Source organism: Micromonospora citrea (assembly GCF_049629545.1).
Taxonomy (GTDB): domain Bacteria; phylum Actinomycetota; class Actinomycetes; order Mycobacteriales; family Micromonosporaceae; genus Micromonospora; species Micromonospora citrea_A.
Genome location: NZ_JBNADX010000017.1, coordinates 55,887 through 103,061 on the forward strand (window position 1 = coordinate 55,887; position 47,175 = coordinate 103,061).

38 protein-coding genes and 1 pseudogene (1 of these 39 cut by a window edge) are annotated in these 47,175 nt (G+C 73.7%); 14 read left to right on the top strand and 25 right to left on the bottom strand.

What is annotated here, in order from left to right:
* The 3 genes in view from whiA to rapZ are tightly spaced (at most 54 nt apart) and all read right to left on the bottom strand, a layout consistent with a single transcriptional unit that may run on beyond the window.
* A protein-coding gene (gene whiA / locus ACPFP2_RS19055; RefSeq protein ID WP_076467662.1) for a DNA-binding protein WhiA crosses the window boundary here: on the bottom strand, window positions 1-915 show its 5' portion. It extends 66 nt beyond the left edge of the window; 915 of the gene's 981 nt are visible here — the first part of the coding sequence; its start codon is at window positions 913-915; the stop codon falls past the left edge of the window.
* Window positions 916-969: 54 nt separating this feature from the next.
* Complete coding sequence (locus tag ACPFP2_RS19060) at window positions 970-1,932, bottom strand: gluconeogenesis factor YvcK family protein (protein WP_424090521.1); 963 nt, start codon at window positions 1,930-1,932, stop codon at window positions 970-972.
* Window positions 1,932-2,780 carry an RNase adapter RapZ gene (rapZ, locus tag ACPFP2_RS19065; RefSeq protein ID WP_424090594.1) on the bottom strand — a complete coding sequence of 283 codons (849 nt, stop codon included), beginning with the start codon at window positions 2,778-2,780 and terminating at the stop codon, window positions 1,932-1,934. The genes ACPFP2_RS19060 and rapZ overlap by 1 nt, the downstream gene beginning before the upstream one ends.
* Before the next feature lie 290 nt (window positions 2,781-3,070).
* On the opposite strand from rapZ, the gene ACPFP2_RS19070 reads away from it, so the two are divergent.
* Both ACPFP2_RS19070 and recQ read left to right on the top strand, forming a co-directional pair.
* Window positions 3,071-3,409 (top strand): hypothetical protein, encoded by a 339-nt coding sequence (locus ACPFP2_RS19070; protein WP_424090522.1) that lies wholly within the window; start codon window positions 3,071-3,073, stop codon window positions 3,407-3,409.
* Window positions 3,410-3,494: 85 nt separating this feature from the next.
* Window positions 3,495-5,336: a DNA helicase RecQ gene (gene recQ, locus ACPFP2_RS19075; RefSeq protein WP_424090523.1), complete on the top strand. Its 1,842-nt coding sequence runs from the start codon at window positions 3,495-3,497 to the stop codon at window positions 5,334-5,336.
* 144 nt (window positions 5,337-5,480) lie between these two features.
* Here recQ and ACPFP2_RS19080 read toward each other — a convergent pair whose 3' ends face one another.
* From ACPFP2_RS19080 to ACPFP2_RS19095, 4 genes and pseudogenes are all read right to left on the bottom strand, one after another.
* Entirely contained in the window at window positions 5,481-6,716 is a 1,236-nt protein-coding gene (locus tag ACPFP2_RS19080; protein ID WP_424090524.1) for a glycosyltransferase, read from the bottom strand.
* 280 nt (window positions 6,717-6,996) lie between these two features.
* A pseudogene (locus ACPFP2_RS19085) lies at window positions 6,997-7,341 on the bottom strand (nucleotidyltransferase family protein); the annotation flags it as partial.
* Between the two features lie 56 nt (window positions 7,342-7,397).
* Window positions 7,398-9,392, bottom strand: coding sequence for an excinuclease ABC subunit UvrC (gene uvrC, locus ACPFP2_RS19090; protein WP_424090525.1), 1,995 nt, complete (start codon window positions 9,390-9,392; stop codon window positions 7,398-7,400).
* Window positions 9,393-9,402: 10 nt separating this feature from the next.
* Entirely contained in the window at window positions 9,403-10,734 is a 1,332-nt protein-coding gene (locus ACPFP2_RS19095; protein WP_424090526.1) for a jacalin-like lectin, read from the bottom strand.
* Window positions 10,735-10,879: 145 nt separating this feature from the next.
* Between ACPFP2_RS19095 and ACPFP2_RS19100 the strand changes: the two genes are divergently transcribed.
* Window positions 10,880-14,119: a penicillin acylase family protein gene (locus ACPFP2_RS19100; RefSeq protein WP_424090527.1), complete on the top strand. Its 3,240-nt coding sequence runs from the start codon at window positions 10,880-10,882 to the stop codon at window positions 14,117-14,119.
* A 47-nt stretch (window positions 14,120-14,166) separates the two neighbouring features.
* Here ACPFP2_RS19100 and ACPFP2_RS19105 read toward each other — a convergent pair whose 3' ends face one another.
* The 3 genes from ACPFP2_RS19105 to rsgA all read right to left on the bottom strand — a co-directional run bounded on the left by ACPFP2_RS19105 (window position 14,167) and on the right by rsgA (window position 19,036).
* On the bottom strand, window positions 14,167-14,658 hold the full coding sequence (locus ACPFP2_RS19105) for a Rieske 2Fe-2S domain-containing protein (RefSeq protein ID WP_424090528.1): 492 nt from the start codon (window positions 14,656-14,658) through the stop codon (window positions 14,167-14,169).
* A gap of 155 nt (window positions 14,659-14,813) precedes the next feature.
* Window positions 14,814-17,759 (bottom strand): excinuclease ABC subunit UvrA, encoded by a 2,946-nt coding sequence (gene uvrA / locus ACPFP2_RS19110; RefSeq protein ID WP_424090529.1) that lies wholly within the window; start codon window positions 17,757-17,759, stop codon window positions 14,814-14,816.
* Between the two features lie 197 nt (window positions 17,760-17,956).
* Complete coding sequence (gene rsgA, locus ACPFP2_RS19115; RefSeq protein ID WP_424090530.1) at window positions 17,957-19,036, bottom strand: ribosome small subunit-dependent GTPase A; 1,080 nt, start codon at window positions 19,034-19,036, stop codon at window positions 17,957-17,959.
* A 229-nt stretch (window positions 19,037-19,265) separates the two neighbouring features.
* Here rsgA and ACPFP2_RS19120 point away from each other — a divergent pair, with 229 nt between their 5' ends.
* Together ACPFP2_RS19120 and ACPFP2_RS19125 are read left to right on the top strand one after the other, a co-directional pair.
* Complete coding sequence (locus ACPFP2_RS19120; RefSeq protein WP_424090531.1) at window positions 19,266-19,982, top strand: maleylpyruvate isomerase family mycothiol-dependent enzyme; 717 nt, start codon at window positions 19,266-19,268, stop codon at window positions 19,980-19,982.
* An 8-nt stretch (window positions 19,983-19,990) separates the two neighbouring features.
* On the top strand, window positions 19,991-20,644 hold the full coding sequence (locus ACPFP2_RS19125) for an MBL fold metallo-hydrolase (protein WP_424090532.1): 654 nt from the start codon (window positions 19,991-19,993) through the stop codon (window positions 20,642-20,644).
* Between the two features lie 16 nt (window positions 20,645-20,660).
* On the opposite strand, the gene ACPFP2_RS19130 is transcribed toward ACPFP2_RS19125, so the two are convergent.
* On the bottom strand, window positions 20,661-21,284 hold the full coding sequence (locus ACPFP2_RS19130) for a DedA family protein (RefSeq protein WP_424090533.1): 624 nt from the start codon (window positions 21,282-21,284) through the stop codon (window positions 20,661-20,663).
* A gap of 137 nt (window positions 21,285-21,421) precedes the next feature.
* Window positions 21,422-22,105 carry a class I SAM-dependent methyltransferase gene (locus ACPFP2_RS19135; RefSeq protein WP_424090534.1) on the bottom strand — a complete coding sequence of 228 codons (684 nt, stop codon included), beginning with the start codon at window positions 22,103-22,105 and terminating at the stop codon, window positions 21,422-21,424.
* 184 nt (window positions 22,106-22,289) lie between these two features.
* Between ACPFP2_RS19135 and ACPFP2_RS19140 the strand changes: the two genes are divergently transcribed.
* Window positions 22,290-22,493, top strand: coding sequence for a cold-shock protein (locus tag ACPFP2_RS19140; RefSeq protein ID WP_088975147.1), 204 nt, complete (start codon window positions 22,290-22,292; stop codon window positions 22,491-22,493).
* A gap of 107 nt (window positions 22,494-22,600) precedes the next feature.
* Here ACPFP2_RS19140 and ACPFP2_RS19145 read toward each other — a convergent pair whose 3' ends face one another.
* Window positions 22,601-23,485: a hypothetical protein gene (locus ACPFP2_RS19145; protein ID WP_424090535.1), complete on the bottom strand. Its 885-nt coding sequence runs from the start codon at window positions 23,483-23,485 to the stop codon at window positions 22,601-22,603.
* 327 nt (window positions 23,486-23,812) lie between these two features.
* Window positions 23,813-24,328 carry a MarR family winged helix-turn-helix transcriptional regulator gene (locus ACPFP2_RS19150; RefSeq protein ID WP_424090595.1) on the bottom strand — a complete coding sequence of 172 codons (516 nt, stop codon included), beginning with the start codon at window positions 24,326-24,328 and terminating at the stop codon, window positions 23,813-23,815.
* Window positions 24,329-24,503: 175 nt separating this feature from the next.
* Here ACPFP2_RS19150 and ACPFP2_RS19155 point away from each other — a divergent pair, with 175 nt between their 5' ends.
* Window positions 24,504-26,630 carry an MMPL family transporter gene (locus ACPFP2_RS19155; protein ID WP_424090536.1) on the top strand — a complete coding sequence of 709 codons (2,127 nt, stop codon included), beginning with the start codon at window positions 24,504-24,506 and terminating at the stop codon, window positions 26,628-26,630.
* Between the two features lie 109 nt (window positions 26,631-26,739).
* Here the strand turns inward: ACPFP2_RS19155 and ACPFP2_RS19160 are convergent, their stop codons facing one another.
* Entirely contained in the window at window positions 26,740-28,164 is a 1,425-nt protein-coding gene (locus ACPFP2_RS19160; RefSeq protein ID WP_424090537.1) for a DedA family protein, read from the bottom strand.
* 135 nt (window positions 28,165-28,299) lie between these two features.
* Here ACPFP2_RS19160 and typA point away from each other — a divergent pair, with 135 nt between their 5' ends.
* Window positions 28,300-30,168 (top strand): translational GTPase TypA, encoded by a 1,869-nt coding sequence (gene typA, locus ACPFP2_RS19165; RefSeq protein ID WP_424090538.1) that lies wholly within the window; start codon window positions 28,300-28,302, stop codon window positions 30,166-30,168.
* A gap of 248 nt (window positions 30,169-30,416) precedes the next feature.
* Here typA and ACPFP2_RS19170 read toward each other — a convergent pair whose 3' ends face one another.
* A complete protein-coding gene (locus ACPFP2_RS19170) occupies window positions 30,417-31,082 on the bottom strand; it encodes a class I SAM-dependent methyltransferase (RefSeq protein ID WP_424090539.1) in 666 nt (221 codons plus the stop codon).
* A 69-nt stretch (window positions 31,083-31,151) separates the two neighbouring features.
* On the opposite strand from ACPFP2_RS19170, the gene ACPFP2_RS19175 reads away from it, so the two are divergent.
* Window positions 31,152-32,018, top strand: a complete 867-nt coding sequence (locus tag ACPFP2_RS19175) for a serine hydrolase (RefSeq protein WP_424090540.1) — start codon at window positions 31,152-31,154, stop codon at window positions 32,016-32,018.
* Window positions 32,019-32,045: 27 nt separating this feature from the next.
* Here the strand turns inward: ACPFP2_RS19175 and ACPFP2_RS19180 are convergent, their stop codons facing one another.
* Complete coding sequence (locus tag ACPFP2_RS19180; protein ID WP_424090541.1) at window positions 32,046-32,843, bottom strand: tyrosine-protein phosphatase; 798 nt, start codon at window positions 32,841-32,843, stop codon at window positions 32,046-32,048.
* Window positions 32,844-32,888: 45 nt separating this feature from the next.
* Between ACPFP2_RS19180 and ACPFP2_RS19185 the strand changes: the two genes are divergently transcribed.
* Together ACPFP2_RS19185 and ACPFP2_RS19190 are read left to right on the top strand one after the other, a co-directional pair.
* Window positions 32,889-33,986 (top strand): mandelate racemase/muconate lactonizing enzyme family protein, encoded by a 1,098-nt coding sequence (locus ACPFP2_RS19185; protein WP_424090542.1) that lies wholly within the window; start codon window positions 32,889-32,891, stop codon window positions 33,984-33,986.
* Between the two features lie 54 nt (window positions 33,987-34,040).
* On the top strand, window positions 34,041-34,958 hold the full coding sequence (locus ACPFP2_RS19190) for an NlpC/P60 family protein (protein ID WP_424090543.1): 918 nt from the start codon (window positions 34,041-34,043) through the stop codon (window positions 34,956-34,958).
* A 57-nt stretch (window positions 34,959-35,015) separates the two neighbouring features.
* Here ACPFP2_RS19190 and ACPFP2_RS19195 read toward each other — a convergent pair whose 3' ends face one another.
* The 3 genes from ACPFP2_RS19195 to pnuC form a co-directional block, all read right to left on the bottom strand.
* Window positions 35,016-36,014 carry a TerC family protein gene (locus tag ACPFP2_RS19195; RefSeq protein ID WP_424090544.1) on the bottom strand — a complete coding sequence of 333 codons (999 nt, stop codon included), beginning with the start codon at window positions 36,012-36,014 and terminating at the stop codon, window positions 35,016-35,018.
* A gap of 370 nt (window positions 36,015-36,384) precedes the next feature.
* Window positions 36,385-37,473, bottom strand: a complete 1,089-nt coding sequence (locus ACPFP2_RS19200) for an AAA family ATPase (protein WP_424090545.1) — start codon at window positions 37,471-37,473, stop codon at window positions 36,385-36,387.
* A complete protein-coding gene (gene pnuC, locus ACPFP2_RS19205; protein ID WP_424090546.1) occupies window positions 37,470-38,123 on the bottom strand; it encodes a nicotinamide riboside transporter PnuC in 654 nt (217 codons plus the stop codon). The genes ACPFP2_RS19200 and pnuC overlap by 4 nt, the downstream gene beginning before the upstream one ends.
* 105 nt (window positions 38,124-38,228) lie before the next feature.
* On the opposite strand from pnuC, the gene ACPFP2_RS19210 reads away from it, so the two are divergent.
* Both ACPFP2_RS19210 and ACPFP2_RS19215 read left to right on the top strand, forming a co-directional pair.
* Window positions 38,229-38,522 carry an antibiotic biosynthesis monooxygenase family protein gene (locus tag ACPFP2_RS19210; RefSeq protein WP_424090547.1) on the top strand — a complete coding sequence of 98 codons (294 nt, stop codon included), beginning with the start codon at window positions 38,229-38,231 and terminating at the stop codon, window positions 38,520-38,522.
* A gap of 155 nt (window positions 38,523-38,677) precedes the next feature.
* Window positions 38,678-39,436 carry an SDR family oxidoreductase gene (locus tag ACPFP2_RS19215; protein ID WP_424090548.1) on the top strand — a complete coding sequence of 253 codons (759 nt, stop codon included), beginning with the start codon at window positions 38,678-38,680 and terminating at the stop codon, window positions 39,434-39,436.
* A 65-nt stretch (window positions 39,437-39,501) separates the two neighbouring features.
* On the opposite strand, the gene ACPFP2_RS19220 is transcribed toward ACPFP2_RS19215, so the two are convergent.
* The 4 genes from ACPFP2_RS19220 to uvrB all read right to left on the bottom strand — a co-directional run bounded on the left by ACPFP2_RS19220 (window position 39,502) and on the right by uvrB (window position 43,957).
* Window positions 39,502-40,416, bottom strand: a complete 915-nt coding sequence (locus ACPFP2_RS19220) for a DUF5753 domain-containing protein (protein ID WP_424090549.1) — start codon at window positions 40,414-40,416, stop codon at window positions 39,502-39,504.
* Between the two features lie 206 nt (window positions 40,417-40,622).
* Window positions 40,623-40,991 carry a VOC family protein gene (locus ACPFP2_RS19225; protein WP_424090550.1) on the bottom strand — a complete coding sequence of 123 codons (369 nt, stop codon included), beginning with the start codon at window positions 40,989-40,991 and terminating at the stop codon, window positions 40,623-40,625.
* Window positions 40,992-41,015: 24 nt separating this feature from the next.
* The gene (locus ACPFP2_RS19230) at window positions 41,016-41,825 is read right to left on the bottom strand and encodes a helix-turn-helix domain-containing protein (RefSeq protein WP_424090596.1); all 810 of its coding nucleotides are present in this window, start codon (window positions 41,823-41,825) and stop codon (window positions 41,016-41,018) included.
* Between the two features lie 26 nt (window positions 41,826-41,851).
* Complete coding sequence (gene uvrB, locus ACPFP2_RS19235; protein ID WP_424090551.1) at window positions 41,852-43,957, bottom strand: excinuclease ABC subunit UvrB; 2,106 nt, start codon at window positions 43,955-43,957, stop codon at window positions 41,852-41,854.
* Between the two features lie 305 nt (window positions 43,958-44,262).
* Here uvrB and ACPFP2_RS19240 point away from each other — a divergent pair, with 305 nt between their 5' ends.
* Window positions 44,263-45,846, top strand: coding sequence for a hypothetical protein (locus ACPFP2_RS19240; RefSeq protein ID WP_424090552.1), 1,584 nt, complete (start codon window positions 44,263-44,265; stop codon window positions 45,844-45,846).
* A gap of 30 nt (window positions 45,847-45,876) precedes the next feature.
* Here ACPFP2_RS19240 and coaE read toward each other — a convergent pair whose 3' ends face one another.
* Entirely contained in the window at window positions 45,877-47,058 is a 1,182-nt protein-coding gene (coaE, locus tag ACPFP2_RS19245) for a dephospho-CoA kinase (protein ID WP_424090553.1), read from the bottom strand.
* Window positions 47,059-47,175: the final 117 nt, after the last annotated feature.

Here is a 47,175-nt window from a genome sequence, read left to right on the forward strand (position 1 = left end):
CTTGTCGGCCAGCGCCAGCAGCCGGCGGATCCGGCCGGCGATGGCGTCCTTGGTCAGCGGCGGGTCGGCCAGCGCGCCCAGCTCCTCCAGCGAGGCCTGCCGGTGCTCCAGGCGCAGCCGCCCGGCCGAGGTGAGGTGGTTCGGCGCGTCGTCGGCGAGGATCTCCAGCGCCCGGGTCACCCGGGCGGCGGCGGCCACCGCGGCGCGCGCCGACCGGCGCAGGTTGGCGTCGTCGAAGTTGGCCAGCCGGTTGGCGGTGGCCCGCACCTCGCGGCGCACCCGCCGCTCCTCCCAGGCCAGCACGCTGGAGTGCGCGCCGATGCGGGTGAGCAGCGCGGCGATCGCGTCGCCGTCCTTGACCACCACCCGGTCCACCCCGCGCACCTCGCGGTTCTTGGCGGTGATGCCGATCCGGCGGGCCGCGCCGACCAGGGCCAGCGCCGACTCCGGGCCGGGGCAGGTGATCTCCAGCGCGCTGGAGCGGCCCGGCTCGGTCAGCGAGCCGTGCGCCATGAACGCGCCGCGCCAGGCCGAGACCGCGCAGCAGACATTGGCCGCCACCACGTGCGGCGGCAGGCCCCGCACCGGACGGCCCCGCACGTCGAGCAGGCCGGTCTGCCGGGCCAGCGCCTCGCCGTCCTTGACCACCCGGACGATGAAGTGGCTACCCTTGCGCAGCCCACCCGAGGCGAGCACGTGGATCTCGCTGGGATAGCCGTACACCTCGGCGATCTCCCGGCGCAGCCGCCGGGCCACCGCCCCGGTGTCCAGTTCGGCCTCCACCACCACCCGACCGGAGACGATGTGCAGCCCGCCCGCGAAGCGGAGCAGCGCCGCCATCTCCGCCCGTCGGCAGCAGGGCTTGGGCACGTCGACCCGACTCAGCTCGTCCTTGACCGCAGCCGTCATCGCCATTGTGCGCCCCTCCACGGACCGGTACCGGCGTGTCGCCGGTGATTACGTACGTGCTTAACGATCGGCGCCCAGGACAGGCACCAGCGCGGCGCCCAGGGCGGCAGGGTCGTGCCGGGCAGAGCCGTCGTCGACGGCGACGGGGGCGAGCACCAGCCGGGCACCCAGCGATTCTGCCGCACGGGCGACCGGTTCGGGATCACCCACCGCCTTCGAATCGGCCAGCACGAAGTCGACCGTGAGCTGCGGAAGGTACCAGTGCAGGGCGGCCAGGTGGTCGGCGACGGAGAGCCCGAGGGTCTCCTTCTCGGCCGCCAGGTTGAGGGTGACCAGCCGTCGGGCCGGGCTGGCGACGATCGCGGCGGCCAACCCCGGGACCAGCAGGTGCGGCAGCACGCTGGTGTACCAGCTGCCCGGGCCGAAGATCAGCCAGTCCGCCCCGCCGACGGCGGTGACCGCCTCGGCGCAGGCGACCGGGGCGTCCGGGGTGAGCCGCAGCGACTCCACCCGGCCGGTGGTCACCGCGACCTGGTGCTGCCCGCGTACGGTGCGCACCTCGCCGGGGCGCCCCGGGTCGGCGTCGCGCACCCGGGCCTCGATGCCGACCGGCTGCGGCGACATCGGCAGCACCCGGCCGACCGCGCCGAGCATCGCCCCGGCGTGCTCCAGCGCGGCCACCGGGTCGCCGAGCTGCTCCATCAGGCCGCAGAGCACCAGGTTGCCCACCGCGTGCCCGGCCAGCCCGTCCCGGCCGTCACCGGCGAAACGGTGCTGGAACAGCCCGGCGCTGCGCCGGGTGGCCGGGTGGTCGCCGGCCAGCGCGACGAGGGCCTGCCGCAGGTCACCCGGGGGCAGGCCGCCGCGTTCGGCCCGCAGCCGCCCGCTGGAGCCGCCGTCGTCGCCGACGGTGACCACGGCGGTGATGTCCAGGTCGAGTTCTCCCGTGCAGTGCCGCAGCGCACGCAGCGAGGCGGAGAGACCGTGCCCTCCGCCGAAGGCGACCACCTTCGTCGCCGTCACTACTCCCGCCCCAGGTCCCGGTGCTGTGCGTTGGCGGCGAGGCCGGACTGGCGCAGCCGGCCGGCGAGTTCCTCGGCGATGGCGACGCTGCGGTGCTTGCCGCCGGTGCAGCCGACCGCCACCGTCAGGTAGCGCTTGCCCTCCCGCTCGAACCCGGCGGTGGTGGCGCCCACCAGGTCGGCGTACGACGACACGAAGGCGTCCGCCCCCTCCTGGCCGAGCACGTACGCGCTGACCGCCTCCTCCCGCCCGGTGTGCTCGCGCAGCTCGGGCACCCAGTACGGGTTGGGCAGGAACCGGGCGTCGAGCACGAAGTCGGCGTCCGGCGGCAGGCCGTACTTGAAGCCGAAGGAGATCACGGTCACCCGCAGCCGGCGGGCGTCCTCGCCGCCGAACAGCTCCTCGACGCGGCGGCGGAGCTGGTTGACGTTGAGGTGGCTGGTGTCGATGATCACGTCGGCCTGGTCGCGGGCCTCCTCCAGCAGGCCGCGCTCCACGGCGATGCCGTCGGCCAGCCGCCCCTCCCCCTGCAACGGGTGCGAGCGCCGGACGCTCTCGAACCGGCGGATCAGCACCTCGTCGTCGGCGTCGACGAAGATCACCCGGGGCGAGAAGCCGCGCTCCTTCAGCTCCCGGATCGCGCCGGCCAGGTCGGTGGAGAAGGCCCGGGAGCGCACGTCGAGCACCATCGCGGTGCGCCGGGCGGCCCCGCCGGCCTTGACCGCCAGCTCGGCCATGTCCAGCAGCAGCGCCTGGGGAAGGTTGTCCACCACGTAGTAGCCGACGTTCTCCAGCGCCCGGGCCACCGTGCTGCGGCCGCCGCCGGACAGGCCGGTGACCACCACCAGCGAGGTGTCCGACTCCGCCGTGGCCGTGCCGTCGCCCGGGCCGTACCCGTCGGCAGTCCGCGCCTCGCTCACTCCCGCAACCCCCGGTGTCCGTGGCGCCGGGCCTGGTCCCCCGGCCCCGCATGGTCGACCCACGACTCTATCCCGGCGGGCGGGACGGATCGCCGCTCGCCCGCCGGGGCGACGGCGCGTCGCTTCCCCGACACCACCCGACACCTTGATAACGATCAGTGATCATTAATGCACTCTGTGCGATCATCGCAGCTCAGACTAAGCGCAGAGGAGGCGCCATGCACGATCTGGCGGACAGGAACAAGTACGTCGGCTTCTTGTTCATGCGGATCAGCCCGGAGTACTTCGCTCTCGGGCGGGACGGCATCCACGAGGTGTCCGCCGAGCACGCCCGCGACCTGGCGAAGTTCGCCAAGCAGCTGACCCACGTCGTCTGCACCGGGGTCAACGGCCGGTACGACCAGGTCACCATGGTCGAGGCCGACACCCTGGAGGAGATCAACGCGGCGGCGACCGCGTTCCGGATGGGCAACAAGGCCAGGTACATCGAGATCGTGGACATCGTGGTGGGGATGAAGGCTCCGCCGCGCGCGCTGGCCAACCGGTCGGCGGACTGACCGGACGGCCCGCCGGGTCCGACGCGCCCGGGCCCGGCGGGTCGGCGCGGGCGGCGGTGTCGGCGCGGGCTCGTAGACTCCCCGGGTGACCTCCCCCACCGAGACGCGTACCTCCGACGCCCTGCGGGTGCTCAGCCGGGTCTTCGGCTACGACGCCTTCCGCGGCTTCCAGCGGGAGGTCATCGACCACGTGGTGGCCGGCGGCGACGCGCTGGTGCTGATGCCGACCGGCGGCGGCAAGTCGCTGTGCTACCAGATCCCGGCCCTGGTGCGCGACGGTGTCGCGGTGGTGGTGTCGCCGCTGATCGCGCTGATGCAGGACCAGGTCGACGCGCTGACCGCGGTCGGCGTGCGGGCCGGTTTCCTCAACTCGACGCAGGACCTCGACGCCCGCCGCCGGGTCGAGCGGGCGTTCGTCGCCGGTGAGCTGGACCTGCTCTACCTCGCCCCCGAGGCGCTGGGCACCCGGAGCGCGCAGCAACTGCTCGACCGGGGCCGGATCAGCCTGTTCGCGATCGACGAGGCGCACTGCGTCTCGCAGTGGGGGCACGACTTCCGCCCCGACTACCTGGCCCTGTCGATGCTGCACGAACGCTGGCCGGACGTCCCCCGGATCGCGCTGACCGCCACCGCGACCAGCGCCACCCGGGCGGAGATCGCCACCCGGCTCAAGCTCACCGAGGCGCGGCACTTCGTGGCCAGCTTCGACCGGCCCAACATCCAGTACCGGATCGTGCCGAAACGGGAGCCGCGCAAGCAGTTGCTCGGCCTGCTGCGCGACGAGCACCCGGGCGATGCCGGGATCGTCTACTGCCTGTCCCGGGCCTCGGTGGAGAAGACCGCCGAGTTCCTGGTCGCCAACGGCGTCGCCGCCCTGCCGTACCACGCCGGCCTGGACGCGGGCACCCGTGCCGCCAACCAGCAGCGGTTCCTGCGGGAGGACGGCCTGGTCATGGTGGCGACGATCGCCTTCGGGATGGGCATCGACAAGCCGGACGTCCGGTTCGTCGCCCACCTCGACCTGCCCAAGTCGGTCGAGGGCTACTACCAGGAGACCGGGCGGGCCGGCCGGGACGGGCTGCCGTCGACCGCCTGGCTCGCGTACGGGCTGCAGGACGTGGTGCAGCAACGCAAGATGATCGAGACGTCCGACGGCGACCTGGCCCACCGGCGCAACCTCGCCACCCACCTCGACGCGATGCTGGCGCTGTGCGAGACGGTCCGCTGCCGCCGGGTGCAGTTGCTGGAGTACTTCGGCCAGACCGGGACGGCCGGCTGCGGCAACTGCGACACCTGCCTGACCCCGCCGGAGACCTGGGACGGCACCGTCGCGGCACAGAAGCTGCTCTCCACCGTCTACCGGCTGGACCGGGAGCGCAACCAGCGCTTCGGCGCGGGGCACTGCGTCGACATCCTGCTCGGCAAGCAGACCGACAAGATCACCCAGTACGGCCACGACTCGTTGAGCACCTTCGGCATCGGCACCGAGCTACGCGAGGCGGAGTGGCGCGGGGTGGTCCGGCAGCTGCTCGCCGAGGGGCTGCTGGCCGTCGAGGGCGACTACGGCACGCTGGCGCTGACCGAGGCCAGCGCGGAGGTGCTGGGCCGCCGCCGGACGGTCACCATGCGCCGGGAGCCGGAGAAGGTGGCGTCGGGCCGGTCGGCGAAGCCGCGCGGGGCGGCCACCGTGGTCGCCGAGCTGTCCCCGCAGGCCACGTCGCTGTTCGAGCGGCTGCGCGGCTGGCGGGCGGCGACGGCCAAGGAGCAGGGCGTCCCGGCGTACGTGATCTTCCACGACGCGACGCTGCGGCAGATCGCGACGGACGCGCCGGCCTCGCCGGCCGAGCTGTCCCGGATCAGCGGCGTCGGGGAGAACAAGCTGGCCAAGTACGGCGACGCGATCCTGGCCGTGCTCGCCGAGTCGTGACGCACGACGGAGGGCCGGCCCCGTGCGGGCGCCGGCCCTCCGTGCTGACTCTGCTGCTCGAGTGGGTCTTGCGTGCGGTGGTGGCAACCCCGGTGCGACCGTCCCGACACGCCGGGCCCGACGCGCGGTCGGTGCGACGGCGGTTCAGCCGGAGACGGGCGGCCTTTCCCGGGTGACGGCGTCACGGAGCAGTTCGGCGGCCACCCTCGCCCCGTCGGTGCGGATCGTGCCGGCCACGACCCGCGCTCGCGCGCTGATGTCGGGCCGCAGGGTCGTGGTCAGCGCGGCGGCCAGGGAGTCGACGGTGGGCGTCGGGTCCTCGTGCGCCGAGCCGATACCCAACTCGGCCACTCGGGCGGCCCAGTAGGGCTGGTCGGCGATCCGGGGAACCACCACCTGCGGCGCACCGGCCCGGGCCGCCGTCGTGGTGGTGCCGGCCCCGCCGTGGTGCACGACGGCGGCCACCCGTCGGAACAGTGCCTGCTGGTTGACCTCGCCGACGACGAAGCAGTCGTCACCGCCGTCGATCGGGGCCAGGTCCGCCCAGCCGCGGGCGAGGAGTACCCGGCGGCCGAGCGCGCGGCACGCCTCGATGGCGATCCGGGCGATGCCCTCCGGGGCGTACGCGGCCATGCTGCCGAAGCCCACGTACACAGGGGGTGCGCCCGCGCCGAGGAAATCCTCCAGCCCAGCGGGGAGCGGACGGTCGTCGGGCAGGATCCACGCGCCGCTCTGCACGGTGTCGAGGTCCGTCATGCCCTGCGACGGACACAGCGTCGCGTCCGCCGCCAGCCACGGCCGAGCCGTGAAGACGTGATCGCGGACGTTGTCCACCGGCGGCAGGCCGATCGCCGCTCGATGGCTGTTCAGCGCATCCCCGTACAACGCGTTGACCCGCTGGGCGTCCTGCTCCCACAGCACCCGGTTGTCCGTCTCGTCCGGCGACGACTGCCGGCCCGGCCGCGCCCCGGGAGGGAAGTGCCGCGACGGCAGTCCGAAGATGTGGAAGCACGCGTACACGTAGTGGATGCCCAGTTTCTCCGCGACGTCCCGCGCGCCGGCCGGCATCAGGCCGGTCGCCAGCAGCGCGTCACATCCCTCGGCCGCCGTGGTGAGCGTGTCGAACCGTGCGGCCACCAGCTCGGAAGCGAGCCGGAACGCGTCTTCCGCCGTCGGCGGTCTGGGTCCGGCGACCACCGAGCGCACCGTCGGACCGAGCGGCACCAGCGGAACGCCGGCCCGCGCCAGCAGCGCGGCGAACTCCTCGTCCGGCGGTGCGCACACCCGCACCTGCACGCCGACCTCCCGCAGCCCCACCGCCAGTCCCGCCAGCGGTTCGACATCTCCGCGCGACCCCCACGTCGTCAACAGCACTCGCATTTCGGGACTCCCGTTTCCGCAGGTCATTGCTTCCGGCCGCCGATTCTGCGGCAGTACCCCGGTCTTGCCGCAAGCCCTCGGGTGCGGTATATGTTGATAGTGGCAGGGAGTTCGATCTCCTTGCCGTTTCCATTTTCCGGCCATTCACACCGGGTCGAGCATCGTCGGCCGGCCCGAACGGAAGCCCGGATACCGGCAGGAATCGAAGAGCGGAACGCGGACGACCGGGCAGAGGACGTCCTGTCGGGGCCGCCCTTCCTTCGCTTGGCGTGAGCGGTAGCTAGATCTCCAGCCGCAGTCCGGCCCATCGGTCGAGCCATCCCTTGACCTCCACGCGGCGGCGTACCTTTGCCCGGCCCGCTGCGTTGTTGAAGGCTGGAGAGGGGCGGACAACCATTCCCACAAGGTCGGCCAGCCCATGGCAGGACACCAGGCGAACAGAGTCACCGCGCAGAGCAACCGCGACGCACGTCGCCGTTTCGGGCCAGCGCGATATCGCGTCCAGGGCGGATGTGTAGGGCTCATCGCCATTGCGCAGATGCATCCGTGCTTGATTACGAATCTCCCACGGCACCCCGGGCAGGGCCACCATGGCTTGGGCTTCGGCTCGCGCATCCTCGCGTGGGTCCGGCTTCTCCGGTTCGCCACACCGAGTTGATCATGACTTGGCCGGTGGCGGGCTCACTCTGCGGCCGTGGCCTTCGCGGTGTCGCCGTCGAGGGCGGCGAGGATGGCCTCGGCGGTCCGCCTGCCCACCCCGGGCACCTCGGTGATCTCCTCGACGGTGGCGGCGGAGAGCCGCTTGAGCGAGCCGAAGTGCCGCAGCAGCGCCTTGCGGCGTACCTCGCCGAGGCCGGGGACGTTGTCCAGCGCCGACTCGGTCATCCGCTTCGAGCGCCGCTGCCGGTGGAAGGTGATGGCGAAGCGGTGCGCCTCGTCGCGGACCCGTTGCAGCAGGTAGAGCCCCTCGGAGGTGCGCGGCAGGATGACCGGGTACTCGTCGTCGGGCAGCCAGACCTCCTCCAGCCGCTTGGCCAGCCCGCAGAGCGCCACGTCGTCGATGCCCAGGTCGGCCAGGGCCTGGGCGGCGGCGGCCACCTGCGGCGCGCCGCCGTCGACCACCACCAGCTGCGGCGGGTACGCGAACTTGCGCGGCCGGCCGGTGGTCGGGTCGACGAGGGCGCCGACGCGCGGCTCGTCAGACACGAGCGCGGCGGCGTCCTCGCCGCCGGGCCGGTCCGGGTCGCCGGCGGTCTCCTCGCCGATCTCCCCCGTCTCGGCGCGGGCGTCGAGGTAGCGGGAGAAGCGACGGCGCAGCACCTCGGACATGGCGGACAGGTCGTCGGTGGCGCCCCGGACGATGAAGCGGCGGTACTCGCTCTTGCGCGGCAGCCCGTCCTCGAAGACGACCATGCTGGCCACCACGTCGGTGCCCTGGATCTGGGAGACGTCGAAACACTCGATGCGCAGCGGTGAGGTGCGCATGCCCAGCGCGTCGCTGATCTCGTCGAGGGCCTTGCCGCGGGTGGTCAGGTCGCCGGACCGCTTGAGCTTGTGCCGGGTCAGGGCGTCCTTCGCGTTGCGCTCGACGGTCTCGAGCAGGGACCGCTTGTCGCCGCGTTGCGGCACCCGCAGGGCGACCCGGCTGCCCCGGCGGGTGGCGAGCCAGTCCGAGAGGGCGTCGGCGTCGGCCGGCAGGGCGGGCACGAGCAGCTCCCGGGGGACGTCCGACTCGCCCTGCTCGCCGCCGTAGACCTGGGTGCAGAAGTGGTGCACCAGATCGCCGGTGGTCAGCTCCTCGGTCTTCTCCACCACCCAGCCGCGCTGGCCGCGCACCCGCCCGTCGCGGACGTGGAACACCTGGACGGCGGCTTCGAGCGGATCGTCGGCGAAGGCGACCACGTCGGCGTCGGTGCCGTCACCGAGCACCACGGTCTGCTTCTCCATGGCCCGGCGCAGCGCGGCCACGTCGTCGCGCAGCCGGGCCGCCCGCTCGAACTCCAACTGCTCGCTGGCCTCGGTCATCTCGCGTTCGAGCTTGCGGACCATGGTGTCGGTGCGGCCGGCCATGAAGTCGCAGAAGTCGTCGACGATCTCCCGGTGCCGCTCGGCGGAGACGGTGCCGACGCAGGGCGCGGAGCACTTGCCGATGTAGCCGAGCAGACACGGCCGGCCGACCTGGCCGGCCCGCTTGAACACCCCGGAGGAGCAGGTCCGCGCCGGGAAGACCCGCAGCAGCAGGTCCAGCGTCTCGCGGATCGCCCAGGCGTGCGAGTACGGCCCGAAGTAGCGCACCCCCTTGCGCTTGGCGCCGCGCATCACCTGCAGTCGCGGGTACTCCTCGTCGAGGGTGACCGCCAGGTAGGGGTAGGACTTGTCGTCGCGGTAGCGGACGTTGAAGCGCGGGTCGTACTGCTTGATCCAGGTGAACTCCTGCTGCAGTGCCTCGACCTCGGTGCCGACGGTGATCCAGTCGACCGACTCGGCGGTGGTGACCATCTGCCGGGTGCGCTCGTGCAGGCCCAGCAGATCGCCGAAGTAGGAGTTGAGCCGGCTGCGCAGGTTCTTCGCCTTGCCGACGTAGATCACCCGGCCGGTGCCGTCGCGGAACCGGTAGACCCCCGGTGACTCGGGGATGGTGCCGGGCGCGGGACGGTAGGTCGAGGGATCAGCCACGACTCCGAGACTATCCGCCGGCCCCGACACTCCAGATCACGCCGAGCTGGTCGACCTCGGACCCGCTGCGGCCGTAGAAGCCGGCCAGCCGCCCGCCGGGCGGCGCGGTGAAGGTCACCGCCGCCGAGGTCGGGGTGCCGCCGGAGAGGGTACGACCCCGGTTCGTGGTGAACCGGGCCGAGAAGATCCGGGTCCGGCCGTCCTTCTGCCCCTGGGTCAGGGTGACCTGGGTGACGTGCTCCCCGTCGGCCAGGTCGAGGGCGGCGGCGGTGCCACCGGTCCCGCCGTGGCGCGGCGCGGCGCCGTCGGCGAGGTCGACCCCGACCTGGTCGAGCCGGGACCCGGCGCGCAGCGACACCCGGGTCACCGGCGCGCCCACCTGCTCGACGTCGGTGAACGGGGTGCCGTGCGGGCCGCCCCAGGGGTCGCCGGCCCGCAGCCCCGGATCGAGCGTCCAGTCGAACCAGGCGGCGTGCGGGTAGTGGTCGGAGAGCGGGCCGCCGGCCGGGGTCAGGAACCGGGCGTGCTCGTTGTGGTAGCGGGCCAGGTCGAGCCGGACCAGCCGGTTGCCCCGGTAGAGGATCTTGTCGACCACCTCGCAGGCGTCGGTGACGTTCGCCGGGTCGCAGACCAGCGCCGGATCGCCGGCGGCCGGTGGGACCCCGCCGCGCTCCTGCTGGACCCAGGCGTCGGTGAGGCCGTTGGCGGCCACCAGCTCGCGGATGGTGTCGCCGGTGCGGGTGTACCGGACGTTCAGGTCCCCCATCACGACCACCGCGTTGCCGGCGGAGTTCGCCCCGATGTACGCGGAGAGCTGGGCGAGATTGGACCGGCGGGCGGCCAGGTCGGCCTCGGTGCTGCCGGCGTTGGTGTGCACGTTGTAGAAGTCCACGAAGACGCCCTCGGCCAGCCGGACCCGGGAGTACGTGAAGCCCTTCGGGGTCAGGCAGTCGGTGCCGTTGCACCGGTTCCACGTGACCCGGGCGAAGTCGCGGTACGGCAGGTGCGACAGCGTGTTCAGGCCGTCGCCGAAGGGCACGCCCCCGCTGGTCGGGGTGCGGTACGGGTGCCGGTCGGCGGCGTAGAGGTCGGCGTGGTAGTTGAAGTCCTCCTGGACGTGCACGACGTCGTAGCCGCCGAGCCGCTCGCCGATGGGCCGGGTGTTGGTGGCCGGGTCCCCGCCGGAGAGCGGTTCGGGCAGCCCGGCGACGTTGTAGGTGAGCACCGAGAGGGTGCCGGAGGCGGGGGCGACCGGCGCGGACGCGGCCGCGGTGGCGGGCGTCGAGGCGGTGGCCAGGGTGGCGAGGGACACCACGGCGGCGAGCAGGCGTACGAGCGTCATCCGACGTCCTCTCTGGACGCAGCGATCAGGGTTATCGACCACTTCCGATGTGCTGCCCGAGAACGTTACCATCCGGTATCCGAATGTTCTTCGTGTAATGCTTCCCGCTCCCCCCGACTGATCCCCACCCCCTCGGAGGATCACCATGCACCGTCCCCCCACCACCGCCCGCCGTCTGCTCGCCGGCCTGAGCGCCGGCATCCTGGTGGCCGCCGTCCTGGTCGCCTCCCCCACCCCGTCGTCCGCCACCGCCGCGCCCGCCGCCGCGACCACCTCCTTCGCCGCCGGCGACTACTGCCTCGGTGAGTGCGCCGACATCCTGCCGCCCGGCCAGAACGGCAACGCCACCCTGGTCGAGATCCTCGGCAACCAGTCGGTCGGCACCCTGCCCCGGCACTCCGCCGACCAGCTCGGCCGCTACGCCGACCTGGTCTACTCCTACGCCGGCCTGAAGCAGGACCAGATCGGCTCGTTCTTCAACGACGCCTCCTTCGGGGTGCCGCCGACCCAGGTCGAACGGGACTACTCGCCCCGCTCCGACGTGCGGATCCTGCGGGACAAGGCCACCGGCGTCCCGCACATCACCGGCACCACCCGCGGCGGCACCATGTACGGCGCCGGCTACGCCGGGGCCGAGGACCGGCTGTTCACCATGGACCTGCTGCGGCACGTCGGCCGGGGCACCCTCACCCCGTTCGCCGGCGGCGCCCCGGGCAACCGGGCGCTGGAACAGAGCGTCTGGCGCAACTCGCCGTACACCGAGGCGGACCTGCGGGCGCAGGTCGAGGCGCTGCGCACCAAGGGCGGCGCGCGGGGCGAGCAGCTCTACGCCGACGTGCAGGAGTACATCGCCGGCATCAACGCCTACATCCGCACCTGCATGGCCAACCGGAACTGCCCCGGGGAGTACGTCCTCACCGGCCACCTCGACGCGATCACCAACGCCGGCGGCCCGCAGCCGTTCCAGATGACCGACCTGATCGCCATCGCCGGCGTGGTCGGTGGCCTCTTCGGCGGCGGAGGCGGCACCGAGATGCAGTCGGCGCTGGTGCGCATCGCCGCCCGCGCCCGCTACGGCACCGTCGAGGGCGACAAGGTGTGGCACGCCTTCCGGGCCCAGAACGACCCGGAGGCCGTGCTCACCCTGCACGACGGACAGAGCTTCCCGTACGGCGCCGCCGCGCCGGACGCCGCCAGCGTGGTGCTCCCGGACGCCGGCTCCGCCCGGGTGGAACCGGTGTTCACCGATCCCACCGGCTCCGCCACCACCGCGACCACCGGCTCCGGCTCCGCCGAACTCGCGGCGGCGCTGTCCGGGCTGACCGTGTCCCGGCAGCAGCGGGGCATGTCCAACGCGGTCGTGGTCGGCGCCGCGCACTCCGCCACCGGCCACCCGATCGCCGTCTTCGGCCCGCAGACCGGCTACTTCTCCCCGCAGCTGCTGATGGTGCAGGAGTTGCAGGGCCCCGGGATCAGCGCCCGGGGCGCCGCGTTCGCCGGGCTCAACCTCTACGTACTGCTCGGACGCGGGCAGGACTACGCCTGGAGCGCCACCTCCTCGGTCCACGACATCACCGACACGTACGCGCTGCCGCTGTGCACCACCGACGGCAGCGCGCCGACCCTGGCCAGCAACCGCTACCTGTACCGGGGCTCCTGCCTGCCGATGGAGGAGCTCTCGCACGTCAACCGGTGGAGCCCGACCGTCGCCGACGGCACACCCGCCGGGTCGTACAAGCTCGTCGCCTGGCGTACCAACCTCGGGCTGGTCGGCTGGCGGGGCACGGTGGGCGGCCGACCGCACGCCTTCACCCAGCTGCGCTCCACGTACCGGCACGAGGCCGACTCGGCGATCGGCTTCCAGATGTTCAACGACCCGGCGCAGATGGGCACGGCCGACGCCTTCGTCGCCTCGGCGAACAACGTGGAGTACGCCTTCAACTGGTTCTACGTCAACTCCACCCAGTCGGCGTACTTCAACTCCGGACTCAACCCGCTACGCGCCGCCGGCTCCGACCCGAACCTGCCGATGCGGGCCGAGGAGGCGTACGAGTGGCAGGGCTACGACCCGGCGACGAACACCGCCGCGTACGCCCCGCTGGCCGCCCACCCCCGCTCGGTCGACCAGGACTACTACATCAGCTGGAACAACAAGCAGGCCAAGGACTTCGGCGCCGCCGACGGCAACTTCAGCTTCGGCGCGGTACACCGCGGCGACCTGCTCGACCGGCCGATGAAGGCGGCCGTCGCGGCCGGGCGCACGTTCGACCGGGCCGCGCTGACCGCGCTGGTGCAGCAGGCCGGTCTGACCGACCTGCGCGGCGTCGAGGTGCTCGACGAACTGATCCGGGTGCTGGAGAGCCAGCCCGTCGCCGACCCCGCGCTGGCCACCGAGATCAGCCGGCTGAAGGCGTGGCGGCAGGCCGGCGCGCTGCGGGTGGAGACCGCCAAGGGCAGCAAGGTCTACCGGCACGCGGAGGCGATCCGCACCTTCGACGCCTGGTGGCCGCTGCTGGTCCGGGGGATGTTCCGGGCGCCGCTCGGCGCGGACCTCTACCAGTCGCTGGTCAACGCCCTGCAGATCAACGAGTCCCCCTCCGGCCACCAGCAGGGCGACGCGTCGAACCTGCCCGGCTCCGCCAACGAGGCCCAGGCGCACAAGGGATCGGCGTTCCAGTACGGCTGGTGGGGCTACGTGGACAAGGACCTGCGCGCGGTGCTCGGCGACCCGGTCCGCGGCGGGCCCGGCCGGACCTTCTGCGGCGGCGGTGACCTCGCCGGCTGCCGGCAGATCCTGCTCGACACCCTGCGCACCGCGGCGGGCACCCCGGCGAGCACGACCTACCCCGGTGACGCCTCCTGCGCCGCCGGCGACCAGTGGTGCGCCGACGCGATCGTCCAGTCCCCGCTGGGCGGCATCAGGCACGCCACGATCGCCTGGCAGAACCGGCCGACCTACCAGCAGGTGGTCTCGTTCCCGGCCCGCCGGGGCGACGACCTGACCAACCTCGCCGCCGGCCGACCGGCCACGGCGTCCAGCAGCGAGTTCCTGCGCGGCCCGGGCCGGGCGGTCGACTCCGACCTCGGTACCCGCTGGGCGAGTTCCTGGTCGGACGACCAGTGGCTCGCCGTCGACCTCGGCTCGGCACGGCAGGTCGGCCGGGTGGTCCTGGCCTGGGAGTCGGCGTACGCCCGGTCGTACCGGATCGAGGTCTCCACCGACGGGAGCGCCTGGCGGGAGGTCTGGTCGACCACGGCCGGCGACGGCGGCACCGACGTGGTGGCGTTCCCGGCCCAGAGCGCCCGGTACGTCCGCGCGCGCGGGCTGACCCGGGCCACCTCGTACGGCTTCTCGCTCTGGGAGCTGGCGGTGTACGCCCGCTGACCGGTGACCCCGGCCGGCGCGCTGACCCCGCGCCGGCCGGGAGCCGGTCAGGCGATCATGATCTGGTCGCCGTTCACCTTGATCTGCTTGGGCGCGAGCGGCTTGGTCGCCGGGCCCTTCTTCACCGCGCCGTCGGTGATGGCGAACTGGCTGCCGTGGCAGGTGCAGTTGATCGTGCCGCCGTCGATGTTCGACACCGGGCAACCCTTGTGGGTGCAGATCAGGTCGAAACCCTTGAACTCCCCCGGGCTCGGCTGGGTGACCACCACGCCCCGCTCGGCGAAGATCGCGCCACCGCCGACCGGGATGTCGGTCGTCCTGGCCAGCGGCGCGGCGGCGGTGTCCCGGTTGCCGCCGCCGGCGTCCGGCACGTCCGTCACGCCCGGCCCGCCACTGGTCGGGGCGGTGCTCGGCGCGCCACCGTCGTCGTCACCGCCGCAGGCGGCCAGCGCCACCGACGCCCCCACCGCGCCGGCGCCGGCGAGCAGGGCACGCCGTGTGCGCGGGCCGGGCCCGGTCAGCACCTGATCGTCACTCATCTCCGGCCTCTCTCTCGACGTGCCGCCGCCGGTCGTGGATCGCGGCCGCACTCGTGCACACGCACCACTGTGCCGGACGGTTCACCGTCGCACCGCCGGACCCGGAGACGGCGACGGGCGGGCCGGTCACCCGGCCCGCCCGTGGTACGCCCCGCTCAGCGCGCCCCGGCCGGCACCTTGCGGGTACGCGACTTCGCCGCGCCGCCGTTGGCCCTGGCCGCCCGGGTGGTGGCCGCCTTGGCCCCCTTGGCCTGGCCGTCGAGCTTCAGCATCGGCCGCAGGAACTGGCCGGTGTGGCTCTCGGGCACCTCGGCGACCTCCTCCGGGGTGCCGGTGGCGAGCACCGTGCCGCCCCGGTGGCCGCCCTCCGGACCCATGTCGATGATCCAGTCGGCGGACTTGATCACGTCCAGGTTGTGCTCGATGGTGATCACCGTGTTGCCCTTGTCGACCAGGCCCTCCAGCACCATCAGCAGCTTGCGGATGTCCTCGAAGTGCAGGCCGGTGGTCGGCTCGTCGAGCACGTAGACCGTCCGCCCGGTGGAGCGCTTCTGCAGCTCGGAGGCGAGCTTGACCCGCTGCGCCTCACCGCCGGAGAGCGTCGGCGCGGGCTGGCCCAGCCGCACGTACCCGAGACCCACGTCGACCAGGGTCTTCAGGTGCCGGTGGATGGCCGGGATGGCGGAGAAGAACTCCGCCGCCTCCTCGATCGGCATCTCCAGCACGTCGGAGACGGTCTTGCCCTTGTAGTGCACCTCCAGCGTCTCCCGGTTGTACCGGGCGCCCTTGCAGACCTCGCACGGGACGTAGACGTCGGGCAGGAAGTTCATCTCGATCTTGATGGTGCCGTCACCGGAGCACGCCTCGCAGCGGCCACCCTTGACGTTGAACGAGAACCGGCCCGGGCCGTACCCCCGGACCTTGGCCTCGGTGGTCTCGGCGAAGAGCTTGCGGACGTGGTCCCACACCCCCGTGTAGGTGGCCGGGTTGGACCGGGGGGTACGGCCGATCGGCGACTGGTCGACGCCGACGACCTTGTCCACGTGCTCCAGGCCGGTGACCCGGGTGTGCCGCCCGGGGACCAGCCGGGCGCCGTTGATCTGGTTGGCCAGCACCGCGTGCAGGATGTCGTTGACCAGCGTCGACTTGCCGGAACCGGAGACCCCGGTGACGGCGATGAGCTGGCCGAGCGGGAACGACACGGTCAGGTTGCGCAGGTTGTGCTCGCGCGCCCCGTGCACCACCAGCTCCCGCTCCGGGGTCTGCGGGCGGCGCTGCCGTGGCGTCGGGATCACCTTGCGCCCCGACAGGTACGCCCCGGTGACCGACTCGTCGTTCTCCAGCAGCGCCGGCACCGAGCCGCTGTGCACGATCTTCCCGCCGTGCTCGCCCGCGCCGGGGCCGATGTCGACGATCCAGTCGGCGACCCGGATGGTGTCCTCGTCGTGCTCGACCACGATCAGGGTGTTGCCCAGGCCACGCAGCCGCAGCAGGGTCTCGATCAGGCGATGGTTGTCGCGCTGGTGCAGGCCGATGGAGGGCTCGTCGAGCACGTACAGCACGCCGACCAGCCCGGAGCCGATCTGGGTGGCGAGCCGGATGCGCTGCGCCTCGCCGCCGGAGAGGGTGCCGGCCGCCCGGTCCAGGGAGAGGTAGTCCAGACCGACGTCGAGCAGGAACCGCAACCGGGCGTTGATCTCCTTGAGCACCCGCTCGGCGATCATCTTCTGCCGGTCGGTCAGCTCGATGCCGGCGAGCAGGTCGGCGGCCTCACCGACGGAGAGGTTGCACACCTCGGCGATGCTCTTGCCGGCCAGGGTCACCGCGAGCACCTCCGGCTTGAGCCGGGCGCCGCCGCAGGCCGCGCAGGGCACGTCGCGCATGTACCCCTCGTACTTCTCCCGCGACCACTCCGACTCGGTGTCGGAGTGCCGCCGCTCGATCCACTGCACCACGCCCTCGAAACCGGTGTAGTAGGAGCGCTCGCGGCCGTACTTGTTGCGGTAGCGCACGTGCACCTGGTCGTCGGAGCCGTGCAGGATCGTCTTCTGCGCCCGCGACGGCAGCGCCCGCCACGGCGTGTCGACGTCGAAGTGCTGGGCCTCGCCGAGCGCCTCCAGCAGGCGCAGGAAGTATTCCAGGTTGTGCCCGGTCGCCCAGGGCTGGATCGCGCCCTCGCGCAGGGTGCGCTCCGGGTCGGGAATGAGCAGCTCCGGGTCGACCTCCTTCTTCGTGCCGAGGCCGGTGCACTCGGGGCAGGCGCCGTACGGGGCGTTGAAGGAGAAGACCCGCGGCTCCAGGTCCTCGATCGCCAGCGGGTGGTCGTTCGGGCAGGCCAGGTGCTCGGAGTAGCGCCGCTCCCGCTCCGGATCGTCCTCGGGCAGGTCGACGAAGTCGAGCAGGACCAGCCCGCTGGAGAGGCCGAGCGCGGCCTCGACCGAGTCGGTCAGCCGCTGCTTGGCGCCGGGCTTGACGCTGAGCCGGTCGATCACCACCTCGATGGTGTGCTTCTCCTGCTTCTTGAGCTTCGGCGGCTCGGTGAGCTGGTGCACCACGCCGTCGACCCGGGCCCGCGCGTAGCCCTTGGACTGCAGCTCGGCGAAGAGGTCGACGTACTCGCCCTTGCGGCCGCGCACGACCGGGGCGAGCACCATGAACCGGGTGCCCTCGGCCATCGCCAGGACCCGGTCGACGATCTGCTGCGGGCTCTGCCGGGAGATCCGCTCCCCGCAGACCGGGCAGTGCGGCTCGCCGATGCGGGCGAAGAGCAGCCGGAGGTAGTCGTAGACCTCGGTGATGGTGCCGACGGTGGAGCGCGGGTTGCGCGAGGTCGACTTCTGGTCGATGGAGACCGCGGGGCTCAGACCCTCGATGAAGTCGACGTCGGGCTTGTCCATCTGGCCGAGGAACTGCCGGGCGTACGACGACAGCGACTCGACGTAGCGGCGCTGACCCTCGGCGAAGATCGTGTCGAAGGCCAGGCTCGACTTGCCCGACCCGGAGAGCCCGGTGAAGACGATCAGAGCGTCCCGGGGCAGGTCGAGACTGACGTCACGCAGGTTGTGCTCGCGCGCGCCACGGATGATCAGTCGGTCGGCCACGGTGCGTGTGCTCCCGGAAGAAGAAAGTGAGGCGGATCTGTCCGCTCCGAGCGGGGTCTGAGCGGTTTTGACAGGCGCAGGGAAGACGCCTCGGCAACTCTAGCCCCGAGGTACGACAACTTCCCGCCCGTGCACATTCCCCCAGCTCAGCATGGTCGCGCCGGCCCAGGCGCGGGCCGGCGCGACCGCTGCGCGCCTCAGTGTCCGCCGGGTGACGGCGGCGACGCCGGACGCGCCGTGCGACGCCGCCCGCCCCGCCGGACGCCCCGCCGCTCGGCGGCGAGCCGGGTCTCCCGGCGGCGGCTCTCGAAGGCCACCTCCCGCTGCAACCGACGCCAGCTCTCCCAGCGCCGGACGGGCAGCTCCCCGTTCTCCAGCGCCTCGCGCACCGCGCAGGCCGGCTCGGCCTCGTGCGCGCAGTCGGCGTAGCGGCAGCCGGTGGCGAGTTCGGCGATGTCGGCGAACGCCCGGTCCAGGCCGGTGACGCCGTCGAGCAGCCCCACCGCGCGTACCCCCGGGGTGTCCAGCACCGCGCCCCCGCCGGGAACCGGCACCAGCGCCCGCCAGGTGGTGGTGTGCCGGCCCTTGCCGTCGGAGCGGCGGATCGCCTGGGTCGGCATGACGACCGCCCCGGCCAGGGCGTTGACCAGGCTCGACTTGCCCGCCCCGGAAGGGCCGAGCAGCCCGAGGGTCCGGCCCGGCGCGACGAACGGCCGCAGCGCCTGGAGGCCGACGCCCCGCTCGGCGCTGACCGGCAGCACCGGCACCCCGGGCGCCACGGCGGCGAGCTGCCGGGCCACCTGCGCCGGGTCGGCGGCCAGGTCGACCTTGGTGAGCACGACCAGCGGACGCGCACCGGACTCGTGGGCCAGGGAGAGCAGCCGCTCGATCCGGGCGACGTCCGGCTCGGGGTGCACCGGCTCGACGACCGCGGCGGCGTCGAGGTTGGCGGCGAGTACCTGCCCGCTGGCGTCCTTGCCCGCCGTGCGGCGCACCAGCGCGCTGCGGCGCGGCAGCACCACGTCGACGGTCACCGGCCCGTCGGGCCAGGTGGCGAGCAGCACCCAGTCGCCCGCGCAGGGCAGGGCGGTCAGGTCACGGGCCGCGGCGGCCAGCACCGCCGGGCCCAGGCTGGCGCGGACGGGACCGTCCGCGCAGAGCACGGTGCAGACGCCGCGGTCCACCCGGGCCACCCGGCCCGGTCGGCGGTCGGGGCGGCGTCGCGCGTACGCCGCCCGCTCGGCGTCGAGGCCGAGGGCGGCAAGGTCGATGGTCATCGCATCCTCATCGGTGTCGGAACGGGGTGTGGCGGTGCACGCGTGCTACGACCGGCATGCTCACCACCTCCGTCCGTCGTCTGCGGCGCCCGCGTCCTGCGACGACTCCTGGCTCGGCGCGTCCGGCGCCGCGACCTGAAGCCGTCGGGCCAGACGGTAGGGGGCGCGGCGACGCGCCGAAAGCGATTTCCCCGGCGACGTGGCGGCCCGGTGCCGCTAGGGTCGGTGCGTGACCACGGATCCGCTGCTGCTGGCCGGCGAGGTGGACGACGCCACGGCCCGGCTGCTGCGTACCGCCGCTTCCCTCGACGCCGCGGCCGTCGCGGCACCCTCGTTGCTGCCCGGCTGGACCCGCGGTCACGTCCTGGCCCACCTGGCCCGCAACGCCGACGGCTTCGTCAACCTGCTCACCTCGGCCCGCACCGGCGAGCAGCTGCCGATGTACGCCAGCCCCGCCGCCCGCGCCGCCGACATCGAGGCCGGTGCCGCCCGGGTGCCGGACGCCCACCTGGACGACCTGCGTCGCTCCGCGCAGCGCTTCGCCGAGGCGGTCGCCGCCATGCCGGTGCAGGCGTGGTCCGCGACGGTCGAGACGCGGCGCGGCCCGTGGCCGGCGGCCATGCTGGTCTGGGGCCGGCTGCGGGAGGTCGAGGTGCACCACGTCGACCTGGCCGCCGGCTACCGGCCGACCGACTGGCCGCCGGCGTTCGCCGGGCACCTGCTGCACGAGGTGGCGGGCGGGCTCGCCGAGCGGTCCGACGCCCCGGCGATGGTGCTGCGGTACGACGGCAGTCGGCACGAGCTGGTGATCGGCGACCGCGAGACCGCGCCCCTGGTCACCGGCTCCCCCGCCGAGCTGGCCGCCTGGTTGATCGGCCGCAGCAGCGGCGACGGGCTGACCGTCACCCCGGACGGCGCCCTGCCGACCCCACCGGAATGGATATAGACAACGTCATGAGCTACACCGGAGACGTCACCGGCGGCGGCGCGCCCGCCGTGCGCGAGCTGGACGGGCTCACCGTCACCAAGATCTCGGTCGGCCCGATGGACAACAACGCCTACCTGCTGCGGTGCCGCAACACCGGCGAGCAGGTGCTGATCGACGCGGCGAACGAGGCGCCCCGCCTGCTGGAACTGCTCGGCGACGGCGGCCTGGCCGCCGTGGTCACCACGCACCGGCACATGGACCACTGGGTGGCGCTGGAGGAGGTCGTGGCCAAGACCGGCGCCCGCGCCCTGGTGCACGCCGACGACGCCGAGGGGCTGCCCATCGAGGCGGAGACCCTCACCGACGGCGACACCGTGCCGGTCGGAAACTGCGCCCTGGAGGTGATCCACGTCAAGGGCCACACCCCGGGCTCCATCGCGCTGCTGTACCGGGACCCGGCCGGGAGCCCGCACCTGTTCACCGGGGACTCGCTCTTCCCCGGCGGGGTGGGCAACACCGAGCAGGACCCGCAGCGCTTCGGCCAGCTCATCGACGACGTGGAGCACAAGCTCTTCGACCGGCTGCCCGACGAGACCTGGTTCTACCCGGGGCACGGCCGGGACAGCACCCTCGGCGCGGAGCGCCCGTCGTTGCCACAGTGGCGCGCCCGGGGCTGGTGAGGCGTCGCGGCGCCGGTCAGCCCGGCTGACCGGCGCCGGTCACCGCCCGCAGCTGCCGCCGGGTGCCCAGCAGCACCACGCCGGCCAGCGCCAGCCCGACCGTCGTGGTGACGAGCACCGGACTGCCGTCGCCGGGCAGCAGCCCGGCCAGCGACCGCGACGCCGTCCCCAGCGCCAGGTACAGGCCCGCCCAGAGCACCGCGCCCGTCGTGGCGCAGGCGGCGAACCTGCGGTACGACATGCGCAGCCCGCCGGCGGCCAGGGGCAGCAGGGCGTTGAACACCGGCAGGAACGGCGCGACCAGCACCATCCGCCCGCCCCCGGTGCGCAGGATGTCCTCGGCGGCGGCCCAGCGGACCTCGCCGATCCAGCCGCCGACGCGACTGTGCCGCAGCCGTTCGCCGTAGACCCGGCCGGCGGCGAAGCTCAACGACCAGCCGGCGACGCAGCCGGCCACCACCGCCACGAGGGTCGGCGCGCCGGCCGCCGGGGAGCCCAGGCCCACCGCCGCCAGGATCGCCACGTCGCCGGGGACCAGCACACCGAGCAGGGGTACGGCGTCGGCGAGCATCACCAGCCCCAGCACCCCCATCAGCAGTGCGGTGGGCAGTTCCCCGATCTGGACCACGACATCCGGCATGGCCACGACGCTACGGTCGGGCCCGGCGGCGCACATCCGGCCCGATCCCCCACCGTGCCCTGATCCCGGCTCGGGGTCACCCCTGAGCCGGCCACCGCGCGGCGCGTCGTTGCCGGCACGTCGCCGCCGGGGGCGGGTCAGCGGGGCCGGAGCACCTGGACCCGGCGCACCGGTGAGTCGACGGACGGCTCGGTGGTGGGCACCGGGTAGCTCGCCACCACCTCCAGCGCGTCGGTGGGCAGGTGACCTCGGTCGGGGTCGCCGACCAGCACGAGCGCGCCGGCGGACGCCGCGCGGCGCAGGAACGGCAGCACCCGGCCGGCGAGGTCGCGGTCGTAGAGGGCGTCCCCGGCGACGAGCAGGTCGACGCCGGACCCGTCGCCGTCGAGCAGGTCACCCCCGGTGGCCGCCACGACCACCCCGTTGGCCCGGGCGTTGACGGTCACCGCCGCCACCGCGTACGGGTCGATGTCGTTGGCGGCGACCCGGTCGGCGCCGGCCAGCGCGGCGGCGATGGCCACCAGCCCGGAGCCGGCGGCCAGGTCCAGCACCCGCCGCCCGGCGGCCAGCTCGGGATGGTCGAGCAGGTGGCGGGCGAGCGCCTGGCCCCCCGCCCACGCCGACGCCCAGTACGGCGGCGGCAGGGCGCGGCCGGCTGCCGCCTCCATCCGGGCCCACCAGACGATCGCGTCCTCGGCGAGCAGCAGCGACACCTCGGGCACGAACGGGGTGGGGACCAGCCGGAGGCGGTCCAGCCCGTCCCCGGGAGCGGCGATCTCACGCTCCAGGACGGCCAGCGCCGCCGTGCTCGGTCCGCTCACCGGTCGAGCATGCCGGACCCGACGGGCCGCCGGGCCGATTTTCCCCGCGACCCGCGACGTTTTCTCTCGACGCCCTTGCGGCACTTCGGCCGGCAAAAGGGGGGCCGGCCGGTTACTGTCAGGGGTGGAACAGGGCGATCATCCGCCGCGGCGGAGGTCACCCGTCTTGAACAGGGAGAGATGCATGGCAACCGGCACGGTCAAGTGGTTCAACTCGGAAAAGGGCTTCGGCTTCATCGAGCAGGACGGCGGGGGACCCGACGTCTTCGTCCACTACTCAGCGATCGCGAGCAGCGGTTACCGGGAACTGCAGGAGGCCCAGAAGGTCGAGTTCGAGGTGACCCAGGGGCAGAAGGGCCCGCAGGCGGACAACGTCCGTCCGCTGTAGGTCCGTGCCGGTGGCGGCGGCCGTCGGGCCGCCGCCACTGCGCGCTCTCCGGCGTACGCGCGGGTCGCGCCCGCCGTTCGTGGCGTACGCGCGGTCGCGCGCGCTGGTCAGGCCACCAGCCGCCGGGCCAGTTCGTCGGCGACCTGCTTGGCGACTGTCGGCGGGATCGCCGCGGCGATGTCCTCCGGCTTGAGCCCGGCGAGCACGCCCTGCACGATCGCCGGCTCGTCGGTGAAGTCCTTGTTCGTCAGCGCGGTCAACGCGGTCTGCAACGCGGTGAGCTGCGCGGCCAACGACTTCAGCGTCGGGTGCTGGACGACGAACGACGGGTTCGTGTGATCCTCGCCCAGGGCCATCCGGGTGTAGATCTGCCCGATCGGGTTGCGACCGTCCAGCACGGTCAGGTTCTTGTGGACGGTCTCCAGCCAGGTGTGCTCTTCGGGGGTCATGTCGTCGTCCTCCAGGAGTCCGATGGTGGTCAGGTAGCGGCGGAACAGCGGGGTCTGGTCCCGCTTGGCCTTGGTGGAGTCGCGGAAGAAGCTGAAGTGGGTGTGCCACAGGTGCGAGTCGTCGCCGGAGGTGCGCCTGCCGAGCCGGTCCCACCGGCGGACGGTCCTGCCGTCGGGTGAGTAGATGATCTCGCGGATGTCCCGGCTGTCCGGCGTGTTCGCCACGCACTGGGCCACGCACCAGGTGGAGAACGTGTAGAGGTTGTGGGTGCGGCCCCCCGATTGGACCTCGAACACGCCGACGTCCAGTGCCGAGGCGTCGAGGGTCAACCCCGAGGAGTCCCGGGTGGACTCGACGACCGAGTAGTCGTTGGTCACCACCCGGTCCGAGCCGCAGTGGTAGCCACCGCGGTGTGCGGCGTCGCCGACGATGCCGACCTCACCGGGTTCGAGGTCGTCGGCGCGTACGGTGTCGGGGTCGACGTTCAGGTGGTCGAGCAAGAGCCGACGGACGGCCAGCAGGTTGGCCGGGGCCGTGGTCATGGAGTCCCCTTTCCGCAACCGGCCCCGTCCTCGCCGGCTGCCTCAGCATCAGGCCAGGGGTCGGGCACGACGGTGACTCCGCGTAGGTGCCACGGGAGTTGAGGTGCAGTCCCGACCGCTGGTGCACGTCGTCGGGCGATGGTCGAACGATAGCCACGGAATTCCGAGAACTCCCAGGTCAGAGGCCCGTTCTTCAGATGGCAGAAACCTGTGAGGCAGCTGGGACGCACGGTGGCGGCCGTGACGGGAGTCTTCGACGACGGGTCGAGGGACGACACAGTCCGGTGCGGACAGTGACCGTTGCGCCGAGGGCGGCGCGGCGGCGGCTCAGCTCGCCGGACGGCGCGGCGGCTCCGGGCGCGCGGCCCGGACGGAGTCCCGGTGCTCCCGCATCGAGGCGACCATGGTGGCCAGGAAGCGGTGGACCACCGCCAGCTCCTCGTCGCTGAAGCGGGCCATCACCTCGTCGGTACGCCGGCCGAGCGGGCCGAAGAAGCTCATCGCCAGGGCGGCGCCCTGGTCGGCGTAGTGCAGGAGGACCTTGCGCCGGTCGGCGGTGTCCCGGTCGCGGCGGATGTGCCCGGCGCGCTCCAGCCGGTCGATCAGGGCGGTCACCGAGCCCGAGGAGAGGTTGAGCTGCTCGCCCAGGCGGCCCGGGGTGATCGGGTCGCCGGTCAGCTCGGCGTCCATCACCGCGATCAGCGCGTGCAGGTCGGTGGGGTTGAGCCCGTGCAGGTTGGCGAAGGCGTGCCCGATGTGCTGCGCGTCCACCGAGTAGCGCCGCAGGTCGTTGGTGATGTCCGCGATCATCTGCTGGCGCGGGTCGTCCCGCCGCCGGTACATGCCGTGCGATGCCACGTCTGGTCGCTTCCCCCTGTTTTTCCTCGCCCGCAGGCAGCATAGAGCAGCCGGCAACAATCTCGCCTGTCGAGATACTCGACAAGTTGCCATACTATCCTTGCTGAGCGAGACTCTTGAGAGTCGAGATTTCAACGTCGAGGGACCGTGAGGGCATCCGATGTCTCTGTTCACCCGCGTCGCGCGTAGCCGGCTGGCCGCCTGGCTCACCGTGGTGGCCGCGATCGTCTTCGGGGCGGTCGTCTTCGGGCTGCCCAAGCCCGACAACCCCGCCCCCGTCTCCTCCACCGGCCTCTCCGTCGAGTGGCAGTCGACCCAGGTCGAGAGGCTCCAGGAGCGGCTGCCGTCGAGCGACGCCCAACCGGCGATCGTGGTGGTCAGCCGCGACGACGCCGGCCCGCTGGCCGAGGCGGACCGGGCCGCCCTGGCGGCCTCCTCCGGCGACCTGGCCCGGCTCGCCGTCGGCGGGCGGGTCAGCCCCCCACAGGTCTCCCCCGACGGCACGGTCGCCCTGCTCGCCGTGCCGCTCTCCACCGCCGGTGGGCAGGAGGAGGTCGCCGAGCGCGTCGATCAGCTGCGCGCCGCGCTGACGGAGCTGCCCGACGGGCTCACCGCCGAGGTGACCGGCGGGCCCGCCTTCACCGCCGACCTCACCAAGGTCTTCGCCGGCGCCGACACCACCCTGCTCATCGTCACCGCCGGGGTCGTGGCGGTGCTGCTGCTCATCACCTACCGCAGCCCGTTCCTGTGGATCGTGCCGCTGGTCATCGTGGCGGCCACCGAGCAGCTGACCCTGCGGGCCCTCGACACAGTCGTCCCGGCCTTCGGCATCAACCTCGCCGGCGGCGCCGTCACCGGTATCGCGAGCGTCCTGGTCTTCGGCGCGGCCACCGACTACGCCCTGCTGCTCATCGCCCGCTACCGGGAGGAACTGGGCCGCGAGCAGGACCGCTTCGTCGCCATGCGGGCCGCCCTGCGGCGCACCGCCGAACCCATCCTCGCCAGCGGCTTCACGGTGGTCCTCGGCGTGCTCACCCTGCTGCTGTCCGAGCAGGAGCTCAACCGCGCCCTCGCGGTGGCCTGCGCCACCGGTGTGGTCCTCGCCATGCTCTCGGCGCTCTTCGTCCTCCCGGCCGCCCTGGTGATCTTCGGCCGCGGCCTGTTCTGGCCGTTCGTGCCCCGGGTCGGCGGCACGGTCCGCGAGGGCCGGCTCTGGGGCCGCCTCGGCGCCGCCGTGGTCCGCCGCCCGGCACCGGTCGCGCTGCTCGCCACCCTGCTGCTGGCCGGGCTCGCCGTCGGCGGGCTCGGGATCCGCACCGGCCTGTCCGAGACCGAGCAGTTCCGGGTCAAGCCCGAGGCGGTCGCCGGCGCGGAGACCCTCGCCAAGGCGTTCCCCGCCGGGACGACCCAGCCCGTCGCGGTGCTCACCGCCCCGTCGGCGGTACAGGCCGTCACCGACGCCGCCACCGCCGTGCCCGGGGTGGCCTCCGCGCGCCCCGGCGAGGCCGGCTCGGGTGTCGCGCAGGTCGACGTCGTGCTGGAGGCCGAGCCGGGCACCCCGGCCTCGGACCGTGCGATCGAGGCGCTGCGCGACGCCGTGGCCGCCGTACCCGGCTCCGCCCCGCCCGCCCTCGACGGCGTCGAGGAGTTCGACGGCGCGGTGGTCGGCGGCACCGTCGCCGCCACGTACGACTCGGACGAGGCCAACGGCAAGGACCTGCGGCTGATCCTGCCGATCATCCTGCTCCTGGTCGGCGCCGTCCTGGTGCTGCTGCTGCGGGGACTGGTCGCGCCGGTGCTGCTCGTGCTCACCGTCATCGCGTCCTTCTTCGCCAGCCTGGGCGCGGCGTGGCTGCTCTTCGACCACGTGCTCGGCTTCCCGGCGCTGGACAGCGGGGTCCTGCTGCTCGCGTTCGTCTTCCTGGTGGCCCTCGGCGTCGACTACAACATCTTCCTGGTCACCCGGGCCCGGGAGGACGCCCGCACCGCCGGCACCCGCGACGGGATGCTCTCCGCGCTGCGGGTCACCGGTGGGGTCATCACCAGCGCCGGCGTCCTGCTCGCCGCGGTCTTCGCCGTCCTCGGCGTCCTGCCGCTGATCACCCTGACCCAGATCGGGATCATCGTCTGCATCGGCGTCCTGCTCGACACCCTGCTGGTACGCACGGTGCTCGTGCCGGCGCTGGCGTTCCTGCTCGGCGACCGCTTCTGGTGGCCGGGCCGGATCGCCCGGGAGTCGGCGGCGGACGCCGCGCCCGAGCGGGAGCCCGTCGCCGCGCGCGACTGACCGGACCCATCGGGCCGGGGCGGGGGCGTGTCGCGCTCCCGCCCCGGCCCGTCCGCGCTCCGGGCGGGCACGTCGCCCACCGCACGTGACGGGCGTACCCGCGGGTCGATCACTCCCCGGTGGTGCTCCCGGCGCCCGAGCAGTCGGCGACCGGGGCGTGGGGCCGCGCGGGAGCGTGCGGGCCGGCGGGGGGCGGGCCCGCCGCCACCGCCCGGTCGCGAGTGATCCAGGCGATCACGAAGACGGCGGTCCAGGCCACCCCGAGCAGGATCGCGGTCGCCGTGCCGCTGGCCGTGCTCCAGCCCAGGTAGAGACGGGCCCCGCCGACCACCGCGATGCCGGCCGCCGCCGCGGTCCAGGCGGCCACCGCCAGCGGCCAGCGGGCGTCGCGGGACAGCAGCCAGGCCAGCGTGCAGAGACTCGCCGCCGCCACGGCGTTCTGGGTCGGGAACACCACGGCCGACCGGCCGGACGCGGTCGCGTCGGCAACCACGGCGAGCACCACCAGCGGCAGGAAGGCCCCGGCCGTGCCGAGGACGCTGAGCAGGTCCGCCCGCCAGGGCCGGTGCCGCCAGGCGAGCCCGGCGGCGACCCCCGTCACCAGCACGATGAGGTACGACCCGCGCAGCACCGAGACCGTCGTGAAGGCCACCTCCACCGCCCCCGGGGTACGGCGGTCGGCGAACCAGTCGGCGATCACGCCGTCGATCACGGCCAGCCCGCTCCAGCGCACCACCGCCTCCAGCAGCCAGGCGACGGCGAACCCGGCGACCGAGAGCAGTAGCAGGCCGGCGGCGAGGTTGACCAGCAGCGCCCCACCGGGGCCGACCTGCACGGCGATCAGGAAGAACAGGACGCCGTACCGCCCGGTGACCCAGCGCACCGGCGGCAGCGCGGCCGCCCGGGACAGCAGCGCTCGCACCGGGTCCGGGTGGCGGCCCAGCCAGCGGCCGGCCAGCACGATCGCGGCCAGCACCACCAGCAGCGTCAGCACCACGCCGGTGGCCCGCCCGAGCAGCCGGGAGACCGTCTCGTACGACTCGCCGGCCAGGTAGCCCAGCAGCACCGAGCCGCCCACCCAGCTCGCCACCCCGGCCACGTTCCACGGCACGAAGCGCCGGTACGGCATCCCGGCCGCGCCGGCCAGCCGGGGCACCAGGGTGCGGGCGAAGGCCACCCAGCGGGCGGCGTACACGCCCCGTCCGCCCAGCCGGTCCAGCATCGCGTCGGCGCGTGACCAGCGGTGCGGGCCGACCCGGGCGCCCAGTCCGGAGGCGCGCAGCCGGGGCCCGTACCGGCGACCGGACCGGAAGGCGAGTGTGTCCCCGATCACGGCCGCCCCGGTCATCACCAGCAGCGCCGGGGCGAGCCGTAGCGTCCCCGCGTACGCTAGGAAGCCGACCAGCAGCAGGGTCGCCTCTCCCGGCACCAGCAGACCGAAGATCACCGCGGTCTCGCCCGCGACGATCGTCGCGGCGACCAGGTAGATCACCAGGGTCGGCAGGCCCTGCAGTGACGTCAGCAGGTCATGCATCCGGTCCCCAGCACCACGGGGGCCAGCATGCCAGCCGTTGGAACGGTCGGGACAGCAGTTTCGGCAGAGATCCGGGCGATCTCGGGGGTGACCCCGACACGTGCCCCGGCAACCGCAGACAGGAGTATGGAGGGTATGCAGCTTCGCACCGACCTCCGCAACGTCGCCATCATCGCCCACGTCGACCACGGCAAGACGACCCTGGTCGACGCCATGTTGCGGCAGGCCGGCGCCTACGGCGCCCGTGGTGAGACCACCGATCGGGTCATGGACTCGATGGACCTCGAACGGGAAAAGGGCATCACCATCCTCGCCAAGAACACCGGCGTGCGGTACATGCCGGCCGACGGGTCCGAGCCGGTCACCATCAACATCATCGACACCCCCGGCCACGCCGACTTCGGCGGCGAGGTCGAGCGGGGCCTGACCATGGTCGACGGGGTGGTGCTGCTGGTCGACGCCAGCGAGGGCCCGCTGCCGCAGACCCGGTTCGTGCTGCGCAAGGCGCTGCGCGCCCGGATGCCGATCATCCTGGTGATCAACAAGGTGGACCGTCCGGACGCCCGGATCAAGGAGGTCGTGGACGACACCTACGAACTCTTCCTCGACCTGGACGCCGACGAGGAGCAGATCGACTTCCCGATCGTCTACGCCTGCGCCCGCGACGGCATCGCCTCGCTGACCCAGCCGGCCGACGGCTCGGTGCCGGGCGACAGCAGCTCCCTCGAGCCGCTGTTCCGCACCCTGCTCGACACCATCCCCCCGCCCGCGTACGAGGAGGAGGCGCCGCTGCAGGCGCACGTCACCAACCTCGACGCCTCGCCGTTCCTCGGCCGGCTCGCGCTGTGCCGGGTCCGGCAGGGCACGATCAGCAAGGGCCAGACGGTGGCCTGGTGCCGCACCGACGGCAGCACCCAGCGGGTCCGCATCTCCGAGCTGCTGATGACCGAGGGCCTGGAGCGCAAGCCGGCCGACTCGGCCGGCCCGGGCGACATCATCGCCGTCGCCGGCATCCCGGAGATCATGATCGGTGAGACCCTGGCGGACGCGGAGAACCCGATCCCGCTGCCGCTGATCACCGTCGACGAGCCGGCCATCTCGATGACCATCGGCACCAACACCTCCCCGCTGGTGGGCCGGGTCAAGGGCGCCAAGGTCACCGCCCGGATGGTGAAGGACCGCCTCGACAAGGAGCTGGTCGGCAACGTCTCGCTGCGGGTCCTGCCGACCGAGCGGCCGGACGCCTGGGAGGTGCAGGGCCGTGGTGAGCTGGCGCTGGCCATCCTGGTCGAGCAGATGCGCCGGGAGAACTACGAGCTGACCGTCGGCAAGCCGCAGGTGGTCACCCGGGAGATCGACGGCAAGGTCTGCGAGCCGGTCGAGCGGCTGACCATCGACGCCCCCGAGGAGTACCTCGGCGCGATCACCCAGCTCCTGGCGACCCGCAAGGGGCGGATGGAGCAGCTGGTCAACCACGGCACCGGCTGGATCCGGATGGAGTGGCTGGTCCCGGCCCGTGGCCTGATCGGTTTCCGCACCGAGTTCCTCACCGACACCCGCGGCACCGGCATCCTGCACCACGTCTTCGAGTCCTACGAGCCGTGGTTCGGCGAGCTGCGTACCCGGCAGAACGGCTCGCTGGTCGCCGACCGGGCGGGCGCGGTCACCTCGTTCGCCATGATCAACCTTCAGGAGCGCGGGCAGCTCTTCGTCGAGCCGACCACCGAGGTGTACGAGGGCATGATCGTCGGGGAGAACTCCCGCTCCGACGACATGGACGTCAACATCACCAAGGAGAAGAAGCTCACCAACATGCGGGCCTCGACCTCCGACGAGACCGAGAAGCTGATCCCGCCGCGCAAGCTGTCGCTGGAACAGGCGCTGGAGTTCTGCCGCGAGGACGAGTGCGTCGAGGTCACCCCGGCCGCGGTGCGCATCCGCAAGGTGGTGCTGGACCAGACCCAGCGCGGCCGGATGGCGGCCCGCCGCAAGCACGCCGGCTGATCATCCCCGGCCCCCACCGGAGCCCCGGCCGTCCCTGACGGTCGGGGCTCCGGCCCTTCCCAGCCCGGTCACGCGGAACGCCTGGTGCCCACCCCGCCCTGACCCGGCCCCCGCCCTTGGCGTCCGGAGCGGTGAGGCCGGACCGGTGGCGCCGAACCCGTGAGGCCCGAGCGGCGGGACGGGCCGATGGGCGGTGTCGGCAGCGGGCCGGACGGATCGGGGCGTGCCGGACGTGACGTGGCCGGGGGTCAGGCCGGCCTGGCGGCCCGGAGGGCGAAGAGGTCGGGAATCGGGCCGGAGCCGGACTCGGTGGTACGGGTGAGGGTGAGGCCGGCGTCGGTGACCGCGTTGAGCAGGTCGGCCAGCGGAACGTGCCAGGCGCCGACGCGGGCCCGCACGCCGTGCACCGACCAGGCACGGAAGCTGCGCTCGCGCTCGGCGTACCCGCCGTCGACGACGATCCGCTCCGGGTCGGACCGGTCGGCGAACGAACCGATGAAGCAGGGGTGCACCCCGACGTGGACGAAGTGCCCGCCGGGCACCAGCACCCGGGCCGCCTCGGCGATCACCGCCGGGTAGTCGGGGACGTCGGTGTGGGCGAGCACGCAGGCCACCGCCGGCACCGAGGCGTCGGCGACCGGCAGCACGGCGGCGTCGGCGCGGGCCACCGGAAGCCGGGCACGGGCGTGCCGCAGCTGGCCGCCGGAGAGGTCCACGCCGACCGGGTCCCAGCCCAGCCGGCGCAGCTCGGCGGCGTGCGCCCCGGTGCCGCAGCACAGGTCGAGGCAACGGCCGGGCCCGTCGCCCAGCAGCTCGGCGAGCTGCCGGCGGACCCGGCTCATGTAGTCGGCGGAAGTGTCGGTGACGAACTCCTCGTACCAGTCGGCGTGGGCGTCGTACGCGGCAACCGTCATGTCCGCACGCTAGGCCCTCGGGCGGGCTCGCGCCGCCCCGTCGCGGCGGGATCCGCTACGGTCACCGACATGATCTGGGACGACCTCGACGCCCACCTGGACCGGGTGCCCGGCACCGTCTCCGCGTACGTGGGGCGGCTCGACGCGCCGCCCACCTGGACCCGACAGGCCGGGGCGACCCACTACGCGGCCAGCACCATGAAGGTCGCGGTGCTGCTCGCGCTGCACCGCGCCGCCGAGACCGGCGAACTGGACCTCGACGCCCCGGTCGCCGTGGCCAACGAGTTCGACTCCGCCCTGCCCGGCGCGCCCCGGTTCTCCTGCGCCCGGCACTACGACAACGACGAGGCGGTCTGGGAACGGCTCGGCGACAGCGCCCCGCTGCGCTGGCTCGCCCACCGGATGATCACCCGGTCGAGCAACCTGGCCACCAACATCGTCATCGGCCGGGTGGGCCTGCCCGCCGTGGCCCGGGCGTGGGCCCTGGCCGGCGCGCGGCACAGCGTCACCGGCCGGGGCATCGAGGACTTCGCCGCGCGGGACGCCGGCATCACCAACCTGGTCACCGCCGCCGACCTGGCCGCGCTGCTCGCCGGCCTGGCCGGCGGGGCCCACCGGCCCGGACCGCTGGCCTCACCCGCCGGCTGCGCCGCCATGCTGGACGTGCTGCTCGCCCAGGAACACCGCGAGGACCTGGCCTCCGGGCTGCCGGCCGGCACCCGGATCGCGCACAAGAACGGCTGGGTACGCGGTGTGCGCCACGGCGCCGGGGTGGTCCTCCCCGACGACGCCCCGCCGTACGTGATCGCCGTCTGCACCACCACCGACCTGGCCGACGGCGGCGCGAGCGGCGAGGAGGTCGAGGACGACGCCTGCCGGCTCATCGCCGACGTGTCGGCCACGGTGTGGGCGGCCCGGCACGACCTGGCCGGCTGAGCGGGCCGGACACCGGGCGCGGCGGGGTCACTCCAGCAGGTTGTCCCGCAGCGCGGCGCGCACCTCGTCGGTGACGCCCAGCCCGTCGCGCAGGTACGCCTCGAACGACCCGTGCACCCGGCGCACCTCGTCGTACGCGGCGTCCAGGTACTCCGGGCGCACCTCCAGCACCGGCCGCACGGTCTGCGGGTCCAGCGCCGGATGCCGTCGCGCCATCGCCTCCAGCAGCACCTCGCGCAGGCTGAGGCTCAGTTCGTTGTTGCGCAGGTAGTCGGCCCGGATCTCCGCGTCGTCCACCCCCAGCGCGGTCAGCAGCACCACCGCCAGCCAGCCGGTGCGGTCCTTGCCGGCCGAGCAGTGGAACAGCAGCGGCAGGTTGCGCGCCTCGGCGGCCAGCCGCACCGCCGTACCGAACCCGGCCCGGGCCGACTCCCCGGTGACGAACCAGCGGTAGATCGCCGCCATCGCCGCCGGCGTGCCCTCCTCTGCCAGCTCGTCGTACGCCTCCAGGTCGTGGCCGAGCAGCACCGCAGAGACGTACGTGAAGACCGGGTGCGCCGGGTCGTGCACGGGCAGGTGCACCACTCGCGGCTCCCCCACCAGCCGGTCCGCCGGGGCGACCGACATCTCGGAGGCGTCCCGCAGGTCCACCACGCAGGCCGGCGCCAGCTTGCCCAGCACCGGCAGGTCCTCATCGGTCAGCCGGCCCAGCGCCGGGGTGCGCAGCAGCCGGCCGGCGCGTACCCGGCGGCCGTCGGCGGTGCTCATCCCACCCAGGTCACGCGCGTTCGGCGCACCCACCAGTTCCCAGTCCCGCCCGTCCATCTTCGGTACCCCTCCCCCTGTCCGGCTGCGTATAGGGTGCCGCACATGACGATCGCCGCGGTACGCACCCACCGGCTTTCCGCCCCCTTACACACGCCGTTCGTCACCGCGCTGCGGCGCACCACCACGGTGGACACGCTGGTGGTGGAGGTGTTCGACGAGGACGGGCGCTCCGGTTTCGGGGAGGCGCCGCAGGTCTGGCAGGTCACCGGCGCGTCGGTGACCGGCGCCGAGACGTGCGTGCGCGACGTGCTGGGCCCCGCGGTCGTCGGCCGGGACGCCGACGACCTGGTGGCCCGCTGCGCCGAGGTGCAGGCGGCGGTCGCCGGCAACGAGTCGGCGAAGGCGGCGCTGGACGTCGCGCTGCACGACCTGGCGGCGCGGCGACTCGGCGTACCCCTGGTGCGGCTGCTCGGCGGCACGGCGCTGCGCGTCCCGACGGACGTCACGCTGGCCGCCGGCGACGCGGTGGAGTTGGCGGCTTCGGCCCGGCAGCGCCGGGCCGAGGGCTTCGACGTGCTCAAGCTCAAGGTGGGCACGGACGCCGCGGGCGACCTGGACCGGGTCCGCGCGGTGCGGGCGGCCGTCGGTCCGGGGGTGCGCGTGCGGCTGGACGCCAACCAGGGCTGGACGCCCCGCGAGGCGGTCCGGGTGATCCGCGGCATCGAGGACGCCGGGCTCGACGTCGAACTGGTCGAGCAGCCGGTGCCCCAATGGGACCTGGACGGGCTGGCCTGGGTCAGCGACCGGGTGACCGTGCCGATCCTGGCCGACGAGTCGGTCTTCGGGGTTCGCGACCTGGTCGAGGTGATCCGCCGGCGGGCGGCCGACATGGTGAACGTGAAGCTGGCCAAGTGCGGCGGCCTGCAGCCCGCCCGCACGCTGCTGGACCTCGCCCGCGCGCACGGCATGGGCACGGTCGTCGGCTCGATGATGGAGAGCGCGGTCGGCGTCGGCGCCGCCGCGAGCCTGGTCGCCGCGTACCGCACCAGCGCCGTGTCCGATCTCGACGCCGCCTGGTGGCTGGCCTGGTCGCCGGTGCGCGGCGGCATCCGGTACGACGGCGCGGGCGTCGTACTGCCCGACGCCCCGGGGCTCGGCATCTCCTCGGTGACTGAAGTAAAAGTGCAACAGCACGGTTGATGATCGTTGGTTTTCTTCATAGGGTCGGGTAGGCGCCCGCAACCGGAGGTCGACGTGAAGCTGCAACCGGGCCGCGAGGCCGTCGTCCGGGTCTCCGTCGCCACGCTCTGGGCCGACCCCGGCGCGGTACGGCCCGCCGACCGCCCCGCCCTCGCCCCGCACACCGACATCCCCGCCTGGATCGCCGGGATGGACGCCGACCAGCGGGTCGGCGACTGCGTGCTCACCCAGCTCCTGCTCGGTGAACGGGTGCTCGTCACCGCGCTGCGCCCGGACGGCTGGGCGCACGTCGTCGCCCTCGGCCAGCCGTCCGCGAAGCTCGATCCACACGGCTACCCCGGCTGGCTGCCCACCGCGCAGCTCGCCCCCGCCGACCCGGCGCCCCCGGCCGGCGCCCCGCTGGTCGTCGACGCGGCCGTCACCACGCTGCACACCGCGCCGGGCGGCCCCGCGGCGCTGTCCGGAGTCGTGCTGGGCACCCGGATCGATCCGGCCGGCACGCCCGCCGACGGCTGGCAGCCGGTGTGCGTCCCCGGACGTCCCGGCCCGCTCTGGGCGCCGGAGGCGGACGTGGTCGCCCTGCCCACCGGGCACCCGAAGCCGACCGAGGTGCTGGCCCTGGCCGAGCGGCTGCGCGACGTGGTCTACGTCTGGGGCGGGCTCTCCGGCCACGGCATCGACTGCTCGGGACTGGTGCACCTGGCCTGGCGCCGGTTCGGGGTGACCCTGCCCCGGGACGCCGACGACCAGGCCGGCGCGACCACCGAGGTGCCGCTCGGCGAGGAACGCCCTGGCGACCTCTACTTCTTCGCCCGTCCCGGCCGGCACATCCACCACGTCGGCATCGTCACCGCCGAACCCACGACCGACGAACGGCGGATGCTGCACGCCTGCTACCGGCAGCGCCGGGTCCTGGAGGAGGCGCTGCCACCCGAGCGGGTGGCCACCCTGGTGGCCGTCCGGCGGGTCTGACCCGTACGCGTAGGGGCGCCCTCCGGGTGGAGGGCGCCCCTACGTCAGGTGCCCGGGTCAGCGGCGGGCGTCGGCCAGTTCGCGGCGACGGTCCCGGGAGGACTTGACCAGGCTGGCGACGGTGGCCGCGGCGAGGGTGCCGAGGATGACCGTCAGCGAGAGCCAGATCGGGATGTGCGGGGCCCAGCCGACGTGCTCGCCACCGTTGATGAACGGCAACTGGTTGTCGGCCAGCGCCTCCAGCACCAGCTTGACGCCGATGAAGCCGAGCACCACCGCCAGGCCGTAGCTGAGGTAGATCAGCCGGTCCAGCAGGCCGCCGAGCAGGAAGTAGAGCTGACGCAATCCCATCAGCGCGAACACGTTCGCGGTGAAGACCAGGTACGGCTCCTGGGTGATGCCGAAGATCGCGGGGATGGAGTCCAGCGCGAAGATCAGGTCGGTGGTGCCGATGGCGATCATCACGATCAGCATCGGGGTGAACAGCCGCTTGCCGGCCTGGTACGTGGTCAGCTTCGCGCCGTCGTAGTCCTTGGAGATCGGCAGCGCCTTGCGGCTCCACCGGATCAGCACGTTCTCGCTGAACTCGTCCTCGTCCGGCTCGCCCTGGCGGGCCAGGTTGACCGCCGTGTAGATCAGGAACGCGCCGAAGATGTAGAAGACCCAGGAGAACTGGGAGATCAGCGCCGCGCCGGCCGCGATGAAGCCACCGCGCATGACCAGGGCCAGCACGATGCCGATGAGCAGCACCTTCTGCTGGTACTGCCGGGGCACCCCGAACCGGGCCATGATGATGACGAAGACGAAGAGGTTGTCCACCGAGAGGCTGTACTCGGTGAGCCAGCCGGTGTAGAACTGTCCGGCCACGCTCGCGCCGGAGGTGAGCCAGAGACCCGCGCCGAAGAGCAGGGCCAGGCCCACGTAGAAGCCGACCCAGATGCTCGACTCACGGATGCTGGGCTCGTGCGGGCGGCGACCGACGATGAAGAGGTCGACGAGGAGCATCGCCGTCATCGCGACGAGCGTTCCCGCCCACACCATTCCGGACACGTTCAATCCATTCCTCCGGCAGACACGCGGCGTCGGGCACACCGTACGCCCGGGTCAGGGCGGCGCGGGTGGCGACGCGGACTCTGGTGACTGTCGGAGGTCTCTTCCGCCGACGGCCCGCGAGCGGGACGTCGACCGACGGAGCCGGGTCGGGTGCCGGGGGTTGGCGGTCGACCGTGCTGACGACTCCGTCGCGAGGGAATACTCCCCTCCTCGGCCGCCATTGTTCACCATCCCGACCGAACAGCGCATCTCCAGGATCCCTGATTGCCGGCAGCATCACGTTCCGACAGCGGACGCCGTCACCGCCCCTACGGCTTCCTAGGAGGCTAGGTGTCGAGGTCTCCACCCCTCCGCCGGGCAGCGGACGTGCGGCTCAGCCCGGTGCCGTCAAGGGGTCCGCGAGGGACCAACCGGCGGCCAGCAACGCGTCGCAGGCCGCCACCGCCCGGGCCAGCCGCACCGGAGGCGGCCCGGTGAGTTCGATCACCGGCACCCCGCACCCGGCCAGCTCGGCCCGGAACCGCTCGGTCATCCAGGCCCGCAGGTGCGCGCCGTCACGCAGCCCGTCGTCGTCGAACGGCACCCCGGCGTGGTCGGTGAGCAGATACAACGCCGGCCGTCGGGCCGCCGCCCGGACCCGCTCCGACGCCGAGCCCAGGTAGCGCTCCTCCCAGACCGCGGTCGCCCGGGCGTCGGTGTCGCAGACCAGCAGCGGGCCGCTCGACCGCGCCGCGGCGTCCTCCGCCGCCTGCTGGGCGCGGACCACCTCGACGAAGTCGGCGGCGTCCCAGGTGACGTCGAAGACCGTCGCCGCCGGCCGACGGACCCGCAGCCGGGCCAGCTTGCGCGCGGTCAACTCCCGGCCGTACTCCGGCACCCAGGCCGTGCCGTAGTGAGCGGCGAGGGCGGCGGCCATCGTGGTGGTGCCGGTGGACTCCGCCCCGACCACCACCACCCGCCGGACGAACCAGGCCCGCACCGGCGGGCTCAGTGCCGCCCAGTGCCCTGCCGGGTCCGCCCGCACCGCCGTGCCGGAGACCGGCACGACGCGCCGGTCCGGGTCCACGCAGACCGCCGTGGCGTCGAACCGCCGGGCCAGTTCCCCGCCGTACGCCTCGGAGGAGAACACCGCGTCCACCGCACGTCCGCCCAGCGCGGACCGGAAGACCGCGCAGTGCGCGTCCCAGGCCGCCGGGTCGGCGTAGTCGACCGGGTGGTCGTCGTAGCGGCCGACGAACCGGACCCAGGGGGTGTGCGCGTGCGCCTCGCGCAGCCAGTCCAGCCGCAGCGCGAGCGGGATCGACTCCCGGCGCGACGGGGCGACCACCACGGTGACCGCCGCGCAGCGGGCCGCGGCGGCCTCGATCAGCGCGTGGTGCCCGGCATGCGGCGGGTAGAACTTGCCGACCACCATGCCGTGTCGGAACTCCGGCCGGGCCGGACCGGCGGACAAAGCGCTCACGCGGTCACCGGGGCCGGACCCGGCGGCACCACGCTCGGGGTGCCGGCACGGCGCAGATCGGCCCGCCAGGCCCGCAGACCGAGCACGCAGAGCGCCAGGAAGATCAGGTACAACGCGCCGGTGAGCCAGAGCCCCTTGTACCCGTAGAGCGGGATGTAGATCAGATCGGCCACGATCCACAGCCACCAGCTCTCCACCAGCTTGCGGGTCTGTCCGTAGGTGGCCAGCAGCGACAGCGCGGTGGTGACCGCGTCGGCCAGCGGCACCGTCGAGTCGGTGGCCCGGTCCAGCAGGGCCCAGAGCCCGCCGGTGAGCAGCACACCGACGACCGCCAGCCCGGCCCACTCCCGCCCGGTCGTCCGGCTGACCGTGAGCCGGCCGCGCCGCTCACCGCCGAAGAGCCAGTGGTACCAGCCGTAGAGGCCGAGCAGCACGTAGACCACCTGGAGGCCGGCGTCGGCGTACAGGCCGGCGGTCCAGAAGAGCACCATCAGCAGCAGCACGTTGGCGATGCCGACCGGCCAGTTCACGATGTGCTGCCGGGTGATCAGCCAGACGTTGAGCACCCCGGTGGCGAAGCCGAGCGCCTCCGCCCAGGTCGTCCCGACACCTCCGACGGTGAACGCGACCGCGGTCAACCAGTCCAGCATGATCTGCCCCTCCCCCGACCCCGAGCGATCACCCTAGGGCCGCGCCGCCCGGCGGAGAAGACCCCACCCCGTCGGTCCCGTCGCGCGGCGTGCGAGGCTTCGGGCATGGTGCTTGAGGTCGCGCTCATCGACGTACTGCCCGGACACGAGGACGAATTCGCCGCCGCGTACGCGCAGGCGCACGCCGTCATCACGGCGGCCGAGGGCTGCCGATCGGTCCGGATGACCCGGGGCATCGAGACCCCGACCCGCTTCGTGCTGCTGGTCGAGTGGGACTCGGTGCAGGCGCACGAGGAGAACTTCCGGGCCACCGAGGCGTTCGGGAAGTGGCGCGCGCTGATCGGTCCGCACTTCGCCGGCCCGCCCCACGTCGAGCACTTCGTCGACGTCCCCGCCTGAGCCGGACTCGATCCACACCCGTCTTTGTCGGACCCCCGGGTTACCGTGCGGCACACGCGCGGCACACCGGCCCCGACGCGTTCGGGGGCGCCGGGTCCGGTGACCGCGTGACATTCCCGTTGCGGCGATCGGGGCGGTTGGGTTGACTGACGATCATGACTGATCGCGTGGCGCTGGTGACCGGGGTGAGCAGGCGGATCGGCATCGGCGCCGCAGTCGCCCGGGCGCTCGCCGCCGACGGGTACCGGCTGCTGCTGACCGGCCTGCCGGCCTACGACGACGCCCAGCCCTACGGCGGCGACCCCGACGGCGTGCCCGAGCTCCTCGCCGAACTCGGCGGCGCGGCGGATCACGTTCCCACCGACCTGCTCGACCCGACCGCTCCCGCCGCGCTGGTCGCCGAGGCGATCCGCCGGCACGGCCGGCTCGACGTGGTGACGGCCGTGCACGCGTACTCCACCCACACGCCGCTCGGCACACTCGACGCCGGTGAGATCGACCGGCACCTACTGGTCAACGTCCGGGCCACGCTGCTGCTCGCCGAGGCGTTCGCCGCGACCTTCGCCGGGGCGGACGGCCGGCTGGTGCTCTTCTCCAGCGGCCAGCGGCTCGGCCCGATGCCGAGCGAACTGGCCTACGCGGCCAGCAAGGCGGGCGTGGAGAACCTCACCGTCCAGCTCGCCCCACTGCTGATGCCGCGCGGCATCACCGTCAACTGCGTCAACCCGGGACCGACCGACACCGGGTACGCCCCGCCGGACGCGCACGCCGCCGTGGCGAGCCTCTTCCCCGGGGGCCGCTGGGGCACCCCGGAGGACGCCGCCCGGCTGGTCCGCTTCCTCTGCTCGCCCGAGGCCGGCTGGATCACCGGCCAGGTGATCGACTCGGAGGGCGGCTTCCACCGGTACCGGTGAGCCGACCAACGCCGGTCGGCGGGCGGGCGGCGCCGCTCCGGACCCGATCGCGGACGACCCCCGGCTCAGGCCTCCGGTGGCGTGGCGGCGGCCGGATCCGGCGGGTGATGGCCGTTGGCCGCCACGGCCGCCCGGTCGCGCAGCAACGCCAGCGTCTCGTCACCGCCGAGGGCGACCGACGCCAGCCAGTCGCTCATCCGCTCGTAGCGGGCGACGTCGGCGTCGGAGACCAGCCGCACGTCGGCGGTGAGCGTCTCCAGCATGACCGTACGCGGATCGGCCGGGTCGGGGAACGCGTAGCTGGAGTAGCCGGTCAACGGATGCAGCCCGGCGCGGGGCGCGGCGGCACGGGGCACCACGCGAACCGTCACGTGCGGCAGGTCGGCCAGGGCGACCAGGTGCGCCACCTGCTCCCGCCACAGTTCGGGCGACAGGCCGCCCTGGTCGCAGACCCGCTCGTCGAGCAGTGCGGTGTAGCGGGGCGGGTCGGCGCGGCGCAGCACGTCCTGGCGCATGAGTCGGGCCCGCACGTCGGCCTCGACGTCGACCTCGGGGTGCAGCAGCCGGCCGGCGGCGATGCGCTGGCGGGCGTACCCGGGCGACTGGAGCAGGCCGGGCACGACGGCCGGCTGGTACTCCACGATGACCGCCGCGCCCGCCTCCAGTTCGGCGTACGTGCGCTGCCGCTCGTGCATCTCGCCGAGCGTCCGCCACCAGCCGCGACTGGTCGCCGCGTCCCGGGCGATGACGATCAGCGCGTCCCGTTGCGGCGGCGGCACCTGGTAGACGTCCAGCAGGTCGAGCACGTCGGCGAGGTCGGGCCGGCTCTGCCCCAACTCGATGCGGGACAGCTTGGAGGTCGAGGCCCACCCCAGCAGGCCGCAGACCTGCTCCAGGGTGAGCGACCTCAGCCTGCGCAACTGGCGCAACTCGGCGCCGAGTCGCGCGCGTCGAATGACCGGACTCGATGACAACGGCATCCCCGCCTCCCCACGACGGAGGGTACGCAGGACCGTCACACACTGCAATAGCTCGCTTGCGGATAGCGACCGTCCATCGTGTCCGGAGCTGCGGCACCGGGCCCGCCGCGCCCGCCGCCGGCTCGTCGGCACCGGGCCCGCGGGCCGACGGCGGCGCCGGACCGACTCGCCGCGACCGGCGCCCGGCACCGCTGCGCGGGCCGGGGTCAGGGCCGGTACGTGCCGAACGACCAGACGTTGCCGGCGAGGTCCCGGGCGGCGTAGTCGCGCGAGCCGTAGTCGGTGTCGAACGGCTCCCGTACGATCTCCGCGCCCGCCGCCCGGGCGCGCGCGCAGTGCGCGTCGACGTCGTCGAGCGCCACGTAGACCGACCAGTCGTCGTCGGCGGGGCGTGGCCGGTGACCGGCCCGCTCACCGAGCATGATCATTCCGGTGCCGAGGACGAGTTCGGCGTGCGCCACCGCGCCGTCCGGGGCGTCGTGCACCGCGTGCACCTGAAAGCCGAAGGCGGCACAGAGCCAGTCCATCGCGGCGCGGGCGTCGGGATAGCTGAAGACCGGGTAAAGGGTTCGCATGCGCCCACTGTGCCGCCCCGACGGTCAGCCGGGATTGGACGGATGTGACCTGGCCAGGCGCAGCGGGGTCGCGCCGGCGAACTCGTGGAACTCCCGGATCAGGTGCGACTGGTCGTAGTAGCCGTAGTGGGCGGCCACCTCGGCGCCGCCGGGCGGCGGCGCACCCGGCGACCGCCCACCGGTGAGCGCCGCGTGGGCCCGGGCGAAGCGCAGCAGTCGTGCCGTCGTCTTCGGGGGGAGCCCGACCTCGCGCCGGAACACGGTGGCCAGATGGCGACGGCTCCAACCGAGCTCGGCGGCGAGCGAGCCGACGCCCACCCGCCCGGCGCTGCCGGCCAACCGGCCCCAGGCCCACGCCAACCGGGGGTCGACCGGTTCGGTGGCGGCCAGCCGGGCGGCCAGCGCGGCGTCGAGCAACCGGAACCGCCCGGGCCACTGCGGCGTCTCGGCCAACCGGCGGCGCAGCCGGTCGAGCCAGCCGTCGGCGAGCCGGTCCACCGCCACCGCGCGGTTCGCCAACTCGACCAGGGGCACGCCGAGGATCCGGCGAGCGGCCAGCGGGGCGAGCAGCAGTTCCACGCCCGTACCCACCCCCACGGTGCGGGTGGTGCACCAGCCGTCGAACGTGCCGGCCACGAACGAGTCCACCCCGTACGCGCCGCGCTCGGCGCACCGCGGATCGACCACGTCCAGGGGCGCGCCCCAGCCGAGGATCAGCACCACGAAGGCGCCGGCGGCCTCCCGGCGTACCAGGGGCAGCGCGGTCGCCTCCCGATAGCCGACGTACCGGTCGACGAAGCCGCGCAGCCGGACGTCGGGACGGCCCACGACCATCCCCGGCCCGGCCCCGCCCCCGTCCGTCACTTCACGCCTGCGGCGTCCATGCCGCGCAGTTCCTTCTTCAGCTCGGCGACCTCGTCGCGGATCCGGGCGGCGAGCTCGAACTGCAACTCCCGGGCGGCGGCCAGCATCTGGTCGTTGAGCTCCTGGATGAGCTGCGCCAGGTCGGCGCGCGCCATCCCCTCCCGCGACGGGCCGGCGGCGGCCCGGCTGCGGCTGCGGGTCTCCTTGACCGGCGCCTTGCCCCGGGAGAGCTGCCGCACCGCGCCGCCGACCCGCGAGTTCTCGGTGTCCTCCGCCTCGCGGTAGATGTCGTCGAGGATGTCGTGGATCTTCTTACGGAGCGGCTCGGGGCTGATGCCGTGCGCCTCGTTGTGCGCGATCTGCTTGGCCCGCCGGCGGTTGGTCTCGTCGATCGCGGCCGCCATCGACGGGGTGATCTTGTCGGCGTACATGTGGACCTGCCCGGAGACGTTCCGGGCGGCCCGGCCGATGGTCTGGATCAACGACCGGCCGCTGCGCAGGAAGCCCTCCTTGTCGGCGTCGAGGATCGCGACCAGGGAGACCTCGGGCAGGTCCAGGCCCTCGCGGAGCAGGTTGATGCCGACCAGCACGTCGTAGTCGCCCTTGCGCAGCTCGCGCAGCAGCTCGACCCGGCGCAGGGTGTCGACCTCGGAGTGCAGATAGCGCACCCGGATGCCGTTCTCCAGCAGGTAGTCCGAAAGGTCCTCGGCCATCTTCTTGGTCAGCGTGGTGACCAGCACCCGCTCGTCCCGCTCGGTGCGCAGCTTGATCTCGTGCATCAGGTCGTCGATCTGGCCCTTGGTGGGCTTGACCACCACCTCCGGGTCGATCAGGCCGGTCGGCCGGATCACCTGCTCGACGAACTCACCCTGGGCCCGCTCCAGCTCCCACGGGCCGGGGGTGGCGGAGAGATAGACCATCTGGCCCACCCGCTCCAGGAACTCGTCGAAGCGCAGCGGGCGGTTGTCGGCGGCGCTGGGCAGCCGGAAGCCGTGGTCGATGAGCATCCGCTTGCGCGACGCGTCGCCCTCGTACATGCCGCCGATCTGCGGGATGGTGACGTGCGACTCGTCGACCACGGTGAGGAAGTCGTCGGGGAAGTAGTCGAGCAGACAGTGCGGGGGGCTGCCGGGCAGCCGGCCGTCCATGTGCATCGAGTAGTTCTCGATGCCGGAGCAGAAGCCGACCTGCCGCATCATCTCGATGTCGTAGGTGGTGCGCATCCGCAGCCGCTGCGCCTCCAGCAGCTTGCCCTGCCGCTCCAGCTCGGCCAGCCGCTCGCCCAGCTCGGTCTCGATGTCGCGGATCGCCCGCTCCATCCGCTCCGGGCCGGCCGCGTAGTGGGTGGCCGGGAAGATCACCAGCCCGTCGACCTCCTTGACCACGTCGCCGGTGAGCGGGTTGAGGTAGTAGAGCTTCTCCACCTCGTCACCGAAGAGCTCGATCCGGACGGCCAGCTCCTCGTACGCCGGGATGATCTCCAGCGTGTCGCCGCGGACCCGGAACGTCCCCCGCTGGAAGGCCATGTCGTTGCGGGTGTACTGGATGTCGACCAGCCGGCGCAGCAGCTGGTCGCGGTCGAGCTCCTGCCCGACGGCGACCCGCACCGCGCGGTCGAGGTACTCCTCCGGGGTGCCCAGGCCGTAGATCGCGGAGACCGTGGCCACCACGATCACGTCGCGGCGGGTGAGCAGCGACATGGTGGCCGAGTGCCGCAGCCGCTCGACCTCCTCGTTGATCGAGGAGTCCTTCTCGATGTAGGTGTCGGTCTGCGGGATGTACGCCTCGGGCTGGTAGTAGTCGTAGTACGAGACGAAGTACTCCACCGCGTTGTGCGGCAGCAGCTCGCTGAACTCCTTGGCCAGCTGGGCGCAGAGCGTCTTGTTGGGGGCGAGCACCAGGGTCGGCCGCTGCAACCGCTCGACCAGCCACGCCGTGGTGGCGCTCTTGCCGGTGCCGGTCGCGCCGAGCAGCACCGTGTCGCGGTCGCCGCGCCGCACCCGGCGCTCCAGCTCGTCGATCGCGGCCGGCTGGTCACCGGCGGGCTGGAACTCGCTGACGACCTGGAAGCGGCCGTCCAGCCGGGGAATGTCGAGCGCCATGACCTCCACGGTACGCCCGGGGTCCGACACTCCGCGGCCACTACGGTGGGTCCGTGATCGGCTTCGATATTCGCGTTGTGTGGCACATCCCACCCGCGCTAGCCTGGATGCCGTAGGCCGCTCGCGGCGGCCGACCGGGCCGGTGGCCGGGCCCCTCATCGGGCTCCCACCCCCGGCACGCGGGGTCGCAGCACCCGGACATCACCGGCGTGCGCACCCGAGCGTGGTCGCGCCCACGGCGCAGACCGGCCGCCGCGAGCGCCCCTGCGTCGTCACCCTCTCCCCCCGCCGGGCGTTCATCCCTCGTGGAAACCTCCCCCGACCCACGTCGCCGTGGGCGCGGCCGGCGGCGTCGCGACCCGGGCCTGCGCGCCGCCCCGATCCCCCCGGACGTCTCCGCCGGTGAACCTCCCGGCGACGAGCCGGGGCGCCGGCGCACCACCCTGCTCGCCCTGGCAGTGGTCGCCACCGCCTCCGCCGCGGCGCTGGTGGCCGGGTTGCTGAACTGGGCTCCCGCCCCGGCGGGCCCGGCCAGGGCGTTGACCGGGAGCGAGTCCGAGCGGCTGGCCGCGACCCGGGTCACCAACTACCGCGACGTCCGGGCCGGGGTACGCCTCGTCGTCGGCGCCGGCCGGGCCCGCACCGACCTCGTCGGCTGGATCGACTGGGCCCGCCCGCTGGCCTACCTGCACGTGGGCGGGCCGGGCGCCGGGACCGACCGCGGGCTGCTCCAGGCGACCCCCTCGCTCGTCGTGGTCCGGCCCGACCCGACGGCGGGACCGGCGTCGACGCCCCCACCCCTGGACCCGCCCGCCGACCGCTGGCGGCTGCGCGACCTGCCCGCCGGACGAGGGCTGGCCGGCACGCTCGACCTGCTGTTCAGCCTCGGCGCCCGGCAGGCCGACCCCGCCGACCCGCTGCGCCGCGGCGGCGGGCGCTGGGTGGGGCGGGAGACCGTCGGGGGCGAGCCGGTCGACGTGCTCCAGGCCCCGCTGCCCGCGCCCGCCCCGGCCACCCCCACCACCGGCACGCCCGCCCCGCCCGCGGCCGGGGACGGCGATCCGCGCTGGTGGGTCGACCGCGACTCCCGGCTGCACCGGTGGCAGGGACGGCTGCCCGACGGCGCCCCGGTCACCGTCGAGCTGGCCCGCCTCGACCGGCCCACGCTGCGGCCGGTCGACGCGCTGGGCGGCCGAGCGGCACTGCCCCGGGCGCTCACCGACGAGGAGGGCGAGCGGCTGGCCCGGGTGCCCGCCCGGCTGCGCGCCGAGGCGGGCGCCGCCGTCACCGTGACCGCGCCGCTCGGCGCCGCCGCCAACCTGCGCGGCTCCGGCTGGGTGAGCTGGTCCGGCGCGACGGCGTACCTGTCGGTGGCCGAGCTGGACACCCTCGGCCGGCGTACCCTGCTGCGCCGCGACCCGGCCGGATTCGCCCGGGCCGAGGTGCCGGTCGGACCCGGGGCCGGCAGCGCCACCGCCCCGACCGGACCGCCGCTGCCCCCGCCGCCGGATGCCGGCTGGCGCCGCGGCGTACGCCCCGGCGACGACCTCGACCTGCTGGTCGACACCGCCGTCCGGGCGAGCGGCACGCCGCTGCGTCCCGGCGCCGCCGTGCGGCTGCGGACGGACCGGGTCGCCGGGCGGGTGGTGGACGTGGTCGAGCTGCGCGTCCAGGGGCTACGGCTGCGCTACTGGCTGGACCGGACGGGCCTGCCGCGCCGGTTGGAGCTGCGTACCCGCGCCGGCGCATGGGCGCAGCTGGACCTGGCCCCCGGCCCGGTGCCGGCCGGCGTCGGGCCGGCCCGACCGAAGCCGGCCACCGCGAAGGCGACGGCCGGGAAGCCGGGCGCCGCGTCCCGCCCGTCCGGTCGACCCCGGGTGCGCCGCTGACCGGTCAGTGCCGGTGACGGCCGGGTCCGGTCAGGGACGCCAACCGGTCCGGTCGGCCCATTCCTCGGCCCGCAGGTGCTCCTCGTCGAACCAGGGGTCCTTCGCGGTCGCGTAGGCGCCGTTGTCCGGGGCGACCGCCGCCAGCTCCCGCTTCACCATCAGGTAGGCGGCCCGCTGGTCGGGGTCGGCGCGCAGGTGGTCGCGCATCAGCAGGGCGTACCGCCAGCCGGGCGAGCCGGCCACGCGCAGGTGCAGGTACGCCGGACGAGCCGGGTCGGCGCTGCCGTGCAGCCGCTTCTCCCACCGCCCGTCGCCGGCCGGACGGGGGTTGTCCCACCACTCGCCGGGCAGCCGGGGGAAACCGGCCCTGGCCAGGCGCTCGGCCAACGGCCCGTCCGCCTCCTCGAGCGAGTCGACGGTGAGCTGGATGTCGATCACGTCCTTGGCGGCGAGCCCCGGCACGGCGGTCGAGCCGATGTGGTCGACGCGCGGGTCCGCCGGGGCGGCCGCGTGCCGGATCCGGGCGGCGAGCCGGGCGTACTGCTGGGGCCAGGTGGGGTCCGGTTCGGTGAGCACCACCCGCTCGGGGCGCACCGCGTGCCGCTGCCGCACGTTGCGCTCGTAGGGCAGCAGGCGGTCCCGCCAGAGGGCGTCCACCGCCGCGTGCAGCTCGTCCAGGGTGCCGTCGTTGTGCAGCACCACGTCGGCCACCGCCTGCCGGCGGGCGTCGTCGGCCTGCGCGGCGATCCGCCGTTCGGCCTCCGCCCGGGACATGCCCCGGTGCCGGGCCAGCCGCTCCACCCGGGTGGCGACCTCCGTCTGCACGACCACCACCAGGTGGAACGTCGGGGCGAGCCCCACCTCCACCAGCAACGGCACGTCGTTGACGACCACCGCGTCGGCCGGGGCGGCGGCGACGAGTTCGGCGGAGCGGGCCCGGACCCGGGGGTGGGTGATCGCCTCCAGCCGGCGGCGGGCCGTCTCGTCACCGAAGACCAGGGCGCCCAGCGCCGCCCGGTCGAGCGCGCCCTCGGCGTCGAGCACCCGCTCGGAGAAGGCGGCGACGATCTCGGCCAGCCCCTCGGTGCCCGGGGCGACCACCTCGCGGGCGATCCGGTCGGAGTCCACGATCACCGCGCCCCGCTCGGCCAGCCGGGCCGCCACCGCGCTCTTGCCGGACCCGATCCCACCGGTCAAACCCACCATCAGCACCGGACCAGTCAACCGGATCACCGCGCCGACCACAAACCACGCCCGCCGGGCTCCGCCGCTGCGGTTTGCGGCGTGTCGCGGTGTCCGGGTTGCGGGACACCGCGACACGCCGCACGT

Excerpts from the sequence above, each read along its gene's own strand:
- ACPFP2_RS19070 (WP_424090522.1), top strand. The coding sequence starts at position 3,071 with ATGCACGATCTGGCGGACAGGAACAAGTACGTCGGCTTCTTGTTCATG.
- ACPFP2_RS19080 (WP_424090524.1), bottom strand. The coding sequence starts at position 6,716 with ATGCGAGTGCTGTTGACGACGTGGGGGTCGCGCGGAGATGTCGAACCG.
- ACPFP2_RS19095 (WP_424090526.1), bottom strand. The coding sequence starts at position 10,734 with ATGACGCTCGTACGCCTGCTCGCCGCCGTGGTGTCCCTCGCCACCCTG.
- ACPFP2_RS19100 (WP_424090527.1), top strand. The coding sequence starts at position 10,880 with ATGCACCGTCCCCCCACCACCGCCCGCCGTCTGCTCGCCGGCCTGAGC.
- ACPFP2_RS19105 (WP_424090528.1), bottom strand. The coding sequence starts at position 14,658 with ATGAGTGACGATCAGGTGCTGACCGGGCCCGGCCCGCGCACACGGCGT.
- rsgA (WP_424090530.1), bottom strand. The coding sequence starts at position 19,036 with ATGACCATCGACCTTGCCGCCCTCGGCCTCGACGCCGAGCGGGCGGCG.
- ACPFP2_RS19125 (WP_424090532.1), top strand. The coding sequence starts at position 19,991 with ATGAGCTACACCGGAGACGTCACCGGCGGCGGCGCGCCCGCCGTGCGC.
- ACPFP2_RS19130 (WP_424090533.1), bottom strand. The coding sequence starts at position 21,284 with ATGCCGGATGTCGTGGTCCAGATCGGGGAACTGCCCACCGCACTGCTG.
- ACPFP2_RS19140 (WP_088975147.1), top strand. The coding sequence starts at position 22,290 with ATGGCAACCGGCACGGTCAAGTGGTTCAACTCGGAAAAGGGCTTCGGC.
- ACPFP2_RS19145 (WP_424090535.1), bottom strand. The coding sequence starts at position 23,485 with ATGACCACGGCCCCGGCCAACCTGCTGGCCGTCCGTCGGCTCTTGCTC.
- ACPFP2_RS19150 (WP_424090595.1), bottom strand. The coding sequence starts at position 24,328 with ATGTACCGGCGGCGGGACGACCCGCGCCAGCAGATGATCGCGGACATC.
- ACPFP2_RS19155 (WP_424090536.1), top strand. The coding sequence starts at position 24,504 with ATGTCTCTGTTCACCCGCGTCGCGCGTAGCCGGCTGGCCGCCTGGCTC.
- ACPFP2_RS19160 (WP_424090537.1), bottom strand. The coding sequence starts at position 28,164 with ATGCATGACCTGCTGACGTCACTGCAGGGCCTGCCGACCCTGGTGATC.
- typA (WP_424090538.1), top strand. The coding sequence starts at position 28,300 with ATGCAGCTTCGCACCGACCTCCGCAACGTCGCCATCATCGCCCACGTC.
- ACPFP2_RS19170 (WP_424090539.1), bottom strand. The coding sequence starts at position 31,082 with ATGACGGTTGCCGCGTACGACGCCCACGCCGACTGGTACGAGGAGTTC.
- ACPFP2_RS19175 (WP_424090540.1), top strand. The coding sequence starts at position 31,152 with ATGATCTGGGACGACCTCGACGCCCACCTGGACCGGGTGCCCGGCACC.
- ACPFP2_RS19180 (WP_424090541.1), bottom strand. The coding sequence starts at position 32,843 with ATGGACGGGCGGGACTGGGAACTGGTGGGTGCGCCGAACGCGCGTGAC.
- ACPFP2_RS19185 (WP_424090542.1), top strand. The coding sequence starts at position 32,889 with ATGACGATCGCCGCGGTACGCACCCACCGGCTTTCCGCCCCCTTACAC.
- pnuC (WP_424090546.1), bottom strand. The coding sequence starts at position 38,123 with ATGCTGGACTGGTTGACCGCGGTCGCGTTCACCGTCGGAGGTGTCGGG.
- ACPFP2_RS19210 (WP_424090547.1), top strand. The coding sequence starts at position 38,229 with ATGGTGCTTGAGGTCGCGCTCATCGACGTACTGCCCGGACACGAGGAC.
- ACPFP2_RS19215 (WP_424090548.1), top strand. The coding sequence starts at position 38,678 with ATGACTGATCGCGTGGCGCTGGTGACCGGGGTGAGCAGGCGGATCGGC.
- ACPFP2_RS19220 (WP_424090549.1), bottom strand. The coding sequence starts at position 40,416 with ATGCCGTTGTCATCGAGTCCGGTCATTCGACGCGCGCGACTCGGCGCC.
- ACPFP2_RS19225 (WP_424090550.1), bottom strand. The coding sequence starts at position 40,991 with ATGCGAACCCTTTACCCGGTCTTCAGCTATCCCGACGCCCGCGCCGCG.
- ACPFP2_RS19230 (WP_424090596.1), bottom strand. The coding sequence starts at position 41,825 with ATGGTCGTGGGCCGTCCCGACGTCCGGCTGCGCGGCTTCGTCGACCGG.
- uvrB (WP_424090551.1), bottom strand. The coding sequence starts at position 43,957 with ATGGCGCTCGACATTCCCCGGCTGGACGGCCGCTTCCAGGTCGTCAGC.